This window comes from Gemmata algarum, assembly GCF_034097035.1.
Classification (GTDB): Bacteria; Planctomycetota; Planctomycetia; order Gemmatales; family Gemmataceae; genus Gemmata; species Gemmata algarum.
Genome location: NZ_JAXBLV010000209.1, coordinates 1 through 46,805 on the forward strand (window position 1 = coordinate 1; position 46,805 = coordinate 46,805).

Annotated in this window: 38 protein-coding genes, 2 tRNA genes and 1 pseudogene; 25 read left to right on the forward strand and 16 right to left on the reverse strand. The window is 67.9% G+C overall.

The genetic code is table 11. The annotated features are described in order from the left end of the window. The first annotated feature begins 80 nt into the window (after positions 1-80). Entirely contained in the window at positions 81-512 is a 432-nt protein-coding gene (locus tag R5W23_RS23945) for a carboxymuconolactone decarboxylase family protein (RefSeq protein ID WP_320688488.1), read from the forward strand. A gap of 22 nt (positions 513-534) precedes the next feature. Beyond that, positions 535-993, forward strand: coding sequence for a TIGR03067 domain-containing protein (locus tag R5W23_RS23950; protein ID WP_261188022.1), 459 nt, complete (start codon positions 535-537; stop codon positions 991-993). A 1-nt stretch (position 994) separates the two neighbouring features. Here the strand turns inward: R5W23_RS23950 and R5W23_RS23955 are convergent, their stop codons facing one another. Continuing rightward, the gene (locus R5W23_RS23955; protein ID WP_320688489.1) at positions 995-2,455 is read right to left on the reverse strand and encodes a caspase family protein; all 1,461 of its coding nucleotides are present in this window, start codon (positions 2,453-2,455) and stop codon (positions 995-997) included. 140 nt (positions 2,456-2,595) lie between these two features. On the opposite strand from R5W23_RS23955, the gene galE reads away from it, so the two are divergent. The 15 genes from galE to R5W23_RS24030 all read left to right on the forward strand — a co-directional run bounded on the left by galE (position 2,596) and on the right by R5W23_RS24030 (position 22,636). Next, the gene (gene galE, locus R5W23_RS23960) at positions 2,596-3,579 is read left to right on the forward strand and encodes a UDP-glucose 4-epimerase GalE (protein ID WP_320688490.1); all 984 of its coding nucleotides are present in this window, start codon (positions 2,596-2,598) and stop codon (positions 3,577-3,579) included. 622 nt (positions 3,580-4,201) lie between these two features. After that, the gene (locus R5W23_RS23965) at positions 4,202-5,215 is read left to right on the forward strand and encodes an AAA family ATPase (RefSeq protein ID WP_010049563.1); all 1,014 of its coding nucleotides are present in this window, start codon (positions 4,202-4,204) and stop codon (positions 5,213-5,215) included. A 119-nt stretch (positions 5,216-5,334) separates the two neighbouring features. After that, positions 5,335-6,225 (forward strand): DUF58 domain-containing protein, encoded by an 891-nt coding sequence (locus tag R5W23_RS23970; RefSeq protein ID WP_320688491.1) that lies wholly within the window; start codon positions 5,335-5,337, stop codon positions 6,223-6,225. A gap of 146 nt (positions 6,226-6,371) precedes the next feature. Then, positions 6,372-6,776 (forward strand): TIGR03067 domain-containing protein, encoded by a 405-nt coding sequence (locus tag R5W23_RS23975; protein ID WP_320688493.1) that lies wholly within the window; start codon positions 6,372-6,374, stop codon positions 6,774-6,776. Positions 6,777-7,152: 376 nt separating this feature from the next. Next, on the forward strand, positions 7,153-7,665 hold the full coding sequence (locus tag R5W23_RS23980; RefSeq protein ID WP_320688494.1) for a TIGR03067 domain-containing protein: 513 nt from the start codon (positions 7,153-7,155) through the stop codon (positions 7,663-7,665). Between the two features lie 15 nt (positions 7,666-7,680). Then, a complete protein-coding gene (locus tag R5W23_RS23985) occupies positions 7,681-7,938 on the forward strand; it encodes a hypothetical protein (RefSeq protein WP_320688495.1) in 258 nt (85 codons plus the stop codon). Between the two features lie 138 nt (positions 7,939-8,076). After that, positions 8,077-8,589, forward strand: a complete 513-nt coding sequence (locus R5W23_RS23990; RefSeq protein WP_320688496.1) for a TIGR03067 domain-containing protein — start codon at positions 8,077-8,079, stop codon at positions 8,587-8,589. 15 nt (positions 8,590-8,604) lie between these two features. Then, on the forward strand, positions 8,605-9,345 hold the full coding sequence (locus R5W23_RS23995) for a hypothetical protein (RefSeq protein ID WP_320688497.1): 741 nt from the start codon (positions 8,605-8,607) through the stop codon (positions 9,343-9,345). 229 nt (positions 9,346-9,574) lie between these two features. Further along, the gene (locus R5W23_RS24000; protein WP_320688498.1) at positions 9,575-10,129 is read left to right on the forward strand and encodes a TIGR03067 domain-containing protein; all 555 of its coding nucleotides are present in this window, start codon (positions 9,575-9,577) and stop codon (positions 10,127-10,129) included. A 30-nt stretch (positions 10,130-10,159) separates the two neighbouring features. Continuing rightward, entirely contained in the window at positions 10,160-12,403 is a 2,244-nt protein-coding gene (locus R5W23_RS24005) for a BatA domain-containing protein (protein WP_320688499.1), read from the forward strand. A gap of 240 nt (positions 12,404-12,643) precedes the next feature. Continuing rightward, positions 12,644-15,181, forward strand: coding sequence for a hypothetical protein (locus R5W23_RS24010; RefSeq protein WP_320688500.1), 2,538 nt, complete (start codon positions 12,644-12,646; stop codon positions 15,179-15,181). A 113-nt stretch (positions 15,182-15,294) separates the two neighbouring features. After that, the gene (locus tag R5W23_RS24015; protein ID WP_320688501.1) at positions 15,295-17,580 is read left to right on the forward strand and encodes a hypothetical protein; all 2,286 of its coding nucleotides are present in this window, start codon (positions 15,295-15,297) and stop codon (positions 17,578-17,580) included. A gap of 143 nt (positions 17,581-17,723) precedes the next feature. Continuing rightward, positions 17,724-20,828 carry a hypothetical protein gene (locus R5W23_RS24020; RefSeq protein WP_320688502.1) on the forward strand — a complete coding sequence of 1,035 codons (3,105 nt, stop codon included), beginning with the start codon at positions 17,724-17,726 and terminating at the stop codon, positions 20,826-20,828. Positions 20,829-21,070: 242 nt separating this feature from the next. Further along, positions 21,071-22,111 (forward strand): prenyltransferase/squalene oxidase repeat-containing protein, encoded by a 1,041-nt coding sequence (locus tag R5W23_RS24025; protein ID WP_320688503.1) that lies wholly within the window; start codon positions 21,071-21,073, stop codon positions 22,109-22,111. 33 nt (positions 22,112-22,144) lie between these two features. Then, complete coding sequence (locus R5W23_RS24030) at positions 22,145-22,636, forward strand: hypothetical protein (protein ID WP_320688505.1); 492 nt, start codon at positions 22,145-22,147, stop codon at positions 22,634-22,636. A 60-nt stretch (positions 22,637-22,696) separates the two neighbouring features. Here R5W23_RS24030 and R5W23_RS24035 read toward each other — a convergent pair whose 3' ends face one another. The 4 genes from R5W23_RS24035 to R5W23_RS24050 all read right to left on the reverse strand — a co-directional run bounded on the left by R5W23_RS24035 (position 22,697) and on the right by R5W23_RS24050 (position 29,971). Beyond that, positions 22,697-24,706: an NAD(+) synthase gene (locus tag R5W23_RS24035; protein WP_261187989.1), complete on the reverse strand. Its 2,010-nt coding sequence runs from the start codon at positions 24,704-24,706 to the stop codon at positions 22,697-22,699. 310 nt (positions 24,707-25,016) lie between these two features. Next, positions 25,017-25,418, reverse strand: coding sequence for a RidA family protein (locus R5W23_RS24040; RefSeq protein ID WP_010038162.1), 402 nt, complete (start codon positions 25,416-25,418; stop codon positions 25,017-25,019). 50 nt (positions 25,419-25,468) lie between these two features. Continuing rightward, positions 25,469-26,929: a DUF1501 domain-containing protein gene (locus R5W23_RS24045; RefSeq protein ID WP_320688507.1), complete on the reverse strand. Its 1,461-nt coding sequence runs from the start codon at positions 26,927-26,929 to the stop codon at positions 25,469-25,471. A 78-nt stretch (positions 26,930-27,007) separates the two neighbouring features. Continuing rightward, the gene (locus R5W23_RS24050) at positions 27,008-29,971 is read right to left on the reverse strand and encodes a PSD1 and planctomycete cytochrome C domain-containing protein (RefSeq protein ID WP_320688508.1); all 2,964 of its coding nucleotides are present in this window, start codon (positions 29,969-29,971) and stop codon (positions 27,008-27,010) included. Between the two features lie 147 nt (positions 29,972-30,118). Here R5W23_RS24050 and R5W23_RS24055 point away from each other — a divergent pair, with 147 nt between their 5' ends. Continuing rightward, positions 30,119-30,388: an acylphosphatase gene (locus R5W23_RS24055; protein ID WP_320688509.1), complete on the forward strand. Its 270-nt coding sequence runs from the start codon at positions 30,119-30,121 to the stop codon at positions 30,386-30,388. A gap of 124 nt (positions 30,389-30,512) precedes the next feature. Beyond that, entirely contained in the window at positions 30,513-31,832 is a 1,320-nt protein-coding gene (locus R5W23_RS24060; RefSeq protein ID WP_320688510.1) for a Gfo/Idh/MocA family protein, read from the forward strand. A 160-nt stretch (positions 31,833-31,992) separates the two neighbouring features. Here R5W23_RS24060 and R5W23_RS24065 read toward each other — a convergent pair whose 3' ends face one another. Both R5W23_RS24065 and R5W23_RS24070 read right to left on the reverse strand, forming a co-directional pair. Continuing rightward, positions 31,993-32,400 (reverse strand): hypothetical protein, encoded by a 408-nt coding sequence (locus R5W23_RS24065; RefSeq protein WP_320688511.1) that lies wholly within the window; start codon positions 32,398-32,400, stop codon positions 31,993-31,995. A gap of 31 nt (positions 32,401-32,431) precedes the next feature. Continuing rightward, positions 32,432-33,433, reverse strand: coding sequence for a DUF1559 domain-containing protein (locus R5W23_RS24070; protein ID WP_261187977.1), 1,002 nt, complete (start codon positions 33,431-33,433; stop codon positions 32,432-32,434). Positions 33,434-34,049: 616 nt separating this feature from the next. Here R5W23_RS24070 and R5W23_RS24075 point away from each other — a divergent pair. After that, a complete protein-coding gene (locus R5W23_RS24075) occupies positions 34,050-36,386 on the forward strand; it encodes a methyl-accepting chemotaxis protein (RefSeq protein WP_320688512.1) in 2,337 nt (778 codons plus the stop codon). A 129-nt stretch (positions 36,387-36,515) separates the two neighbouring features. On the opposite strand, the gene R5W23_RS24080 is transcribed toward R5W23_RS24075, so the two are convergent. After that, positions 36,516-37,637 (reverse strand): GNAT family N-acetyltransferase, encoded by a 1,122-nt coding sequence (locus tag R5W23_RS24080; protein ID WP_320688513.1) that lies wholly within the window; start codon positions 37,635-37,637, stop codon positions 36,516-36,518. A gap of 100 nt (positions 37,638-37,737) precedes the next feature. On the opposite strand from R5W23_RS24080, the gene R5W23_RS24085 reads away from it, so the two are divergent. Next, the gene (locus R5W23_RS24085) at positions 37,738-37,899 is read left to right on the forward strand and encodes a DUF2256 domain-containing protein (protein ID WP_320688514.1); all 162 of its coding nucleotides are present in this window, start codon (positions 37,738-37,740) and stop codon (positions 37,897-37,899) included. Positions 37,900-38,434: 535 nt separating this feature from the next. Here the strand turns inward: R5W23_RS24085 and R5W23_RS24090 are convergent. From R5W23_RS24090 to R5W23_RS24115, 6 genes are all read right to left on the reverse strand, one after another. Beyond that, a complete protein-coding gene (locus R5W23_RS24090; RefSeq protein ID WP_320688515.1) occupies positions 38,435-38,830 on the reverse strand; it encodes a TspO/MBR family protein in 396 nt (131 codons plus the stop codon). 13 nt (positions 38,831-38,843) lie between these two features. Further along, positions 38,844-39,089, reverse strand: coding sequence for a hypothetical protein (locus R5W23_RS24095; protein ID WP_320688516.1), 246 nt, complete (start codon positions 39,087-39,089; stop codon positions 38,844-38,846). 17 nt (positions 39,090-39,106) lie between these two features. Beyond that, positions 39,107-39,508 carry a cupin domain-containing protein gene (locus R5W23_RS24100; protein ID WP_320688517.1) on the reverse strand — a complete coding sequence of 134 codons (402 nt, stop codon included), beginning with the start codon at positions 39,506-39,508 and terminating at the stop codon, positions 39,107-39,109. A 219-nt stretch (positions 39,509-39,727) separates the two neighbouring features. After that, positions 39,728-39,811 (reverse strand) — tRNA-Leu (locus tag R5W23_RS24105). 92 nt (positions 39,812-39,903) lie between these two features. Beyond that, complete coding sequence (locus R5W23_RS24110) at positions 39,904-42,078, reverse strand: hypothetical protein (RefSeq protein ID WP_320688518.1); 2,175 nt, start codon at positions 42,076-42,078, stop codon at positions 39,904-39,906. Between the two features lie 57 nt (positions 42,079-42,135). Continuing rightward, positions 42,136-43,569 carry a hypothetical protein gene (locus tag R5W23_RS24115; protein ID WP_320688520.1) on the reverse strand — a complete coding sequence of 478 codons (1,434 nt, stop codon included), beginning with the start codon at positions 43,567-43,569 and terminating at the stop codon, positions 42,136-42,138. A 222-nt stretch (positions 43,570-43,791) separates the two neighbouring features. Between R5W23_RS24115 and R5W23_RS24120 the strand changes: the two genes are divergently transcribed. From R5W23_RS24120 to R5W23_RS24130, 3 genes are all read left to right on the forward strand, one after another. Further along, a tRNA-Pro gene (locus tag R5W23_RS24120) sits at positions 43,792-43,866 on the forward strand. Positions 43,867-44,056: 190 nt separating this feature from the next. Next, positions 44,057-44,284: a hypothetical protein gene (locus tag R5W23_RS24125; RefSeq protein ID WP_320688521.1), complete on the forward strand. Its 228-nt coding sequence runs from the start codon at positions 44,057-44,059 to the stop codon at positions 44,282-44,284. A gap of 68 nt (positions 44,285-44,352) precedes the next feature. After that, positions 44,353-44,607, forward strand: coding sequence for a hypothetical protein (locus R5W23_RS24130; protein WP_320688522.1), 255 nt, complete (start codon positions 44,353-44,355; stop codon positions 44,605-44,607). Positions 44,608-44,893: 286 nt separating this feature from the next. On the opposite strand, the gene R5W23_RS24135 is transcribed toward R5W23_RS24130, so the two are convergent. Both R5W23_RS24135 and R5W23_RS24140 read right to left on the reverse strand, forming a co-directional pair. Then, positions 44,894-45,055 (reverse strand): hypothetical protein, encoded by a 162-nt coding sequence (locus R5W23_RS24135; RefSeq protein WP_320688523.1) that lies wholly within the window; start codon positions 45,053-45,055, stop codon positions 44,894-44,896. A gap of 124 nt (positions 45,056-45,179) precedes the next feature. Beyond that, on the reverse strand, positions 45,180-45,329 hold the full coding sequence (locus tag R5W23_RS24140) for a hypothetical protein (RefSeq protein ID WP_320688524.1): 150 nt from the start codon (positions 45,327-45,329) through the stop codon (positions 45,180-45,182). 759 nt (positions 45,330-46,088) lie between these two features. Between R5W23_RS24140 and R5W23_RS24145 the strand changes: the two are divergent. Further along, a pseudogene (locus R5W23_RS24145) lies at positions 46,089-46,805 on the forward strand (hypothetical protein); the annotation flags it as partial.

The following is a 46,805-nucleotide window of genomic DNA, read 5'->3' on the forward strand; positions in this document are numbered from 1 at the left end:
CGTATGAAGACACTACCGCCGCCGGGACGACCGTTCGCCCGGCGGCGGGACGCACGTCCGCTCATCCGGGAGAAGCACGAATGGCAACCGACCGCATCGCGACCGTGGCGCCCGTCCCCGAGGCGGCCGCGACCGGCAAAGTGGCCGCGGTGTACGCCGACATCAAGGCGACGAAGAACATCACCTTCGTGCCGAACATGTGGCGCGTGCTGGCCACCAACCCCGACCACCTCGAACTGGTCTGGACCCGCCTGAAGGCGATCATGCACCCCGAGGCGAGCGGCCGAACGTCGCCGCTCGATCCCCTCACCCGGGAGCTCATCGCGCTGGCCGTGAGCGCCACGAACGGGTGCTCGTACTGCGTCAACTCGCACACCGCGGCGGCCCGCAAGCTGGGGCTGGGCGTGGAGGCGCTGGGCGAAGTTATGGCCGTGATCGCACTTTTCAACAGCACCAACGCAATCGCCGACGGTTACCAAATTGAGCCCGACATTCTGCCCCCGCAGGAGTGAAACCGCGCTCTAGGGTTCACGCATGAAGCGCTTCATTCTCATCACCGCGGCCCTGGTGAGCGGTTGCGGCGAACCGCCGGCCCCCGACGCCGAGCAGGTCCTGGGCGAGTGGGTCGTGGTCGATTTCGAGTCGCCCACCGCGACCGAGGACCGCAGCCAGCGCCGCAAGCACGCGCTGGTCTCCGAGGGCACGTGGTCGGAGCAGTTCCAGGGCGACACGTTCGAGGACTTCGAGTACGCGCTCGACGAGACGAAGTCCCCGAAGCACCTGGACCTGACGTACACCAACAGCGACGGCATGCGGCTCACCGTGCGGGCCATTTACGAACTCAGCGGCGCGAACCGGATGCGGGTGTGCATCGGCTCCCCCCCGCTGGTCCTGCGGGGCGGGCAGGTGCAGCGCGTCGAGAGCGTGCGCCCGACCGCGTTCGTGCCAAAGGACGGGCCGCTCATCGTCTACCACCGCCGGGCGCCGGAGTGAGTCACCCGCCGCTCGTGAGCGCCTTCGGCTCCCCCAGCGCGCCGAACTTTTGCAGGAACACCAGAAACTGCTCCAGCAGGCTCGACGGGTTCCCCGCCTGCCCCTGGATCACCACCGCGTCGCGGTTCACGCTGATCTTGCCCCCGAAGCCGGCCAGCCCGATCACCGCGGCGCCGGAGTCGCTCGCGACCGTCACCTTCACGCCCTCCGGCGGCGCGTCCTCGATCCGGTCCACGAAGTCCGCCACATCGACCGCGCTGGCGAACTCGAACACGAGCCGGTCGAACATCGTCCCGAACACGTTACGGAACCCCTCGCCGCGGACGAACTCCGGGCCCGAGAGCCGGCTCACCTCCCGCCGCCACAGCACCTCCGACGGGTCCTCCTCGCTCACGCTCACGGTCACGGTGTACTCGAAGTCCGGCGTGCGGATGTACCCCAGCCCGTCGCGCTCCGCCGACACGTCCAGGTCCTTCCGCTTGTAGCCGAACATCTCGCGGACCATTTCAAACGTGTTGTCGAGGTCGAGCTTGATGTCCGCCGCCGCGACGCGGTTCACGTACTTCCGCGCCCACTCGTTCGCGCGGTCGGGAACGGGCTGCCCCTTCCGGTAGCCGGCGAGGTTCTTCACCTCGCTCAGGCTCTCCGAGCGGAACACCACCCGCTTCATCCGCGCCGGGTCGAGCAGGTCGCCGCCCGGGCCGAGCACCTTTTCCAACTCGGCCACGGTCACCGAGGCGTTGGCCTCGCCGTACAGCGCCGGGGTCTGCTCCTGAGGCGTCTCATAGGTCCGCCGCAGGGTCCGGGGCACCGCATCCGCCAGGAACTCGTGCAGCGCCGCGGCCGTGAGCGTGCCGTCCTTGCCGACCCCGGTGCGCGTCTTCCCTGTGAGCGCCTCGATGAGGTGGTGCCGCCAGATGCCGTGCCGCAGTTGGGCCGATTCGAACGAGCGTTCGCCCTCGGCGCACGCCGTCAGCCCGGCGCACTTGGGCGACTTCTCAAACAGCGCGGCCAGTTCCGCATCGTCCAACCCGGGATGGAGCAGCTTGCTCTCGCCCAGGTGGAGCGGATCGATGTCGAAGCACACCGTCACCTCTTTGGCCTTCACCTTGCTCACCGCGGCCAGGAACTCTGCCACGGGAATGGCGGTTTCGAGCGGATCGGGGGCGATGGTGTCGGCGCAGGCGACGTACCCGCGACCCTTCACGTTAAACCCACGTGACACCACCAACACGAACAGCGACTCGGCGTCGCCGGCGACCTTGGGTAGTCGCTTCAAGGTGGCCTCGATCACGGCCTTGGTGGTCCGGTGGGCGGCCAGCAGCGTGCACCGCTCCGGCGCGTACCCGGCGGCCGGGAGCGCGCGGTGCAGTTCGGCGCAGTCGGCCGCGGCGTACTGGACCAGCGGCCCGGCCTCAAAGAACGTTTCGACGGCGATCAGCAGTGCGGCGCGGTCTGGCACAGTTGGTCCTTCTGTAAACGGCGGTGGGATTGTACCCGGAACCGCGGCCCGGCGCGAAGGTGCGTGGCGCAGGTGTTGAGCATTCCGCCCCGGCGGCTAAGACAGACAGCGAAGACCGACAGACGAAAGGCGAACCCCTCATGCGCATTCTGGTCACCGGCGGGGCCGGGTACATCGGCTCGCACACCGTTCGGCAGTTGCTCGCCGGCGGGCACGAGGTGACCGTGTTCGACAGCCTCGAATACGGGCACCGCCAGGCCGTCCCCGACGCCAACCTTGTGGTCGGCAACCTCCGCGACATCGACCACGTCGACAACCTGCTCGTGGTGAACCGGATCGAAGCGGTGATCCACTTCGCGGCCTACGCCTACGTCGGCGAGTCCGTCACCAGCCCCGCCAAGTACTACACGAACAACCTCATCTACTCGTTGCAACTGCTCGACCGGTGCCGCCGCAACGGGGTGCAGAAGTTCGTCTTCTCCAGCACCTGTGCCACCTACGGCGTGCCCGACGCGGTGCCGATCGCCGAGACCGCCCCGCAGCGGCCGGTGAACCCTTACGGGAACAGCAAACTGGCGTTCGAGCACGCGCTGGCGGACTTCGCCGGGGCGTACCCGTTCGGGTACTGCGCGCTGCGGTACTTCAACGCCGCCGGCGCGGCCGAAGACGGCACGATCGGGGAGGACCACGACCCGGAAACGCACCTGATCCCGCTGGTGTTCCGGGCCGCGACCGGAAAGATCCCGCACGTCTCCGTGTTCGGCACCGACTACCCCACGCCCGACGGTACTTGCGTCCGCGACTACATCCACGTGGGCGACCTCGCCCGCGCCCACATCCTCGCGCTCGACAAGATCGGGCCGGGGTCGAAACTGGCGTACAACGTGGGACTCGGGCGCGGGTACAGCGTGCGCGAGGTGATCGCCGCGGTGGAGCAGATCACCGGTCTGAAGGTGCCGGTCAAGGAGGAGCCGCGCCGCGCCGGCGACCCGCCGGCGCTCGTCGCGGACGCCGGCAAGATCGCCCGCGAACTCGGCTGGTCGGCCAAGTACGACACGCTGACCGCGATCCTCGAAACCGCGTGGCGGTGGCACAAGGCCCACCCGAATGGCTTCGGGGAGTGACGGCACGCCCGGTTCAGGAACAGCCACCGGATGCGCCGACGCGCGGCTTCGTCGGCGCATCTTGCATTTTCCGCACCTCTTTTCTCTGTTTGGTCGTTCTGGAACGGTCCGACCGCATCGGGCGCGGCGACCGGAGACGGATTGGTGCCCCCGAATCGGCGTTGTTTGCTCGCATTTCGCAGTCCGTAAGTTATTGAAAAGTAAAGTTTTGCAAGATAACATCCGCTCACAACTGCGGCCGAGCGGTGTTGCTCCATCTGCCGAATCTGACGATTGGGCCGTGCGATTTTGTGGGTAGCGATCACCCAGCGAATCGCCAGTCGGTTGGTAGCGATCGGCCAGTCGGCGCCCCATCCGATGACGACCGGGCCGCGCTGTAACGGGGGTTACAGCGCCCCGCCGACCAGCCCACTTTAGTCGCACGAAATCAGTCCGCATTACAGCGCCTCACAAAGGCCCAGGCGAGTCCCACGCCCCGCGACCTACATCCTCGACCCGCGACACTTTCGCGCGCTCGGGGCGTTTAATGCGTTGCGTCGGTCCGCCGGGTGCGGGTACGATTGCTCTTGCCCGTCGGCCCCGAACTCCTCCGCCGCTCCCCTCAACCTCGATCCCTGTGAACATGAGCGCCAACAGTGCGGAAAACGACGTCGAAATGATCGAGAGGCTCCGCGCCGCGCACCAGAAGCTCAAGCGTGAGATCGCCAAGGTCGTGGTCGGTCAGGAAAAGGTGCTCGATGAACTACTGATGGCAATCTTCTGCCGCAGCCACGCGCTCCTGATGGGCGTGCCCGGGCTCGCAAAGACGCTGATGGTGTCAACGCTGGCGCAGGCGCTCGACCTCGGCTTCAAGCGCATCCAGTTCACCCCCGACCTGATGCCGTCCGACATCACCGGTTCCGAAGTGATTCAGGACGATCCGGTGACCCGGGAGCGAATGTTTAAGTTCATGGCCGGGCCGATCTTTGCGAACATCGTGCTGGCGGACGAGATCAACCGGACCCCGCCCAAGACGCAGGCGGCGCTGCTCGAAGCGATGCAGGAGCGCAAGGTCAGTATCGGCGGCTCCGACCACCCGATGCGCGCCCCGTTCTTCGTGCTCGCCACCCAAAACCCCATCGAGCAAGAAGGCACCTACCCCCTTCCCGAGGCCCAGCTCGACCGGTTTCTCTTCCTCATCAAGGTCGATTACCCGACCGCCGACGAGGAAGAGCAGATCATGCGGATGGGCACCGCGGACACGAAGGTGAAGGTCGAGCCGGTGCTCAACGCGGAAGACATCATCGGCCTCCAACAGATCGTCCGGCGGGTGCCGGTGTCGGACAAGGTGTTCGACTTCGCGAAGCGGATCACCCGGCTGTCGCGCCCCGGAACGCCGGAGGCGGCCGAGTTCGTCCACAAGTGGCTCACCTGGGGCGCCGGCCCCCGCGCCAGCATGAACCTGATCTTGGCGGCCAAGGCGCACGCCCTGCTCCGCGGGTCGAACCACGTCGCCGGCGACGACGTGGTCGCGGTGGCGACGCCGATCCTGCGGCACCGGCTCATCCTGAACTTCGCGGCCCAGAGCGAGGGCGTCACCGTGGACGAGGTGATCCGTCGGTTGGTCAAAACCGCCGCCAAAGCGGTGGCCGCCTGACGAACCCGGAATGCGGAACGCGGAATTCGGAACGAACGCTGGCAATCCGAACCGTGTTCGCTTCCGCGCCGGTGGGCTTCTGATTCCGAGTTCCGCGCTCCGCATTCGGCGACCCCACAATGCCGACCTACCTCGATCCCCGTGTCCTGGCCCGCGCCGAAGCCCTGGGTTTGAAAGCCCGGCAGGTGGTGGAGGGGCTGCGCGTGGGCGACCACAAGAGCCCGTTCAAGGGGTTCTCGGTCGAGTTCGTGCAGCACCGCGAGTACGTGCCCGGCGACGACATCCGGCACATCGACTGGAAGGGCTACGGGCGCAGCGAGCGGTACACCATCAAGCAGTACGAGCAGGAAACCAACTTCCTGTGCCACCTGCTGCTCGACGGCAGCAACTCGATGCGGTACGGCGGCGGGGACGCGAACAAGCTGGCGTTCGCGAAGCTGCTCGCGGCGTCGCTGGCGTATCTCACGGTCCGCCAGCGCGACACCGTGAGCCTCCGCATTTTCAACACCGGCTGGGTGGCGGAACTGCCGGCGAGTTCGTCCCTCGCCCACATCAACGCGATCACCCACACGCTGGAAGGCACGGAGCCGGGGGACCGCACCCGCATCGGCCCGCTGCTCGGCGAGGTCGCGGACCGGCTCGGCCGCCGCGGGATTGTGTGCCTGATCTCCGACTGCCTCGAAGACCTCGAACCCATTCTGGACGGGCTCCGCCACCTCCGGTTCCGCGGGCACGAGGTGATCCTGTTCCACGTGCTCCACCCGGACGAGGTGAATTTCCCGTTGGACGGGAACATCCGGTTCGTCGGGTTGGAGGGGGCAGAAGAGCTGAGGACGCGCCCGCAACTGTTGCGCCCGGCGTACCTGCGGGTGGTGAAGCGGTACCTCGCGGACATCCAGGCCGGTTGCGACCGGGCCGGCGTAGACTACGTCAAGATGCTCACGAACCGGCCGCTCGAGGTGGCGCTGTCGGAATACCTCGTGCGCCGGCTGCAAATGGGACGCAAATGAGCGTGGCTGAAGAACCGACACCCACGGCCCCCCCAACCGAAGCGAAGGGGGAGGAACGGCTTTCGCAAGCCGATACCGGTCCCGCACGCCCGCCGGTTGGATCTTCCCGACCGTCCTCCGGAAAGCGGTTCTGGGGTATCGGTCTCGTGGTGCTGGGACTCGCCGCAGGCGCCGCAGGGTACTTCGCTCTCCGCTCTCTTGAACCCCGAGACGACGCCGAACGGCTCCAGGGCGTGTGGCGCCTCGCCCCGAACGGGCGCGAGACCCGGCTTCCCGTGACGGCGCGAATCACCGGCGACCGGTGGGTGTACCTCGTCGGCGAGCAGGAGCAGAAGCGGTACCGGCTCACGCTCCGCCCCGAAGCGAACCCGAAGGAACTCGACCTCACGCTCCTCGGCCCCGACGATCAGCCGTCGGCGTTCGTGTTGCGCGGGATTTATGCGTTCTCGGACGGAACCGCACGGGTGGTCGTCGCGCCCAACCCGAGCCCGCGCCCGACGGCGTTCGACGCGCCCGACGGCCCGCCCGTGTGGGTGCTGGAACGCCCCTGATGCCTAAACTCGTACACAATTCGGTTGCTGGTGTCTGCTTTAATTGTGTCTTTGTGGCACAGACATTCCTGTCTGTGCGGCGCGAGAAAGTCGACAGACAGGAATGTCTGTGCCACAAGAAATAGACATAACTACCAGGGCCGTGCATCAGGATGTAAATGGGCTTGTTTCCCGCAGCCTGTGGCTGGACAGTGAGGGAACCGAAGACGGTGGCAGACCGGATTAACGGGAGAGAGATGAGCGAGAGCGGCCCGCCTCCGGCCCCTCGCATCTCACTCATCGCGTCGGTCCTGTTCAATTTTCCCCAGCGGTCGTGTGGTGCGGTCGCTTGCTAACAGTGCCACCGGCAACGGGCCTCCAGACCAGGAAACGCCCCATGAAGTTCCTCGCGCTGTTCGCGGTTCCCTTCGCACTTGTCTGTGCCCTCGGCGACCCGGTACTGAGCGCCCCGGTGCCCAAACACCTGATGAAGGGCGAAGACCCGGAGCTTCAAAAACTCCAGGGCGAGTGGAACCTCACGGCGGTGTCGCTCGGCGGAGCCGAAATCGACATGAGCCGACACAACGCCGGCAGCGGGCTGGAGGTGCGCGGCGACACGCTGATCGTGACCGCCGGGCAACAAAACCAGCGGACGACCGCCACCTTCCGGCTCGACACGAAAGCGCAGCCGGCCCGAATCACCTGGCAGCAGGCGCGGGTCACCGACCTGAACGGCGGGCCGGTGAAGGACGACGATGCGGAGAAGCCGTGCGTGATGCTTTACAAGTTCGAAGCTGGTAAACTCGTACTCGCCGCCCGCAGCGGCAACCAGGAGCAGGCGCCCCGCGGGTTCGACAACAAGGACGAACCGGAGGTCGTGCTCCTGACCTTCACCCGCGTCCAGAAGTGAAGCGAGGAACCGGCCATGCGCAAGTTCGTCCCGCTCGTGCTCGTTGGCGGCTGCGCGCGTCCGGCCCAGCCCAACTCCCGGTCGGACGAACTTAAGGGGGACGCCAAGGCGCTCCAGGGCGTGTGGGCCGTCACCTCCGCCGAGGACGGGCACATCGGAACGCTCATCGACGCGGAACGGAAGGACATGGACTTGTTTCCCGCGGCCTGTGGCTGGGCAGTGGCGGAACCGAAGACGGTGGCAGACCGGACCGGATTAACGGGAGAGAGATGAGCGAGAGCGGACCTGCGCCCGGCCGCTCTTACTGTCGCAACTGCGTCGGTCCTGTTCAATTTTCCCCAACGGTCGTGTGGTACGATCGCTTCGCAAGCCGTGCCACCGGCAACGGGCCTACGGGCCAGGAAACGCCCCATGAAGTTCCCCGCGCTCGCACTGTTCGCCGTTCCGTTCGCCCTTTTCTGTGCCCCCGGCGACCCGGTGCTGGGCGCCCCGGTGCCCAAGCACCTGATGAAGGGGGAGGAGCCGGATCTCCAAAAGCTCCAGGGCGACTGGAAGCTCACAGAGATGGAATTCAACGGGAAAAACGTACCACCCGACACCCGTATTGAAATCGTCCTGGAGTTCCGTGGCAACAAGATGACCGTCGTTGACAAACAACAGAACCAACGGCGCATCGCCGTGATTCGACTCGACACGACGGCGAACCCGCCCCGGCTGGCGTGGCCCGAAGCGCGGGTGACCACTCTGAAGGGCGTGCCGGTTCGAGACGAGGCAGCGGAGCTACCGTGCGTGATGATTTACAAGTTCAAAGCTGATACACTCGTACTCGCTACTTCGGGCGGCAACCAGGCGCCCCGCGGGTTCGACAACAAGGACACACCGGGCGGCATCCAGCTCATGACCTTCACCCGTGTCCCGAAGTGAAGCGAGGAAACGTCCATGCGCAAGTTCGTCCCGCTCGTACTGATTGCCGCAGCCGCCGTTGGCGGCTGCGCGCGGCCGACCCAGCCCAACTCCCGGTCGGACGAACTCAGAGGAGACGCCAAGGCGCTTCAGGGCGTGTGGGCCGTCACGTCCGCCGAGGACGGGCACATCGAGACGCTGACCGGCGCCGAACGGAAAGACGCCGAGGAGATGATCAAGCAGGTCCGGCTCGTGTTCGACGGGTACCGGATGATCATCGTCGAGCAGGGCGAGAACGAGCCGGTGTCGTTCACCCTGGATGAATCCAAGAACCCGAAGGTGCTGGCGCTCCGGCTCGGCGGCCCGGACGTTCCCGTGGCGGTGTCCACCGCGCGCGGCGGCACCGCGGTCGCCCCGCGCGCGACGGCGGCGTTCAGCACCGCGCGGGCGGGGGCCTATCGGGCCGGCACCTCCCGAGGAGCGGCCTACGGAACGGGTGCCGGCAGCGCCAATCCCCCGCGCCCGTCGGAAACGTGGCGCTGGATCTACAAACTGGACGGCGACACCCTCACGGTCGCGTTCATCAAGAAGAACAAAACGTTGGTGCCGACGGAGTTCAAGCCTCGGGCGGAATCGAGCCAGGCGGGGCAGCCGGCGGTCCCCGCGGTGATGGTCATCACGCTGAAGAGAACGACCGAACCGCCGCCGTTCCGGACGCGAGCCAGCGCCAGCACCCAGCCCGTGAGCACACTCCCGATCCGAGCAACGGCCAAGTAGCTAGAGACTCGGACAAAACCCGATGCACTCCGGCCCGCTCAGCCGCACACCGACGTTTTGGTCCTGGCTTTCAGTGTGGTCCGCTCGCTCCGCGAGCGGTTGCGACCTTGGGCAGGGTGCATTGGGAACGATTAATTTGATACCTAAAGTACCGCTCGCGGAGCGAGCGGACCACACTGAAAGCCAAGTACCAAAACGTCTGTTAAAGCCAGTAAGGAGCAACGAACCGATGCGCACGTCCGCTTTCACCGCGCTGCTCGTGGGCACGGTTCTCGCCGCCGGGTGTGGCAAAACGCCCGCACCCGCCCCTGCTCCCGAGGGCGCTCCTCCGGGACCGACCGGCCCCGGGGCGACCGCGTCGGACCAGGACCGGTGCCAGGGGTACTGGAAAATGGTCGGCGGGGACAAGGGGGACGGGATGAAGCCGCCGTCCGCCAACCGCGCGCTGTGGCTGAACTTTTCGAGCACCAAGCTGACCTACGGCGAATCGTCCGCCGACCCGGGCGAAACGCACGCCGTCGTTTGGGACACCGCCGCGAACCCGAAGACGCTGACCCTGACCCCGAGCGGACCGGACGGCAAGCCGCTGCCGCCGGAAAAGTGGATCTACCAGTTCGACGGGGACCACCTCCTCGTCGCGTTCTCGGGCGGCGGCGCACTGCCGACCGAGTTCAAGGCCCGCACGCCCCAGCCGTCCGCGCCGGGCGTCCTCGTGCTGAAGTTCGAGAAGTCCGCCGAGAAGCCGCCCGCCCCGGCCGCGCGCCCCCTGACGAGCAACCGGTAACGACGCCGCTCACCGACAGGGTTCCCCGCGATGCCGTTCCAGGCCCCCCTGATGCTGTTCGGCGCGGCGGCCGTTACCGTGCCGCTCGCGCTGCACTTCTTCTACCGCGCGCGGTACAAGCCGCTGCCGTGGGGGCCGATGAAGCTGCTCAAGGAGGCCGTCGAGCAGACCAGCCGCCGCCTCAAGTTCCAGGAGCGGCTGCTCCTGCTGCTCCGGTGCCTCGCGCTGATCCTGCTCGCCCTCGCGCTGGCCCGACCGGCGCTCGATTCCGTGTCCGGGGCCGCATCGGACGGCCCCGTCGACGCGGTCCTGGTGTTCGACACGTCGTACAGCATGGCCGCCCGCGACGGCGAGAAAACGCGGCTCGAGCGCGCCAAGGACGCGGCCGTCGCGGTGCTCGACGCCCTGCCCGACCAGTCGTCCGTGCAGATCTACGCCTGCGCCGACCGCGCGCAAGCGCTCGGCCCGGTGTCGCGGTACAACCGCGACCAAGCGAAGCAGCTCATCCGCTCCATCGAGGTGACGAGCCTCTCGACGGACTTCCTACCCGGGCTGACCGACGCGCTCGCGGCGGCCGAGACCGGCACCGCCCCGGCGAAGGAGATTTACGTCTTCAGCGACATGCAGAAGAGCGGGTTCGAGCGCCAGCAGCCGGGGGTGCGGGCGAAGTGCGAGGAGGCCCGCGAGAAGAAGACGGGGCTCGTGTTCGTCCGGTGCGGGAACCCGGAGCGCAAGATCCCGAACGTCTCGGTCGTGGACGTGAAGCTACTGGCCGCGATCCCGCACACCCGCACCCGCGTGCCCTTCGTCGTGACGGTCAAGAACACCGGCCCGGAACCGGTGCGCGGGATCAAGGTGTCGCTCGAACTCGACGGCAAGGCGGTGGAGCGCGACGCGACCCAGATCGACCAAATCGACCCCGGCGCCACCGCCGAGGTCACGCTCACCGGCGGCCTCGACGAAGCCGGGGCGCGGCGGCTGGCGGTGTACGCCGACGGCGACGGGCTCGACGGGGACAACGTCCTTTACAAGATCGTCGGCGTGCGCGACAAGGTGAACGCGCTGCTGGTGGCCCACCCGTTCGCGGGCCTGCCGGCGACCGACGCCGGCGACTGGTTTGTGCGCAAAGCCCTGGTCCCGTTCGACACCGAGCGCGAGCGGGACAAGATCGAAAAGTACTTCATCTCCACGGAGTCCGTGCAGCCGGCCGAGGTCGGGCCGGACAAACTGGCCGGCAAGGACATCGTTTACCTGCTGAACGCGCCGGTGCGCACCGACGACCCGTTCGTCGGGATGCCGCCCGCGTTCGTCTCGCAGCTCGCCGAGTTCGTGAAGGGCGGCGGCGGGCTCGTCATCGGCGCCGGCCCGCTGGTGAACCCGGGCGACTACAACCGCGTGCTGGGCCGCGCGGGCGCCGGGCTGTTACCCGTGCCGCTCGGGCCGGACCTCCCGGCCGCGACCGCCGAGGCGCCGTTCCGGCCGGCGGCCGAAAGCATCGACGACCGGGACGACGTGTTCGGGAAGGTGAAGCCCTACGCCGACTGGATCGACCGCGCCACGTTCACCCGGATGCTGCACCTGGACGACACCGCCCCCGACGCCGCCGGCGGGCGGGTGCGGGTCCGCACCACCGACAACCGGCCGCTGGTGGCGTCGCGGGTGGTCGGCGACGGCGAGGTGCTCTTCTTCGCCGCCCCGCTCGACGAATCCTGGGGTAGCAGGCTGATGGCAGACGGCCAGTTCGCGGTCCCGCTGACCACGTACATCGTCTCCCACCTCACGGGGCGGAAGGTTCCGGGCGGCGCACGGACGGCCGGCGACACGCTCACCTGGGCGCCGCCGGTTGTGGCGCCCGGGTACGAACTGATCAAGCCGCGCCCGCGAACCGGGAAAGGCGACGACGGGCGGAACCGTCAGCGGGTGAAGCTCGGCGAAGCGAAGGCCGGTGCCGGGGCGCGGCCGGTCGTCAGCGCCGACTCGCTGGTGGCCGGCGAGTACGCGATCGTGCCGGTCGGTGGGACGGAAGCCGAGGGTGCCACGTTCGCGGTCAATCCGGATTTGCGCGAAACCGACAACCTCGAACCGGTGTCTGATTCAGAGCTGGAGAAAATGCTCGGGTACCGCCCGACGGTCATCCAGGCAGGGGCCGGCACCGAGACCGCGATCCGCGAGCGCCGGACCCACGGCGAATGGACCGAGTGGGTCCTGCTGGCGCTGTTGTTGCTCCTGATGGGTGAAGCGACGTGGGCGTGGTTCTGCGGCCGGGCGTGGTGACCTGCGAACGGCGCGGCGCCATCTGGCTTATAACTCGCCGCGTTCCACTGGCGCAGTGTTTGGTTGTTGCCTTTGTGGCACAGACATTCCTGTCTGTGCGGCCTTCTCGCGCCGCACAGACAGGAATGTCTGTGCCACAAGATACAAAGGCAATCCGCCGGGCGGTGAATGAGAACTCGCCTTCAACCGGACGTGGTGTCAGACGCCGGGTCTTTGTTCGACAACGGGTGCCGCGCGCCTATGAACGCTCTGTTCGCGTCCGCCGAACTGTTCGCCGAGTTGCAGCGCCGCGGCTGGTTCCCCGCGTGGCTGGCGCTGCTGCTGGCGGTGGCCGCGGTGGTCGCTGTCGGGGCGCTCTACGTGTTCGAGGCCGGTGGGCTCGGCGTCGTGCGCCGGCTGCTGCTCGCGGGCGTGCGCGTGGCGGTGGTGCTGGTGGTCGCGTTCCTGCTGCTCCGCCCCACGTGGGTCCGGGAGGACAGCGCCCAGCGGCGGCGCCCCGTCGCGGTGCTCATCGACGTGTCCCAGAGCATGGACCAGAAGGACCCCCGACCCGCGCCGGAAGACCACTGGCGGGCGGCCCTGGCGTTCGACCTCATCGAGCCGAACAAGCCGCTCCCGACGGCCCCGCCGGAAAAGGAGGAGCGCCCGTCGCGGTTCGCGGTCGCCCGCGCCGCGCTCACGAACCCGCGCCTCGACCTGCTGAACCGGCTCAAGGCGATCGGACCGCTCGAGGTCTCGACGTTCGGCACGACCCGCTCCGGCGGCAAGGACGGCAACGACCTCGGGTGGCTCAAGACACAGACCCCCGACCAGCCGCGCACGGCCCTCATCGCGTCCGCGCTGGAGCTACTCAACCGCGACGACAACGACCTGCCCGCGGCGGTGGTGGTGGTCACCGACGGGCGCGAGAACGGTGGCAGCAAGACCTTCGCGGAACTCGCCGAGCGGTTCCGCGACCGCAAGGTGCCGCTGCACGTCTACGGCGTCGGCAGCTCGTCCTTCGGACAGCTCCGGCTGCGCGACGCCAGCGTGCCCGAGTCCGTGTTCCAGGACGACATCGTGACGGTGCCGGTGCGGTACGCCGTGAAGGGCGTGGCCGCGGGCAACGTGGACATCGTGGTGAAGTTCGGCGACCGCGAGGTGGCCGCGAAGCGGGACATCCCGGTGCGCGAGGGCGACGACATCCGCGAGCAACTCAGCTTCGTGCCGACGCAAGAAGACGCCGCAGCGAGGCGGCAGGAGGTGACCGTCACGGTCACGGTGCGGCCCGACGGCCCCGGCGCGCGCGACCCGCTCACCGACACCGTGACCAAGCCGGCCCAGATCATCACCAAGAAGCTGCAGGTGCTCGTGGTCGAAGGGCTCCCGCGGAAGGACTTCCAGTTCCTGATGCGGGCGTTGCAGCGGGACCGGCGGGTGGACGCGCGATTCTTCCTCACCGAAGGCGACCGCGACGCGATGAGGCTCGGCGAGCCGTGGCTGGCCGAGTTCACGCAGCAGGTCAACGGCACCCTCGCGCTCGAGCGCGAGCCGTTCCGCAAGCTGATCAACGCCTACGACCTCCTTATCATTGGCGACATCCCGGGCGCGTTCTTCACGCCCGACCAGCAGCAGGTGATTAAGGAGTTCGTGACCGAGGGGGGCGGGCTGATCCACATCGCCGGGAAGGTCCACGCGCCGCACGAGTGGCTCAGCGCCGAGACGGGCCGGCACACCATCGCGGACGTGCTCCCGGTCGAGGCGGTCCCGGTGAAGTTCCCGCCCCGGCCGCCGGGGGGCCGGTACTACCAGCCGTTCGTTCCGGCGCTGGCCCCCAGCGCGATCCGCAGCCCGCTGGTGGCGCTGGAGGACATCCCGACCGACAACGCGATGCTGTGGGACCGCACCGCCCGCACCGAAGCAGCCGAGCCCCCGGCGGCGGCCCCGGAGCGGGCGTCGCAGACGAAGCAGTTGCAGCCGATGGAGTGGTACTACCCCGTGACGCGGCTGAAGCCCGGCGCCGAGGCGTTCCTGGTCCACCCGACCCAGCGCACCCCCGAGCCGGACGACCGGCCGCTGCCGCTGCTGGCGGGCCACTACTACGGTAAGGGGTACGTGCTGTTCAGCGCGTTCGACGACACCTGGAAGTGGCGGTTCAACGAGGCCGACCGGTACTTCGGCCGGTTCTGGAGCCAGTGCGTGTACCAGGCCGGCGTCCCGCGCGCGGCGGGAACGAAGCTGACCCAGGTGTCGCTCGACACGCTCGAACCGGTGCAGGGCCGGACCGGGCAGGTCTACGCCCGGGTGCTCGACGAGAACTTCAAGGCGCTTACCGCGGACGAGGTCAGCGCCACGCTGGAACGAGTCGGGGGGGGCGAGGACGACAAAGACGCCCGCATCCCGGTGAAGCTCCAGAAGCTGTCGGGCCAGGACGGCGAGTACGTCGCGCCGCTGACGTTCAGCCGCGCGGGGCGGTACAAACTCCACGTGTCGCCGGGCAACCGTTCGCCCGCGACGCTGGAGTACCGGGTCACGCTGCCGCCCGATCACGAACAGGCGCCGGGGAGCTTGGCCGAAGCCGAGATGGCGAAGCTCGCGGCCGAGAGCGGGCCGGCCGAACGGCCGGGCCGGTTCTACCGTGAGGAAGATCTGCACCGGCTACCCGACGACGTGAAGGCGCAGTTCGCAACGTTCACCAAGCGCGAGGAAGTCGTCCTGTGGAACCGGTGGCCCCTGTTCCTGCTCATCGGGCTGCTGTCGGTCGAGTGGTTCCTGCGAAAGTTCAGCGGGTTGAGCTGAGTGACCCGCCTCACCGGCCGGCGCCTCCGCGCCGGCGTTCGATTTTTGCCCCTTCCCGCAAGGGAGCAGGGGTCACAAATAGCCAACGTGCTGGCGCGTTTGGGCACCGACGAATGAACCTGCTACTCGAGCAACTCCGGCACTGGCGGCGCACCGAGCGACTCATCCGGGCCGTGTGGGGCGGGGCGCGACTGGTCGCGATCCTCGGCACCGTCCTCGCGCTCGCGTGCTTCGCCGACTGGACCGCCGACCGGTACCTCGGGTCCGAGACGTGGCGCCGGGTGCTCAACGCCACCTGGGTGTTCGCCCCCACCGCCCCCACCGCCGAGGAGCGCTGGTTCAGCGACCACATGCGGCTCGCCCACGGGTTCCGCCCCCCGCCCGCCGCGGTCATCGATGATACCCCCGGCTGGATGCACGCCGGAATGACCGTCGGGCAGCTCGCCCTCGCCCTGGGGCTGACCTACTGGCTGCTCGTTCGCCCGTGGCTGCGCACCCCGCCGATCGACGACCTCGCACAGCACGCGGAAAAGGCGATCCCGGCGTTCGGGCACCGGCTCGTCACGGCCATCCAGTTGAACCGCCCGGCGGCGCGCACCCAGGGTATGTCGCCCGCCCTCATCGCCGCGGTGACGCGCGAGGCGGGCCAGTTGGCCGCCGCACACAACCTCCTGCGACTCGTGGACTACCGCCGGCTGGGCTTCGCGCTGCTCGTGGCGTCGCCGGTCCTGATCGGCTGGACCGTGTTCGGGCTCGCGAAACCCGCGCTGGCCGGGGTGCTGCTGCGCCGCCAGCTTTTGGTGAGCGCCGAGATCCCGCGCGGCATCCAGTTGAAGAACGTGTCCGAAGAGGTGTGGCCGATCGGGGCGGAGGTCGAGGTGCGGTACGAGGTGACCGGCGCGTACCCGCGGCCGTGGTTCACGGACCGGCTTCGTGCGGAACACGGGTTCGCGCTCCCGCCGCCGACGGCCGGGTTCAGCGGTCGGCTACGGGTCGAGCCCGACGGCCAGCCCGCGGAGGCCTACGACCTCGTGTACGAGAAGGAGGTGCCCGACAAGCCCGGGGCCGCGTACTTCGTCACGAAGCTGCCGCCCTCGTCCATCAACTTCGGGTTCTCGGCGCGCCTGGACAGCGGTCGCACGCGCGAAACCGGCCGGGTGCGGTTCGAGGGGCGGCCGCAGCTCAGCCCCGACGGCGACGCGCTCACCGCGGAACTGTGGCTCCCGAAGTTCCTCGGCACGCAACCCGACGGCTGGCCGTTCGTGCGCCGGACCGACGGCTGGGTCCGCGGCGACGTGAGCGACGCCCTGCCCCTCGCCCAGATCCGCGTGGACGCCAAGTTCAACAAGCCGGTCCGGTCCGCTCGGCTCGTGCCGATCCTGCGCGAGGGTGCGCGCGAACGGGACTTCGTTCCGTCGGCGGGGGACAACTTCCAGTTGCCCCGCGACATCGACACCGACCGCCGCTCGGCGGTCTGGCTGTTCCCCACGAACGAGAAGCTGATCGGCTACCGCATCGAACTGACCGACGACCGCGGTTTCACGAACGAGGTGCCGATCCGGCGCACCGTTCGCATGCTGGAGGACCGCCCGCCGGCGGTCGCGCTCCTGCCCGAGTCCACCCGGCACCCGGACCCGGAGAACTACCACGGCACGTCCACCGCCAAGCTGGCGCACGAGTGGGGCGACCGGTTCCCCCTCGCCGAAGGGGGGCGCGTGATGGTTGTCTACAGCGCCCGCTCGGAACAGGGCGTCGGTCGGGCCGCCGTCGCTTATCGGGTGATCCCGAAGGGCGTCGCCCCCGACGCGATGCCGCCCGAGTGGCAGCAGGTCCAGCACCCGCGCCAGGACTGGAACTGGCCCGAAAACAAGAAGGTCTTCAGGCGGCTCCCGCTGAAACCGGTCACCGCGAACCTGGCGGCCGTGGGCAACTACGTGCCCGACCTGGGGCTGTTCGAGAAGTCCTGGCAGGGGCTGAGCAAGTTCGACCAGTTCAAGGTGAACGTCGAGTTCTACTCGCAGCCGTCGCCGAATCCGGAAGCGGAACCCGCGGGTCTGGAGGCCGGCGGGCGGTACATGTTCGAGATCGACGGGCTGCAAAAAACCGTCCCGGACGGTAGCGGCGGGTTCACCACCGCGAAACTCGAGGTCGGGGACACGGTTGAATTGTACGTCGAGGCGTTCGACAAGAACCCTACACCCGGGCGCGCCCCGGGCTACTCGCAAGAGGCCCGGCGCAAAATTGTGGTGACCGGCGAGGAAGCGGGCGTCGCGATCAAGATGCGCGACGAGCAGAATCGCCAGCTCCAACTCCAGGACAAGCTCCGCGAGTTGGCCGCCGACCAGGCCGACCTGTTCCGGCAAACCACGAACGCGCCGAAAGAGCCGGAGAAGAAGTAGCGCCGGCCCGTCCGGCGCCGCAGCGAACCGGTAACGGGCGGACCGATTCCCGGTTGCATTCGGTGCGGAACGGTTGGATACTTAACGGATTCTCGTCGGGTCGCCGCTCTCCCACGACCCCAACGCCTCAAGGAGGCCCGCCGATGACGACCCGTCGTAGCTGGTTCGCGGCCGCGCTGCTCCTGGTCGGGCTCCTCGTTCCGCTCGCCACCTCGCAGGACAAAAGCGCCGACCCGGCCAAGCAGCGGGACGACCAGCAGAAGATCAAAGCCCGCATCGACGAGGCCGCGCGCCGCACGTCCTCGACGCTCGACGCGCTCATGTTCCAGCGGCTCGCGCCGGGCGCCGAGCAGAAGATGCTCCGCGGCGTGGCCGACGACCTCCGCGGGCTGAGCGAGACCGAGATCCGGGCCGTACTCGCCCACCTTGAAGCGGCCGTCGCGGCGCCCGCCAATGCGACCAAGGAGCAAAGAGAGGCCGCCGAGGCGAGCAAGACGATCATCACCCAGCTCAAGGTGATGCTGGGCCAGCTCGATGTCATCAAGAACCTCGACGAGGCGGCCGACCGGCTCGAACGGGCCGCCGAAAAGCAGATCGCGCTGATCGGCGACACGCACACGAACACCACCCTGCCCTCCCGCGGATCGGTACGCATCGACGACCGCGGGCCGCTCGCCGCCGAACAGGGCGAACTGCGGGTCGAGGTGCTCGCGGTGTTCAAACAGGTCAACCGGCTGGTGACCGAGAAGCTGCTCACCCCGGACCAACTGACCCGGCTCGAACGGGCCGAGGCGTTGTCCCGCGGCGCCAAGCTGGCCGAGGACATGAAGGACACCGCCGGCCTCCTGAAAGCGGGTGCGTTCACCAGTGCCAGCGTGCCGCAGCGGCGCCACACGAAGGAGCTGAAGGATCTGGCAGCGGCCCTGCGGACCCCGCCCGCCAGCCGGCTCGACGCGCTCAAGAAGGCGCAGGCCGAGGTCAACAAGGCGATCGACGCCCAGACGAAAGTGAACCGTGACACCGCCGAGCGGCTCGACGCCGCCGAGGTGCGCCGCATCCAGCGCCAGGGGAGCGACCCGAACACAGTCCGCGCGAACGAGTTAGCCAACCAGCAGACCAAGGCCGAGTTCGCCGCCCGCGACGCCCACAAGGCGACGTTCGAGGCGGCCCCGGACGTGGCCGAGAAGCTCCGCTCCGCCGAGCGCAAAGAGTGGGACGCCGAAGAGAAGCTCCGCAACCGCGACATCGCCAGCGCCAAAGAGCCCCAGCAAAAGGCGTTAGAAGAACTGAACGAGGCGAAGGACGAGCTCGACCGTCAGATCGCCGCGGCGGAACTCGCAAAGGTGGACTCGCTGGCGGCCACCAAGCAGGCCGCCGAGCGGCTCGACGCCATCATCAAGGAACAGAAGGACGCAAACGCCAAAACCGACAAGGCCGCGGCCAAGCCGGAACGGGCCCCCGAGGCCGCAACCGCACAGAAGGATGTCGCCAAGAAGACCGAGGAGCTACGCAGCGCCCCGCTCCCGCCCAACACCGACGCAAAAGCAGCGCTCGACAAGGCCCTGGACGCCCAGAAGCAGGCGGCCGCGCAACTCGATAACCAGCAGCCGGACGCGGCGAAGCCGAAGCAGCAGGACGCACTTCAGGCCCTCGAACGGGCCAAAGACGAGTTGGAAAAACAAGCGAAGGCGATCGAAGAGCGCCGCGCCGAGATTGCCAAACTGGAAGACCTCAAGGGTAAACTGGACGAACTCGCCAAAGGCGAGAAGGACGTAGCGAAGGCCGCGGGTAAGGCCGCCGGCGACCCGAAGAAGCCCGAAACCGAAGACCTCGCGAAGAAACAAGCGGACCTGAATCAGTCAACGAAGGATGTCGGCGCGGAGCTGAAGGAACTCGCCCCCGATGCCGCCGGCAAGGTCGGCGATGCGAACATGAAGCAAGAGGGCGCACAGAGCGACCTCGCGATGAACATGCCGATGGCGGCCGGGCCAAAGGCCAAAGAGGCCGCGGACAAGCTCGCCGACGCCGCAAAGGACGTGCAGAAGAAGATCGACGAAAAGAAGGGCCAGGAGGCCGCGGACCAGGCCGCGCTTCAGCCCAACAAGGTCGACCCGCAGCAGGCCGCTCAGCAACTCGCGAAGGCCATCGAGCAGGCGAAGGAGGCCGCCGATAAGGCGAAGAACGCTCAGCCGCTGAACGTCCCGGACGGCATGCCCGCCGACGCCAAGCAGAAGGACGGGCCGCAGATCCTGGCGCTCCAGAAGTACATCGCGGCCAAAGCGGCCGAGCAGAACATGCCCGACGCCGCAAAGGCCGCCGATCTCGCCGCGAAAGCGTTCGCGAAAGGTGACGGGCCGCAGTGCATCGAGTACCAGGAGCGTGCGCTCGGCGCGTTGAAGAAAGCGAAGCTTGAACAGGAGCAGAAGGCCGAGTTGGACAAGAAGGGCGACAAGGGGCCGCCTGCCAACCCGTGCGCCCCGCTGGACGATAAGGATGCGGACGACAAGGACATCAAGGAGCTGATCGAGAAATACAACCTGCCCGAGAGCCCGACGACCGATCAGCTCATCGACCTCCAGCAGAAGGTGCTCGACGCCACGAAGGCGCTGCGCAAGTCGCAGCAGGCGAACGCCGAAGCCCAAGCCGCGCTCCAGCAGGCCCAGGCGAACGCGCCGATGGCCGTACAGAACCAGTTGCAGCAGGCCGGTGACCAGCTCCAGAAGGCCGGCGATCAATTGCAGAAGGGGCAACCGGATCAGGCCGGCATGAGCCAGCAGCAGGCCGCGCAGGGACTCCAACAGGCGCTCGACGCGCTGAACCGGGCTGCTATGGCCCAGGGCACGCCCGGTGCGCAACCCGGAATGGGACAAATGGCTCAGGCCGGAATGGGAATGGGGATGCAGCCCGGGATGGGGACGGAACCCGGAATGGGTATGGGAATGGCTCAGGCCGGTATGGGGATGCAGCCCGGGACGACGGGCATGGGAATGGGCACATCCCAGCAGAGCACGAACATGGGGACGAGCGAAGGCGACCGCGCCGACGGCGAGAAGCTCAAGAACGCCGGCTCGTCCGGAACCGGCACGACCGGGGACGGCGCCTTCATCAAGCTCCGCAGCAAGGACCGCGACAAGGTGCAGCAGACCACCGACGCCCAGTTCCCGGCCGAGTTCCGGGAGTTGATCAAGCAGTACAACGTCACCATCAAGAACGGGAAGCCGATGGGCACCGCCCCGCGCGGCAAGTGACCCGGAAGGCCGCTCCGCTCGGCATTCCTACGGGCCGGTGAACCGCACGCGCGAGCGCGGCGCGGCCCACCGGCCCGCTTGGGGTTTAGGGTCAAAAGTCCGATCGTCGCAAGTCGCACAGTCACAAATCCAGTGACATTAATAGCTTGTGACTTTGCGACTTGCGACGATCGGACTTTTGATCCGAAGTCCTTGTTCTCGCCCCGCCCGCACGGTCCCGAGGCGCCCGCCGGAGTTCCCACATGCGCCGCTTCTTCTTCTCGTTCGTCCTGACGGGCTCGCTCGCGGGCGCGTTCGCCCCCCCCGCGGGCACGCAACCGCCGCGGGACGACAGCGCGCCCGGCGTCGCCCCCAAGGACAACGTGAAGATGGACGACGCGACCAAGAAGGCCGTCGATAAGGCGCTCAAGTACCTCGCCGACCGCCAGGAGGCCGACGGGGCCTGGGCGAGCGGCAACACCGCGATCACCGGGTTCGTGCTGCTAGCATTCATGGCGAACGGCCACATGCCGAACCAAGGGGATTACGGCCGGCACGTCGCGAAGGGCGTCCGCCACCTGTGCTCCGCCGCCCGCGCCGACGGCTACCTCGTCGGTGCCCGCGGCGGCAACATGTACTGCCACGGGATGGCGACGCTGGCCCTCACCCAGGCCTACGGGATGACCGGCGACGAGGACGTGAAGAAGGTCACCAAGCGGGCCATCGACCTGATCGTCAAGACGCAGAACAACGAGGGCGGCTGGCGGTACGACCCGTCACCGACCGGCGCGGATATCTCGGTCACCATCATGCAGGTGATGGCGCTACGCGGCGCGAAGGACGCCGGCGTCCACGTGCCGGACAAGGTGATGCGAGACGCCCTGAAGTACGTGAACCGGTGCTACGACAAGAAATCCGGCGGGTACAAGTACCAGCCGTTCTCCGCCGGCGCCGGTTACGCGCGAACCGCGGCCGGGGTGTGCGTGCTCCAGCTCTGCGGCGAGTACGACGCGGACGAGATCAAGAAAGCGGTCGAATTCCTGACCAAGACGGGCGACGACCAGGGGCACTTCTGGTACGGGCACTACTACGCGTGCCACGCGATGAACCAAGTCGGCGGGGAGCTGTGGGAGAAGTATTACAAGCGGATGCGGGACCAGTTGCTCGCCCCAGGCTTTCAGAAGGGCACCGGCGAGTGGCACGACATCTACCGCGAGGCGGCCTACGGCCCGACCTACCAGACCGCTATTGCGGTGCTGATCCTCAGCGTCCCGACGCACTACCTGCCGATCTACCAGAAGTAACCGGCGCCCTCACCTGCCTGCGGAGCGTGTACGGTGCTCTACCACTACGTCGGGCCGCGATCGATCGCCGAGCGGAGCGAATCCGCCGTATGTGGTGTGCCCGTCAGCAGTCCGACCGACCTGCTACCGCGGCTCAGTTCGGGCGACCTCACCGTCACGTTCGTCGTCAGCGCCGAGGGCACGCTCTTGGTCGCCGACCGGCGCTCGGAGCATGTCGCGTGTGCGGGCAACCGTCCGGTGCGCGCGGCGGGCGAAATGTGCTTCGCGCTCGAGCGCGGGCGTGTGCTCGTTACACGGGTCAGCAATCAGTCGACGGGTTACTGCCCCGAGCCGAAGTCGTGGGGTGCGGTGGCCGACGCGCTGCGCGCCGCGGGTCTCGAACCGACAGACGGATTCGATCCGCGGTGCGAGTTCCGGCGCTGCTTGGGGTGCGGCTGGCTCAACTTGGTAAAAGACCGTGTGTTCGAATGCGTCGGGTGTCAGGCCGAGCTGCCGAACCGATACAACGCACAAGAAGTGCCATAGGCGCCCCGCTCTCTCGGCCCGGTTCCGTTCCGAGTCAAGCGCGCGGCACGCCCGGCCCGCTCACCCGCCTTCGGCGGCGTCGAGCCACACCCGGACCGCGGCGTCGCTCGGCATCCGCCAGTCGCCCCGCGGCGACAAGCTCACCGACCCCACCTTCGGACCGTCCGGCAGGCAGCTCCGCTTGTACTGGCTCGCGAAGAACCGCCGCAGGAACTCCTTCAGCCAGTGGCGCACCTCGTCCGGCTCGTACGTCCTGCTGAACTTCGCGTGCCCCGCCAGGAACAGGATCTTCCGCGGCTCCGCCCCGAACCGCAGGAAGTGGTACAGGAAGAAGTCGATCAGCTCGTACGGCCCGACCGTCGCTTCGGTCAGTTGCGTGGCGGCCCCGCCCTCGTCCAGCGGCAGCAGCTCCGGGCGAATGGCCGTGTTCACGATCGCCAGCAGCGTGTCCCGCGCCGGGCCGTCGAACTCGTTCTCCGCCGCCCACTGCACCAGGAACTTCACGAGCGTCTTGGGGATGCTCACGTTCGGGTTGTACATGCTCATGTGGTCCGCGTTGTACGTGCACCACCCGAGCGCCAGCTCCGACAGGTCGCCGGTGCCGATCACGAACCCGGCGTTCATCAGCAGCGACGTGCGGACGCGGGCCTGCACGTTCTCGAACGTCAGGTCGCTCCGGTTGTGCGGCGGGAGCCGGCGCAGCTTGTCCGACAGCGACTCGACCGTTTCGCCCGCCAGCTTGATGCCGAACGGCGCGTGGCCCAGCGCCCGCATCTGCTCGAGGCACATCGCGCGGATGTCGATCTCGTGCAGGGCGATGTTGAGCGCCCCGGCGAGCCCGTCGGCGTTGGCCCGGGTCTCGCGCGTGGTCCCGAACCCGGGCATCGTGAGCGCGTGGACCCGGTCCCGGGGCACCCCGAGCTCGTCCATCGTCTTGCACACGACCAGCAGCGCCAGCGTCGAGTCCAGCCCGCCCGACACGCCGATGGACACCGGCGGGAAGTTGACGTGCGACAGCCGCCGGCCCAGCGCCGCCACCTGCGTCTGGAAGATCTCCCGGCACCGGTCGTCCCGGGTGGCCGGGTCGGACGGCACGAACGGGTGCGGGTCCACGGCGCGCACGAACTTCGGCTCGCGGGCGCTCAGCTCCAGGTCGAACGACAGCGTGCGGTACTTCCCGAGGCTCAGGTCCGCGGACCGGTTGGCGTCGTGGAAGCTGTTGGTCTGGATGCGGTCGTGCAGCAGCCGCTCGACGTCGATGTCGGCGACCAGCAGCCGCTGCGCGTGGCGGAACCGCTCGGACTCCGCGACGATCGCCCCGTTCTCCGCGATCAGGCAGTGCCCGCCGAACACGGTGTCGGTGGTCGACTCCCCTTCCCCGCACGACGCGTACACGTACCCGCCGATGCACCGCGCGGACTGCGCGCTGACGAGCTGCCGCCGGTACCCCGCCTTGCCGATCACCTCGTTGCTGGCGGACAGGTTGGCGAACACGGTGGCGCCCATGACCGCCTGGAGCGAGCTGGGCGCCACCGGCATCCACAGGTCCTCGCAGATCTCGACCCCGAGCGTGAACCCGTTCATCGTGCGGCAGTCGAACAGCAGGTTCGTGCCGAACGGGACGCTCTGGCCGGCGCACGACGCCGCGGAGAAGTTCGCGTTGTCGGCCGGGCAGAAGTACCGGGCGTCGTAGAACTCCTTGTAGTTGGGCAGGTACGTCTTGGGGACGATGCCCAGCACCTTGCCCGCGTGGATCACCGCGGCGCAGTTGAAGAGCTGCCCCTCGATGGCGAGCGGCAGCCCGACGAGCGCGACCCCGCGGAACACGGTGCCGCTCTTCTCCACCACCTTCGCCAGCGCCTCTTCCGCGGCCCGCTGGAGCGACTGGAGGTGGAACAGGTCGTGGCAGGTGTAGCCGGTGAGCCCGCACTCGGGGAACACCAGGAGGTTCACCCCCTGCGTTTCGGCCCGGGCCATGAGCGCGAGCGTGCGGTCGGCGTTGAAGTGGCAGTCGGCAACCCGCAATTCCGGACACGCCGCCGCGACGCGAAGGAAGCCGTGTGTGTTCATAGCGACTTTATATCACCTCGACCGCGGGACCGGGGAACTGCCCCGCTCACGCGACCGGCCGCGTTACCCCGCGAACGCCCGCAACGAGTTCGGGCGATCGGCCCGAATGTCGTGCAGCCGTTGGCACAGGGCTCCCGCCCTGTGCTACGCGAGCCGGCCCCTCCGGGCGGAGAACAAGTTAAAAGGCAAAAGTGCAAAGCCAAAAGGATTGCACCTCTTTTGCCTTTGCTCTTTTGCCTTGTATCGCACCCCGGCGGGGTCGCCGGACGTAGCACAGGGCTCCCGCCCTGTGCCGCCAACCTGACGCCAGTTACCCAGGGAGCACTGCGACCACTTCGATCTCGACCAGCCAGTCGGCCACGGCCAGCGCCGCCACCCCCACCAGCGTGCTCGCCGGCGGGGTCTTCTGGTTCAGGTACTTGGCGCGGATCTCGCGGATGTGCGGCAGGTGTTCCGGCTTCAGCCCCACGACGTAGTAGGTCACCTTCACCACGTCGTCGAACGTCGCGCCGGCCGCCCCGAGCGCCGCCTTGAGGTTCTGGAACACGTGCTCGACCTGCGCCCGCACGTCCCCCTTGCCGACCACCTCGGCCTTCTCGTTCAGGCTCACCTGCCCGGACACGTAAATCGTTTTCCCGGCGGGCGCCACGACCACGTGGGAGTACCCGTTCGCGGGGTTCAGTTCGGGCGGGTTGATGTACTGCTTCTGCACGGCTCGGTTCCTTCGGAGAGATTAACGCCGCGGCTGATTCTACGGATGCGTTACGCGAGCGCCTCCTTGATGACCTTGCCGAACACGTCGGTGAGCCGGAAATCGCGGCCCGCGTGCCGGTACGTCAGGCGCTCGTGGTCGAACCCGAGCGCGTGTAGAATCGTGGCCTGCACATCGTGGACGTGAACGGCCCCCTCGACCGGGTGGAACCCCAGGTCGTCGGTCCGGCCGAGCGTGACCCCGGGCTTGATCCCGCCGCCGGCCATCCAGATCGTGAAGGCCTGCGGGTGGTGGTCGCGGCCCTGGCTGCGGCCCAGCACCGGGTTCGATTCCACCATCGGGGTGCGGCCGAACTCGCCGCCCCACACCACCAGCGTGTTGTCCAGCATCCCGCGCCGCTTCAGGTCGGCGACCAGCGCCGCGGACGCCTGATCGGTGGTTTTGCAGTTGTTGCGCGAGTTGCCGGCCACGTCCGAGTGCGCGTCCCAGCCCTCGTGGTAGATGTTGACGTACCGCACGCCGCGCTCGACCATCCGCCGCGCGAGAAGGCACGCACGGGCGAAGCTCGGCTTATCCGGATCGACGCCGTAGAGCGCGAGCGTTTCCTTGTCTTCCTTCTTGAGGTCGGTCAGTTCCGGCGCAGCAGTCTGCAAGCGCCCGGCGGTCTCATAGGCCGCCATCCGCGTCGCGATCTCCGGGTCGCCGACCGCACCGAGCCGCTTCCGGTTCAGATCGGCGACCAGATCGAGTGTGTCCTTCTGAAGGGCCGAGTCGAAGCCGGCCGGCGGGTTCACGTTGAGGATCGGCTCGGCCCCGTTGCGGAACCGGGTGCCGGCGTACAGGCTCGGGAGAAACCCGCTGCCCCAGTTGGCGGCCCCGCCGCTGATCCCGGCGCCGGTCGAGAGCACCACGAATGCGGGCAGCTCCTTCGTCTCGCACCCGAGCGCGTACAGCGCCCACGAGCCGATCGACGGCCGGCCCGGCTGACTGAACCCGGTGTTGAAAAAGATCTGCGCCGGGGCGTGGTTGAACTGGTCGGTGTGTACCGCCTTCAGGAGGCACACGTCGTCCACCACCTTCGCGAAGTGCGGCAGCACCTCCGACACCTCCGCGCCGCACGTCCCGTGCTTGGCGAACTTGAACCGCGGCCCTAGCACCGCGGCGTCGGGCCGGATGAACGCGTACCGCTGCCCCTTGATGACCTCCGCCGGCAGCGGCTTGCCTTCGAGCTTCGCCAGTTCCGGCTTGTAGTCGAACAGGTCGAGCTGGCTCGGCGCGCCGGCCATGAACAGGTGGATCACCGCCTTCGCCTTGCCCGCGAAGTGCGGCTTCTTGGGCGCGAGCGGGTCGTTCGCCGCGGGCCGCTCGGCCGCACCCGCGCGGCCGCACAGCAGCGACGCCAGCGCCACCTTCCCCACCCCGTAACCGCAATCGCGGAAGAAGTGCCGGCGGGAGGTGTGGGCATTTCGGAGTACGGAATCCGGACCGCTGGATTGAAGCGCTGCGCTCATAGCATAGCCTCCGCTTGTTCTTTCTTTGGCCTCGGTTTTTATTCCGGATTCCGGATTCCGTATTCCGAAATGCCCAAATCACTCTCGCGTGATGAACTCGTCGAGGTTCAGAACGGCGCGGGCCGTTGCGGTCCACGCCGCCCGCTCGGCGGCGTTGTCCCCGGCCCCGGCCACGGCGCTGGCCCGCCTGGCGTCGGCCGCGAACCGCTCGCGCTGGGCCTCGTAGAACTTGCCGATCGAAGCCACCTCGTCAACGGTCGGCTCGCGCACCAGGCACAGCCGGAACAGGTGCGCGACGCGGTCGGCCGTCGTGCCCTCGCGGGCGGCGACGCGCTTCGCAAGGGCCTGGGACGCTTCGATCAGCACGGCGTCGTTCAGCATGGTGAGGGCCTGCAACGCGGTGTTCGACACCTCGCGCCGCGCGGTACACGCCTCGCCGCTGGGGGCGTCGAAGGTGCCGAACATGGCGTAGGGCGCGGTCCGCTTGGCGAACGTGTACAGCCCGCGGCGGTAACGGTCCTCGCCCGGGCTCACCAGCCAGTTCAGCCCGCCGTAGGTGCCCTCGGTGGTGATGCCCGGCGGTTGCGGCGGGAACACGCTCGGCCCGTACATCTTGGCGGACAGCAGCCCCGCCGCCTTCAGCGCCGAATCGCGGACCTGCTCCGCTTCGAGCCGCACCCGCGGCCCGCGCGCCAGGAGGCGGTTCTCCGCGTCGCGGGCGAGCAGGTCCGGTGCCACCTTCGAGGACTGCTTGTACGTCGCGGACGTTACGATCAGCCGGTGCAGGTGTTTGACGCTCCACGGCTTCTCGCCCGAACGGAACTCGACCGCGAGCCAGTCGAGCAGTTCGGGGTGGGTCGGCGCTTCGCCCTGGTAGCCGAAGTCGTCGAGCGTTCGCACCAGCCCGCGGCCGAACAGCGCGTGCCAGTGCCGGTTCACGGTCACCCGCGCGGTGAGCGGGTTCTGCGGGCTGCTGAGCCACCGCGCCAGCGTGAGGCGGTCGGGTGCAGCCTCCTTCGGGAGCGGCGGGAGCGGCGGCAGCACCGCCGGAACACCCGGCTTGACCTCTTCTTTCGGCGCAAGGAACTCGCCGCGGTGGTGCCGGAACGTCGGGCGCGGGTGGTCCGCTGGCCGCTCCCGCATCACGAGCGTGGTCGGGTCTTGCGGGAACTGCTTGCGTAGCGTCTCGATCTCGTCGCGCGCCGACTTGAGTTCCGGGGCGACGGCCGACCAGTACCGGAGCAGCGCGGCCCGACCGGCGCCGGTCAGTTCGTCCGCGGGTAACGCGAGGAGCGCCTCTACTTCCGCGGAAAGCTCCCGCGCCTTCGCGTCGCCGGCGGTGGTGACTGACACCCGGAACCGCCCGAGGCTGGCGGCGTAGTGCCGCTCGAACAGGAGTTCCAGTTTTGCGGAATCTGCGGCGAGCGGTTCCGCCAAATTGAACACAGCCACCGATCGACCGCCGGCCACGCCGCTCCCGCCCCACCCGGTGAACGGGTGACCGTCAAGTGCCGCTTTCGCGTTCAGGTTGCCCCGCGCGTGCGACTCCGAGGCGCCCCCAACGCGAACCGGTTTACCCTCAACGGACAGCGTGAACTCGCTGAGGAGGAAATCGCCCTTCGGGCCTTCGTAGTACGCACGCCCCGGCCCGCCAGCCGGCAAGCGCTCGTCCGGGAGCGCCTCAATGCGAACCGCCGTCACCCCCGCGGGCAATCCTTCGAGGGCCAGCGTGTAGAGGTCGCGTTTCTGTGCGTCCCCGCTCGCGAAGACGGAGCCGTCGGGCTGCGAAGTCAGCTTCGTGGGACCGGCGTCCATCTTGGTGGGCGTCACGATGGTCCACTTCACAGCCCGCTTGCGCTCGGCGCCGAGCCACGCCGCGAACGCCGCATCCCGCTTCTCCGCGGGCAACTTATCGGGCAGCGCGGCTTCGAGCCGCTGGATCGCGGCTTCGAGTTCACGCCGGCGCTTCGCCGATTCGGCCGACGGCACCGTAAAGTCCGGCTCGTCCGTGTTGTTGAGCAGCGCGAAGAAGCGGAAGTATTCGGTGTGCGTGACGGGGTCGAACTTGTGCGTGTGGCACTGGGCGCACCCGATCGTTAACCCGAGCCAGACGGTTCCGGTGACGGCGGTGCGGTCCGCGATCGCGTGGTAGCGGAACTCCAGCGGGTCGATGCCGCCCTCCTCGTTCAGCATCGTGTTCCGGTGGAACCCGGTGGCAATCTTCTGCTCCGGGGTCGCGTTCGGCAGCATGTCCCCGGCGAGCTGGTCCACCGTGAACTGGTCGAACGGTAAGTCGGCGTTGAGCGCCCGGATGAGCCAGTCCCGGTACGGCCAGATGGAGCGGCGGCGGTCCTTCTCGTAGCCGTTCGTGTCGGCGTACCGAGCCAGGTCGAGCCACTTCCGCGCCCACCGCTCGCCGTACAGCGGCGACGCGAGCAGCCGGTCTACTACTTTCTCGTAGGCGTCGGGGCTCTTGTCCGCCGCGAACGTATCGGCCTCGTCCGGCGCGGGCGGGACGCCGATCAGGTCCAGGTAGACCCGCCGAATCAGCGCGTGGCGGTCAGCCTCCGGGGCCGGGGCCAAGCCCTCGCGTTGAAGTCGCGCACGAACGAACGCGTCGATGGGGTTCGCGGGCTGGTCCTTGAGCTTCGCCACCGCGGGCCGGGTGGGGTTCACGAACGCCCAGTGCGGCGCATACGTGGCGCCGGACGTGATCCACGCCTTCAGGGTGTCCCGCTCCTTCGGGGTGAGCGGGATCTTCGCCGACGGCGGGGGCATGATCGCATCGGCGTCGGTCGTCTCGATGCGGCGCAGGAACTCGCTGTCCTGCGCGGTTCCGATGGCCTCCTTCGCGCCGTCCGCCGTGTCGAGCCGCAGGCCGGCCTTACGGGAGGCGTCGTCGGGGCCGTGGCACTTGAAGCACCGGGCCGCCAGAATGGGGCGCACGTCGCGGTTGAAGTCCGGGGCGTCCGCGGCGCGAACAGGGGCGGCGCCCGGGGCGAGCAGGAGGGCGAAAACGTACCCGCGAAGCGAACGCGGCATAGCGGACCTCGGACGGAGCGGAAGGGCAGTCAGGCGGGAGTGCCATTGTAGCAAAGAAGCCCTCATGCCCCTACATCAGCGGTTGAACCCCTCGCCCTTCGGCCCGATACTGCACGCACTCGCCTTTGCGACGAATGAGGACCGGTCATGGCGCGGATCGTGTACTACTCGGGCGACGTTCAAGGGGTGGGGTTCCGGGCCACAGCCGCGCGGCTCGCCCGGTCGCACCCGTCGGTCCGCGGGTGGGTCCGGAACCTGAGCGACGGGCGCGTCGAGTTGCTCGCCGACGGCCCCGCGCACGCGGTCGAAGCGTTCCTGGCCGAGGTCCGCGCCCGCATGGCCGACAACATCACCTCCGAAGAGGCCACCGACCGCGAGCCGGGCGAACCGCTCCACGGGTTCCGGATCGTTTACTGATTGTGCCGGTCGTGCGGCGGGCCGAAGGAAATCTACCGCACCAGCGCCTTGCGGTCCTGCCGGCGGTGACGTACCCTCTGGGTCTCGCCTCGCAGTACCCCCCGCCACGCAGGAGCCATTTCGGATGAGTCCGATCACCCGCCGCGCCGCGCTCAAAACCGCCGCCGCGACCTTCGCCGCGCCGTTCGTGTGGAGGGCGCACGCCCACGCCGCCCCGAGCGAAACCGTGCTGCACGCCAGCTTCGGCGCCGACGGCATGGCCGGCGCCGACATCAACTCGCTGACCGCCAGCAAGCACCTGAAGCTGGTCGCGGTGTGCGAGGTGGACGACGCCCGCGTCGGCAACATCAAGAAGCGGTTCCCCGACTGCGTGATCTACAAGGACTACCGCAAGCTGCTCGACGCCGAGAAGAAGCTCGACTCGGTGAACGTGTCCACCCCGGACCACATGCACGCCCCCATCGGGATGATGGCGGTCAACCGCGGGCTCAACATCTACGGGCAGAAGCCGCTCACGCAGACCATCTACGAGGCCCGCAAGCTCACCGAGGCGGCGGCGGCCAAGAAGGTCGTCACCCAGATGGGCATCCAGATCCACTCGGCCCGCAAGCACAAGCTGGTCGTCAAGCTGGTGCAGGACGGCGTCATCGGGAAGGTGAAGGAGGTCCACTCGTGGAGCGGGAAGTCGTGGGGCGACACCGCGCCGAAGCCGGACAAAACGGACCCGGTGCCCGCGGGCCTCGACTGGAACCTGTGGCTGGGCGTGGCGGCCGACCGGCCGTTCATCGGCGGCGGGTACTACCACCCGGGCAACTGGCGCAAGCGGCTCGACTTCGGCACCGGCACGTTCGGCGACATGGGGTGCCACATCCTCGACCCGGTGTTCAACGCCCTCGGCGTCGGGAACCCGTCGTCGATCACGTCCGAACTGCCGGGGCCGAACGACTACAACTGGACGCTCGACGTGCAGGTGAAGTACGTGTTCCCCGGGTCGAAGTTCACCACCGATACGGTCGCCCTGACGTGGTACAACGGTAAGGTGCGCCCGCCGAAGGAGGTCGTCGAGAGGATCGGCGCGCACAAGCTCGACGGCCAGGGCTCGATCCTGATCGGCACCGAAGGGGTGCTGTACTCGCCGTACGATTCGGGCGGCCAGCCGATCCTGATCGGCGAGAAGTTCAAGGACTTCAAGCTGCCGGACGTGAAGTCCGACGACCACTACCTCCAGTACGTGGAGGCGGTGCGGGGCAACGGGCAGACCTCGGCGCCGTTCAGCTACAGCGGCCCGCTGACGGAGATGGTGCTGCTCGGGTGCCTCGCGACCCGGTTCCCGAAGACCGACCTGAAGTGGGACACGAAGGCGCTGAAGGTCACGAACAACGAGAAGGCGAACGCGTTCGTGAAGCGCGAGTACCGCAAGGGGTTCGAGGTCGAAGGGCTGTAAGTCGATGCCGGGCCACCCGCCCGCGTCAGCAGATGGAGGGCGCCCTGAACCACAAAAGCCAAAGTGAGTTGCAGACGCAGTGAGGCCGCGGCGGGCGTGCGGGACATTGTTGCCCCGCACGCCAGCCGCGGCCCCGTTCGCACACCGAAGACCGCGTGCGCTACTTGGTCAGCACGAAGTCCGCCTTATCGGTGCCGCCCGTCGGTACGTCGAAGGTCAGGTCGCTTTTGGTGTTGTACTTGGCCGGAATCAGGTTCTTCTCGGCCCCCTCCGGGCTCTTCGGGTCGGGCTTTGACAGGCTGATGGTCACCTTGTGCTTCCCCGGCACTGCCCCGCCACGGTCCCCGATCACGGTCTTCAGCGCGTACCGTCCCTGGGCGTCGGTTTTGCCATACGAGCCGCCCACTCCGCCGCCGTCGCCAGCGGCGGGCGTGAAGGACACGCTCGCGCCCTCCACCGGCTGCCCGTCGAGCGTGACCGCCCCGGACACCGACACCGGCCCGCCGCCCCCGCACCCGGCCGCGCCGAACAGCGCGGCCGCGCACAGGCCGAACATCAACTGACGCATCGTGCCCTCCGTACTGAGTGTGATGAGTGCGTCAGTTGAGCTGAACGACTTCGCCGCCCGCGATGGTACACAGGCCGGGGAACACGGTGTTCGTATCGACCGACGTGCTCACGCTGCGAACCGAGCCGTCGCACTGGAGGAAGTTGATCACCCCGGTGTGCTGGCTCCCGAACGCCCGCTTGCACGGGTTGTCGCCGCCGGTGCCGCCGATCGCGAGGCACCGGTCGTAATCGCCGAGCAGGCACCGCGGCTGACCCGGCACCGCCGATCCCATGCTGTACGACGTGTACGCCCGCGCCCAGAACGTGGCCCGGGTCTCGTGGGTGCGGGTGGTGTACTCGCCCACCATCAGCGTGTTCGAGGTGCCGTCGGTGATCCCGGTGAGCGTCTCCCCCTTGAGGCCGAGGGCGCGGCTCTGAACGTGAATCGGCCCCTTCAGGTTGGCGGCCGGCAGCGCGGCGTTGGGGGCGTCCCAGTAGTAGTTCGCCGCCGGGTCCCCGACCCCCGTCACGGCCCGGTACGAGCCGGTCATGAACTTCCGCCCGGCCGGGTCGTTGCCGGCCCGGGACTCCGGCTCGAGGATCTTGTTCGCGTTCGGGTCGCTCGGGCACACGTACAGCGGCAGGAATTGCTGAACGAACGCCTGCGCGGCGTTCGCGTCGTTGTAATCGTCCCGCGGCAGGCCCGGCCCATTGTCCCGCTGCACCGCAGCGATGAGCTGGCCGAGGGACCCCTGTTCCACGTACGGGAGGATCGCGATCGCCCAGTTCGAGTGCTGCCGGTGGGTGATGGTGGGCGACGCCTGGGTGAGGTCGAGGATCGAGCCGTGCGGCAGCGCGCTCTGCACGTCGTGGTAGCCGTGGCAGGCCAGCCCGATCTGCTTCAAGTTGTTCGAGCACTTCATCCGTGCGGCGGCCTCGCGGACCTTCTGCACGGCGGGCAGCAGCAGCCCGATGAGGATCGCAATGATCGCAATGACAACGAGCAGCTCGATGAGCGTGAACCCACGCCGCAAGCGGGAGAGAGAAGTCATAACAGGCCCGAAAAACAGATGGGATGGGAGAGTATTACCGGCGCGCGCGTGCGAGTTCGAATAGCACGCCCCGGCCACAACACATTAACACGGTCGCGCGCCTTCTTCAAGACGCCCGGTTCGGCACGTCGGGCCATTTCAGGCTCGGTCCGTGTTTCATCTCGCGCGTGGGTCGAGCGCCCGCGCCCGCTCACGACGGCGCCCGGGCCGATCCGGACGGCCCCGTTCGGAATGCGCGAGCCGCGCCTCCTCTGACCTCACCCCCGCCGCCCTGACCAGTCGCCACATTGTCATTTCGACAATCGCGACGCAACCTCACGATCTAACCAAACGCAGCAGGTACCCACGAGCGATCGAGGGGTTTACCCTACAAGTGCTTCCCAGGTCGCGCACTACTCTTCGGGCACCGGCAGCGGGTCGCGGCGCCGCCGCCGCCGAGCGAAACGCCACCTTCGACCGGGCGCCGGGCGGGGCGGATGCCCCGTCCGCCCGGCACCCGGCGCGACGTTCCCGCACGCCGGCGACGCCTTCCAGCAGGTACTCGGATCGGTACACCGGCGGGCGCCCGTGGCCGCCGCACGGTCCGCACGGCGCGGCCCGACAGGAGAACGTTGTAATGTGGGCCCGAATCGTTCTGCGGTTCAACAACCTCGGCATCGGCACCCGCCTTATCGCCGGGTTCCTGCTGCTGGCCCTCGTGAGCGCCGGCGTCGGGTTCTCTGGGATCCGCGGCATGAGCGAGATGAACCAGGCCCTCGAGAACGCGAACCGCAACCGCCTCCCGTCGCTCCAGGCCTTGACCGATCTGCGGACCAGCCTGCTGACCGTGCAGCGGTGCGAGCGGTCGATGCTCATCTCCACCCGGAGCAAGGACGAGGTGGCGCAGCAGCGCGCCCGGGAGACGCTCCGCACCTTCTCGCCGAAGGCCCGAGAGGCACTCGGGCGGTACGAACCGATGGCCAAAGAGGAGAAAGACGCGCGGATCTGGGCCGACGCCCAGCCGCTCCTGGAGCGGTTCTGGCGCGACCACGCGGCCACGATGGAGGCGCTGGGCGCGGGCGACATCGAGCAAGCCGAGAAGCGGTGTTCCGCGTCGGTCCCGAACACCGACACGCTGAACAGCCGGTTGCGCGACCTGTGCGACGCCCAGGCGGAAACGGTCGCGCGTGAGGAAAAAACGGCACAAGAGCAGTACCGTTCGGCCCGCGCGACGATGTTCTGGGTCATCGCGGCGGCGGTCATTGGGGCGGTGGCCATCGGTCAGTTCTTCCGGCGGCTGATCGTGCGCCCGCTGGACGCGACGGTCGCCGTCCTGCGGACCGTGGCCGCGGGCAACCTGACCCAAAAGTCCGAGGCGGCCTCGGGGGACGAGTTCGGCCAGATGGCGGTGGCCCTGAACGCCACGGTGCAAGGCATCCGGACGGCCCTGAAACAGGACCGGGTGAGCTGGGACGCGGTGGGCGCGCAGCTCGCGCAGAACGCCGACTACGCGGGCCAGATGCACGCGGTCGGCAAAGTGCAAGCGATCATCGAGTTCAACCTCGACGGGACCATCGTCTCGGCCAACGAGACGTTCTTGAGCACCCTGGGGTACCGGCTCACGGAGATCCAGGGGCGGCACCACCGCCTGTTCGTGCCACCCGACTACGCGGCGAGCCCCGAGTACCGCGAGTTCTGGGCCAAGCTGAACCGCGGGGAGTACGTGGCGAGCGACTTCAAGCGTTTGGCCAAAGGGGGGAAGGAGGTGTGGATCCGGGCCTCGTACAACCCGATCCTGGATGCCACCACCGGCCGGCCGTACAAGGTGGTCAAGTTCGCCACCGATGTGACCGCGGCAAAGGTGCTGGAGGAGCGGGTGCAGGCGGACACGGCCGAGCTGCGCCGCAAGGTCGGGGAGATCGTCCGCGCGGTGGACGCGCTGGCGGCCGGGGACTTCACCGTAACGACCCCCGATCTGGGGGACGACGATGTGGGGCGGATGGCGCGCGCGCTGAACCAAGCGGTCCTTTCGGTGCGGGCCGCGCTGGAGGGGGTGCGGGACGTGTCCGAGCAGGTGGCCGACGCGTCCGCACAACTGTCCAGCGCCAGCGGCGAGCTCTCCTCCGGGGCACAGCAGCAGGCCAGCAGCCTGGAGGAGACCGCCTCCGCACTGCAGGAGATTACGGCCACGGTCAAGCAGAGCGCGGAGAACGCACAGCGCGCGGGGCAACTGGCGAGCGGGTCCAAGGAGGTCGCGGAGCGGGGCGGTCTGGTGGTGAGTGGCGCCGTCGAAGCGATGGGCGAAATCAACGGGTCGTCGAAAAAGATCGAGGAGATCATCACGACGATCGACGAGATCGCGTTCCAGACGAACCTGCTGGCCCTGAACGCGGCGGTGGAGGCGGCCCGGGCCGGAGAACAGGGGCGCGGGTTCGCGGTGGTCGCGTCCGAGGTCCGCAACCTGGCCCAGCGGAGCGCCACCGCGGCCAAAGAGATCAAGGGGCTGATCGGGGACTCGGTGCAGAAGGTCGGGACCGGTACCGACTTGGTGAACCGGTCCGGGGGCACCCTGACCGAGATCGTGACCAGCGTGAACCGAGTCACCGACATCGTGACTGAGATGGCCGCCGCCAGCCGGGAGCAGTCGGCCGGCATCGAGCAGGTCAACGAGGCGGTCGCGCAGATGGACGCGGTGACCCAGCGGAACGCTTCACAGACCGAAGAGATGAGCGCCACCGCGCTGGCGCTCACCGACCAGGCCGGGCAACTCCGAGACCTGGTCTCCCGGTTCAAGCTCGGCGGCAGCCGGCCCCAGGCAGGCGCGCCACGTGCGACGAAGGCGGCTCCCGTGGCGACGCCCCGACGGGCTGTCACAAAGGGCCTCAACAAGCGCCCTAGCCGCAGCGGTCCCGCTTCGAACGGCCGCAACCACGAGCTCGATTCGCTCGGCGGCAACGGGTTCACGGAGTTCTGATACGGGAGCTACAGATAAATACTACCAGCCAGAAATAGTCAATCTAGCAAGCCATAAATTCGCAAATATTTTACCTAATAAATTCGTAAATATACGATTTTCGACGAGCAGACTTTTGACCGAAAGTCCTTATTGACCCGCTGTGATCGTCTCACCGTTATCGTTGTCGGGTGGGCCAGGATGACGCAGCACAAGGACCGCCTCTTCGCATTCCGGGTACCGCTCGGTGGCCGGCGCGAGGTGAACGCGCTCGATCACGAACCCGTGCTTCTGAAGTACCCGGAGTGAAGCCCCGTTACCGGTGGCGACGGAAGCCACCAGCGGGCGCCGCGCGACCTCCCGAAGCAGCAGGTGTAACGCCCGGCTTGCGATCCCCTTTCCCCAGTACGGCTTATCGATCCAGTAGCCGACGTGATCCTCGCCGCCGATCGGGAAGCAGCAGATGTACCCGACAAACACTTCGTCCCCGAGAACAGCCCTCGTGGTACACGCCGGATCGCTCAGCGCCTTCGCCCAGTGAGCAACGAAGGCCTCTGCGGTGCGCGGATTCGTGACCGCCATGCGGTTCGAGTCCGGGTCGAGTTGCATCTCGAACATGCGGAGTAAGTCGCCCGGGTGAACGGCACGAAGCCGAACGGGGCCGCACGTCTGAGGGCCGTCGTACTCTCGTTTCTGGGCGATGATATAAACGTGGCCTTCGGGGTACTGGTCGTACTCCAGGTGGCGGCAGACGCAGCCCGCGTCGGCGAGCACGCGCAGGGCCTTGGGCACGCCGAGCGTGGCGTGGTACATGGGCGGCCCCGTGAGCGAGTTCTGCCGTTCGTCCGGGCCGTCGGTGCCGCCCGTCGAGAACACCAAAACGCCGCCAGCCGCCAGCCCCCGACACAGCTTCGTCAGCACCGCCTCCTGATCCGACAGTGGGACGTGCCACACGCTGTCCCACGCCACGATCAGGTCGTACGCGTGGGGCAGCCGCCACCTGCAAATGTTGCCGTGGAACAGCCGGGCCTCCGGAAAGCGGTTCCGCGCGTGGGCGAGCATTGCCGGGGACACGTCGAGGCCGTCTGTGCGGAACCCGTGCTTGCTCAACAGCCCCATCAGCCGCCCCGTGCCGCAACCGACGTCCAGGGCCGTGCCCTTGTGCTTCACGAAGGCGACGGCCCGTTCGAGCTGGGCGAACCCGTAGGTCGAGAGGTCGAGCCACCGGTCGGCGATCTGGTCGTAGCTGGCAGCAACTTGTTCGGGGGTCACGCTCGGGCTCCCGGGGGACATCCGCTTGCTCGGCAGCCGTCGGCGCCGTGCGGTACAATGGCTGCGGCTCGAACATCTTACCGGAACACCGAGTCTTGGCGTGGCCCGCAAGAAAGAGAACCTGCCCTCGAAGACGTGTTCGACCTGCGGGCGCCCGTTCCAGTGGCGGAAAAAGTGGAAACGGTGCTGGGATGACGTGCGGTATTGCAGCGAGGCGTGCCGAGCGGGGCGGGGGAAACGTGACACACAGAAGGCGCAGTGATTCCCCACCCGAACACAACCGATCCCGCGCAGACATCCGACAACTTGCGGTGCCACGCCTCACAACACCCCTCTGGGTTCCGAGCCGGATGCACGCCCCTCGCTCGAACGCGCGAAACATCGGTGGGCACGCGCCGACACCAGTGTCCCCCGGAATAAGGCCAACCGCCATCCACACTCCGGCGCTCCCAAAAGGCGCCACCGGGCGCTCGGCGAGTTCGGGAGCGAAGAACCCGAAGCAGAAGGTCGGATGCCCCAACATGATCGCAATCCCGCCCACGCTACACCCGGTACCGACGCCTTCGCGCGGGTGTTCGGGCGGCACGGCGATCGGAGCCAGCGAGACCGCTCAGCCCCCACGGCGCCCTGGATCGTCGAGCAGCCGAAGCGACGTGCATGACGACCTTACCGCCGACCTCGGCGACACGTGAAACCCTCGCCCACCCGCCGTGCCGCTTCGGCGTCCCGACCGAAGAACCGAAGGCTGACCTCACGCGCCGCTGGGCGGGCGAGGTCTTCGGTGCGGGTCGTGTGTCTCACCCGTTCATTGCCGTAATCGACAACTGGATCGTTGTGGCGAGCGACACCCAAGCGAAGTACGGCACCTGAGCAACGGCGACCCACCGGTAATGCGGCCAGACGGCGACCACACACCAGAGGATCGATGCCCACACGACCACGATGTCCGCCGCCGCCAGCGGCACGCTCCGCAACCCGGCGAAGATCGGCATGAACAAGAGGTTGGCGGCGAGGTTCACGACGAACGGTATGACGACCCGGCGGGGCAACCGGCCCCGCAGCGCTTGCACGAAGACGAAGCCGAAGCTGGCCACGATGACCGGGTACAAAAGTGCCCAGATCAGGCGGATCGTCGCCGGGGCGGGTGTCCACGAGGGTTTGGCGAGCGAGTCGTACCAGTCGATCCAGGTCATCCGGGTTGTGCCCTCACGGCGTCTGCGGCACGGCGACAAACACGTCACCCGCTCGGACTGTGATAGGCTCGGGCAGGTCCACCCACCCGCCGGTACCGACCACCGCCTCCGCCAAGACGCGCCCCTGCTCGCCGGTGCCGGGGTCGATCTGGTAGACGGACACCCGCCGACCGACTTGGACGCCCTCAAGGTGGAAGCGGGGAACGCGCCGGTCGTCGGCGAACCGGAACGTATAGAACGGCTCCTCGAACAGCGTCACGCCAAGCCCCCCGTGGGTCAAATGTGTTCGGGCCGCTCGACCGTGCGCGCGTTCCGCACCTCACCCGTGTTCAACGTCGAGGCAGGCTCGAACAGCAGGACATGAACCTCTTCGTCCGCCACCGGGCGGTGTTCAACCCCACGGGGCACGATCAAGAACTCGCCCGCGTCGAGTGGGACGGTTCGGTCCCGGAACTCCATGCGAAAGCTGCCCCGCACGACGAGGAACAATTCGTCCTCGTGGTCGTGGCGGTGCCACACGAACGCACCCTGAAACTTGACCAGTTTGACATGTTGCCCGTTCAGTTCTCCCACCACCTTCGGCCGCCAGTGGTCGGAAAACATCGCCAGTTTGTCGGCGAGGTTCACTTTCTCCACGCTCGCCACCTGCGGTTGGGCGCCGACACGGATGGGAGACATAGCCCCAACCACTCACCGGCACGGGTGCGTTCATTCGCAAGCGGGCCACCATCCAAGTGCGGTTACCAAGAAGGTCACCTGAAGTGCGATTTCAGGGGGCGTCCGGTGATCCCGGCTTCGCATTATCTAACCATTCACCTGAGCATCACCAAATGACGGAAGCGTTTGAAGAACAGGAAAAAGCAAAGAACCACCGGCTTTCGCCGGTGGTTCTCAGAGTGCCGAGGAGAGGACTTGAACCTCCACGCCCTTGCGAGCGCTAGAACCTGAATCTAGTGCGTCTGCCAATTCCGCCACCTCGGCGTCCCTGTCGTTCAGGGGAGTGAAGCTATCTTAAAGAGAGCGAGCAGAAGGTCAAGTGTCTCGAACGAAACCTTCCGCTCGCTCTCGCCGCGTCACCGCCCCTCCCCACCACCAGGACCGAATGACCCCGGCGGCATCCCCCCCATCGGGTTGTTCACGGGCGCCTTCGGTGCGGGGATCGCCAGTGGCACATCGACCCCGACCAACCCGACACTGTTGATGTAAGTGAGCCAGTCGTCGGCGAACTTCTTGACGGCGACCGGGTCGGCCGCTGCACCTTCGGTGGTTGCGAGCCCGAACACTCGCACGAACACGCCCAGCGCGGTGCGGCCGTCGATTGGCAGGTCCCGGGGCAGCTTGTTCAGTTCGGCAACGTATCGCTTGAGGTCGGCCGGCCGGGCCTTGGCGAGGTAATAGTACAGTGCCCATGAGGTGGCGTTCGCCTTGAGCGCCAACCGCTGCTGCTTGCGCCGGAGCAGCAGTGCGGGGTCCTCCTCCGCGGACAGGACCGCCCCGGACGTTCCCGGCGTACCGGGCAACCCGGGGCCGCGCCCCCCATCGCCCTCCATCCCGGGGCGCCCGAGTTGCCCGGGTTGCCCCGGAAGCATCGGCTGGGCGGGGTTCGGGTTGGCCTTCTTTACGACCTTTTTCGGCGGAGCCGGGTCGGGATCGTCGCCGTTCTTGATCCCATTAAAGTACACGTCACCGAGCACGTTCTCGAGCAACCGGTCGGCGTCTTGGGGCAGTTCCTTCTTGGAAACGAGGTCGCGGAAGTGGCGCTGGAGCACGTAGTTCGGCCCGCCGTAACCGGTGGCCAGCGCGACGTGCATGTAGGGGGCGTCGTCGTCGCCGACCGTGACGTAGGCCGGGCCGCGCGGCCGGGTGAAGAAGTTCACCGCGCCGTTGGTCAGCCACACCGGGAGCGTCACGTGCTGCGGCAGAACGCCGGTCGCGTACAACAGTTGTCTGGAGCCCTCGCGGCTGACCGCCGCGATCTCCGCATCGTCGATCGCCAACCGCTCGACGGCGGCCAACGTGGACGCGTGCGCCACGTCGTCCGGCTTGGTGCCGTTTTGCCCGGTGAAATCGATCTTGGGGTGCTTGCCCGAAAGCAACTGCTGGCGGCTGAACCCGCGCCCGAAGAGTTGCTGATTCTGCCGCAAAAACGTCTGCCCCACATCGTCCATGCGCTCGGGGGACAGCACCAGCAGCCCGTGGTCCGGGGCGTAAAACGCGTCGGATATCGGCAGCCCGTCGAGCGCGCGGTTCAGGCTGCGTACCCCTTCCGGCCCGGGGGCGAGCACCGCCACGAGCGGCTTGGTCGGCACCGGGAGCGCCTCGCCCCGGGTCGCGTGCCACAGGAAGAAGGCCTTGAAGTTGTCGTTCAGTTGCGTCGCCCGTCGCACAACGTCCGCCGAGTTGTTGTCCGCCGCGATGACCGAGTAGTGGCCGAGCGTGGTAACGTTTCCGTTACGGAAGTCGAGGCGCTCCTGCCACAGCGCGGCGTCGCTCGGGGCCCCGGGGCTGTCGGCCACGGCCTTTCGGACCGCGGACCAAGCGGCAACGAACGGCTTCACGTCCCGTTCGGGAATGGTCACCTTCGCGTTCTGCGCGGCCGCGACCAGTTCATCGGCGTAGGTGACGGCTTCAGCGACCATTCCCGCTTGCAGCGCCATCACGATCGCGTCGTACAGGACGCGGCCGTCGGTCCGGTTCTGGCGCCAAGCGGCGTACCGATCGAGTACCTCCGTGTGCCGGGTCTGCTTCGGTCCCGGTCTGGTGAGCAGTTCCTCGTAGAGCTGAACGGTACTGCTGTCGACGAACAGGTACGCTGCGAGCTTCTGGCCGTAATGCTGCAACTCGATTTTCCGAAACTCGGGGTTGAGCTGCGGATGGATGGGACTGTTCTGGAGAAGGCGCCCCCGCTTCAGGTCGCTTTCGAGTGGCACGACGACCACAATGGACCGCGTGGGATCCGCGGCGGCGGCGCTCGGTGTACCGACCGAGCCGGGAGCGCCCGGTCCGAACGACCCCATCGCGCCCGGGGGCGACATTCCCGGTGATCCGCCGCGCGGCCCCGGCCCGCCGAACGAGCCCGGAGGCGCGACGCTACCGGGTCCGACACCACCCGGCCCGCCGGGGGCCGATTCGCCGCCCGGGGTCGCCCCGCCGCCTTCGAGCAGCACCCGGATGATGATGTACCCCGCGAACGTCGGCGTCGCCCCGACGGTCGCGAGAACCGCCAGTGACAGCAGGAACCGTCTCATTCGACCCTCTCCAGCGGGAATCTGTGGGTTCGCCCGTGCGCCTCCGCAGGCGGGCGGTCACTTTTGTTTCGGCCCGAATTCGATACTGGTCGCCGTGACGCCCGGCAGCAGCGTGGTGCTGCGGTTCGGGTTCGCGCGCAGCGCGGCGAGGCGGCTCCGGAGCCCTTCGATGTCGACCTTCGCGCCAATGTCGGGTTTGCCGGTGGCATCGACGCGATCCATCGGAGCGAGCACCTTGGGGATCGTGTCCTTGTAGAACTCTTCGACGCTGACCGGCACCCGCGCGGCGTCGTAGGCGTTCGGCTTGGCCACATCGAAGTCGGGGTCGAACAGCGGGCGCCAGTTGCGGACCGCGACGGCGATCCGCAGGGAGTACGAGCGCCACGGCAGCCGCCGGTCGAAGGCGTCGGCCGCGCGCGGGCTGGCGAACGTAATCAGGCCCGCGGTAACCGCTTCGAGCGCGGCATCGGCGTTGTACTTGAGCGGAGCGATGCGCACCCCTTTGACCTGTACCGGCGCCATGTTGCAGATCCCGATCACGGCTTCGGCCGTGTCCGCCGGACCGGGTGCCGGCACCAGCGCCGGGTCCGAGAGCGCGACCCGTGCAAGGGTGTGGACCGGGTAAATGACCTGCCCGCTCGCGTCGGCGGAGCTGACGTACCGGAACTGGGCGAGCGCCTTGATGGCCTGTCGGCGCACCAGCGCGACGACCGCCAACTGGTCCTCGGCGGCCTTTGCAACTTTGTTCTCGGGAAGGCCCGCGACGAGCCGCGCCGGGTCGTTCACGCCGGCGTCCAGCACTTTAACCAGTTCGCCCACGAGGTTGGGCTCCTCGGTCTGTGCGACGTGGTTGCGGGTCTTGAGCCAGTCGGCGTCGTAGGCCGCCAGCAGGTTCGCGGCGCCCTGGAGCGAGTAATACTTGATCTCGGTGCGGGTGTTGGCGTTGCCGATCAGCTCGGTGAGTGTCGGGTAGTGGGCCGCGGAGCCGGAGCGGCACACGATCGAGAGCACCCGGGCGGCGTTGACGCGCACGATCGGGTCCGGGTGCTTCTCGATCAGCTCCTTGAACGCCGCGTCGAGCGCGGCGCCGAGCTCGCGGATGTAAACCGCGTGTTCGGGGGTGGGCCGGGTGGCCCCCGGCGCGGCCTCGAGCGTGAACCGAGCGATGTCCTGGAGGATTCCGTTCGGGCCGTCGATGGACAGGTGGAGCGTTCCGGGCGAGTCGAGCTTGAACTCTTGCGGCGTTTTGTAGACCGAGGGGTGCGCGACCACTTCGGCATAGTATTTGGCGAACTTGGCGAAGTGCTCCTTCGCCTCTTTTAGTTCGGTGGCCGGAATCCCCTTCGGGGCGTCACGGTACCCGATCACCTTCTCAACGGCAGAGCTGTCTTTCTTGGGGAGCGGCGGGGTCTGCCCGGGGGCGGGTCCAGCGAACAGCGCGAACCCAACGCCGGCGAGCAGCGTCCAGCAGATGCAGCGAGCGAGGGCCATCGGTTTCCCCGAACCATGAAATGGGTTGGGCTAATACTAAGAACGGTGCCGAGCGAGTTTCTGTTGGCCGATTCTTTCAGGCTAACGGGCTGATGCGCGGGTTGCAAGGGAGCAGCGGCGGGGTTCATGAGTCGCGGGGCATTACAGTTCGCGTGACCGGTTCGGAAGCCACCCGTTGCCGTTCGGCCCTCCGGACGTTACAAAGCAAGAGTTGGATGATTTCGGGCCGTAGCGCAGCTTGGCTAGCGCGCTTGCTTGGGGTGCAAGAGGTCGTGGGTTCAAATCCCGCCGGCCCGACTGTAGTGGCCTGATCAGCTACTACAACTGGAGCGACGTTCCGTTGGAACCGGGCGTCGCCCCATCTGAGGTGCCACCTGTTTCAGACCAGGTGGCACCTCCTTTTTCCAACAACTACCCCCACCCCATCGGGCACCAGCCCGGTGGGGTGTGCTCGTTCCCGCGCCCATCCGAGTTGCCAAGGCTGGGCATGGGTACGGTCGCGCCGGAATCGAACGTTTTACTCGACGTGGTGCTGCCCGACGGTTCGTATGCCGTGCTGTTCCTGCCCCCTCCCCAGGTCGGGGACGAGGTCCATTACCGCGGCGTCCGTTTTTGGGTCAAACGTGTCCACCGGTTGAGCCACCTCTCCCCGTTTCACTCCCGCGTGTGGCTGACGACCCCGCCGGCCGTTTCCGCTGCGCCCGCTTCGGGCTGAAGGCGGACCGGTCCCCCGGTCCGCGATGCGGTTGGTGTTCCCTTCATTCCGGCTACAGGAAGTCGCCCTTGAGAACCAAATTCGCCCCGGACGGGCGACTCGTTGAAGCACTGGACGCACTGAACCGTGCCCTCCGGCGGTTCGAGTTCCCCGCCCCCGCGGTTCGCCCGGGGGCGATGTGGCCGGAACTCGACACGGCCCTGCACACCCGCGAGGTCCGGCTGCACCGGGCGATACGGGAGCGCCTGCGGGCGGAACTGCTCGACGTCCACGCCCGCGTCCGGCACCTGGTGAACCTGGCGTCCGAGGCCGCGGACGGCTGACCGGTGCTCACATGCCGCTTCGGATCTGGCGAGCGGTCGCGGGGGCTGAATCACCCCCAAGAACATCAGGAGCGCGGCCAGGTCGCGCACAACCTTGATCCACGCGCGGACGATCTCCGCGGCCCGGATGCTCCGGGGCTTGTCATTCGGCGGTGTGTGTGAGATCATCTCAGTAGAGCCTTGAGCACCGCACGTTTGGCTTTGGCCGGCACAGCTTTCGGCCATTCGCGCGGAACACGGGTCAGGATGCGGCCGGGGACCAGTTCCCCGGCCTCGTTCTTTTGGGTTAGCTCTTCTGCTCGGCGGGCGGCGACTTGACCGCGGCCCACAGCAGTTCGTTGACCAACTGCACCAGGGGCTTGTCCTCGTCCAGCGCCCGGCGCTTGAGCTCGCGGCGCAGTTCGAGGGTGGTGTCGACTCGCAATTCCACACGCGACGGTACGGGCACTGGCGCTCTCCTGGGTGACCCTCACCGGCGGGAATCCGCGGAAGGGTATGACGGTATGTACCCGAGTCCTGGGGCCGAAAATTGGGAACCTGATGCCCCACTTCCCGGCCCCACTTTGGGGGGCTTAGTTCTTCCGCTCGGCGGGCTTGGTGAGCCCCTCTTTCAGCAGCTCGATGAGGAGCGCCGTGAGCGTCTTCTGCTCGTCAATGGCGCGGTGCTTCAGGGCAGCGTGCATCTCGCCGGACACTTCCACTCGCAGGTTCACGGGCTTCATCGAACGCTCCGGTTGATCGGGGGGACAACTTAGTTACCCCTCTCGAACTCACCGGACGAACTTTTTTCACACTTTGGCCCGCCCTTCCCCGCCGCTCCTTCTTTGCAAAACGGCCCCTTCCTGCCCCGATCGGGGCACGATTTGAAACGTTCCTCAGCCGCGCTACCAAAACGCAACCGCGGCCCCACCACGGCCGCCAAACGCGATCGGCCTCTTTCCGGGTCCCTACGGGCCGCCCTGCGGCCGGGTGTCTCGGGGCGGATCATCGGGGCGGATCATCGGGGCGGATCATCGGGGCCGGAACCGGGGGCCGGCGGGGGTGCCCACCGCGACGCCTTTCGCCTTCGCCTTCGTCTTTGGAATTCTTCCAAATGCGAAGGCGAAGGCGAAGGCGAAGAAGCGCAGTCCCGGGGCCACGCGCGGCCCGGCCGGACTGACACGCGGTCACCGCCCCACGGACCCCACCCACGGTCACCCGCCACCGCACGCAGCCGGAACGACCGCACGCAGTCCCCCCCGACCACGCGCAGTCGGAGCCGACCGCGTACGCAGTCCCGGCGACTGCGTACGCGGTCGCCCTTTCCGGGGGTGGCGCCGGGGGACTCCGAGGGAATTTTCGACGGGGGGGACGCTTGACCGAGGGCGGGGCGCCGGGTAGGTTCACCCAGCCTGCTCGTGTTGGTTACCGGGTCTGAACTTCGTGGGTCGTCCCACGATGCCGGGTTTCATGACCAGATGAGCGGGTTGGGTAACCCTTTCATGCCACGGCTCACCTGGAGCGACAGCTCCCAGGCCGTTGCGCTGCCGCGCGTCCGCGTGGAGCGATTCAACGGCAAGTCTCGTTACCGCGTTCACCTGCTCGGCGAAGTGCGGTGTCTCAGGGTCCACAAGCGTGCCGGCGAAAACACGATGCCGTGTTTGGCCCCGGATCCGTGTCCGTTCTGTGCGGACCCGATCTGGAAGCCGAAGCTGGAGTGGTTCGGCCCGGCCCTGCTGATGGACAAAAAAGAAAACCTGTGGGTGCCCGTCGTCGCGGTGTTCACCAGCGGCGGGGGCAACAAGCTGCGGAAGTGCGCGCCCGGCCCGCACCGGGGGCGGATGCTCGACGTGTACCGCGTGGGGCAGGGAACCGCGCAGGGCGGGATTCTGGAGGTGAAGGAGCTGGTCCGGGTGGACCCGCTGGTGCCGGAGTTCGACGTGCTGCCGCACCTGCACCGGCTCTGGTTCCCGAACGAAGCGGTTCCGGTCGAGGCCGAGGTTCCGGCCGCGGTCCCGTTCACCCCCGAACAGGCCCCGTCGATCGCGGAAGCGAAGGCGGAACCATTCCGGGTGTCGGAGGACGTGAAGAAGGCGCTGCACCGGTACGCGAAGACCGGCCAGCGAGACGAGGAGCCGGCACCGGCTGCACCGGAACCACCCCCGCCCGCAGCACCGGCCCCGGTACCGACAGGCTTCGTGCAAGTCCCCCCCCCCCCC

Coding starts and splice junctions, on each gene's coding strand:
- R5W23_RS23965 (WP_010049563.1), top strand. CDS start 4,202: ATGAGCGCCAACAGTGCGGAAAACGACGTCGAAATGATCGAGAGGCTC.
- R5W23_RS24050 (WP_320688508.1), bottom strand. CDS start 29,971: ATGCCGCGTTCGCTTCGCGGGTACGTTTTCGCCCTCCTGCTCGCCCCG.
- R5W23_RS23945 (WP_320688488.1), top strand. CDS start 81: ATGGCAACCGACCGCATCGCGACCGTGGCGCCCGTCCCCGAGGCGGCC.
- R5W23_RS24010 (WP_320688500.1), top strand. CDS start 12,644: ATGAACGCTCTGTTCGCGTCCGCCGAACTGTTCGCCGAGTTGCAGCGC.
- R5W23_RS23985 (WP_320688495.1), top strand. CDS start 7,681: ATGCGCAAGTTCGTCCCGCTCGTGCTCGTTGGCGGCTGCGCGCGTCCG.
- R5W23_RS23980 (WP_320688494.1), top strand. CDS start 7,153: ATGAAGTTCCTCGCGCTGTTCGCGGTTCCCTTCGCACTTGTCTGTGCC.
- R5W23_RS24000 (WP_320688498.1), top strand. CDS start 9,575: ATGCGCACGTCCGCTTTCACCGCGCTGCTCGTGGGCACGGTTCTCGCC.
- R5W23_RS24045 (WP_320688507.1), bottom strand. CDS start 26,929: ATGAGCGCAGCGCTTCAATCCAGCGGTCCGGATTCCGTACTCCGAAAT.
- R5W23_RS24125 (WP_320688521.1), top strand. CDS start 44,057: ATGGGTACGGTCGCGCCGGAATCGAACGTTTTACTCGACGTGGTGCTG.
- R5W23_RS24020 (WP_320688502.1), top strand. CDS start 17,724: ATGACGACCCGTCGTAGCTGGTTCGCGGCCGCGCTGCTCCTGGTCGGG.
- R5W23_RS24015 (WP_320688501.1), top strand. CDS start 15,295: ATGAACCTGCTACTCGAGCAACTCCGGCACTGGCGGCGCACCGAGCGA.
- R5W23_RS24110 (WP_320688518.1), bottom strand. CDS start 42,078: ATGAGACGGTTCCTGCTGTCACTGGCGGTTCTCGCGACCGTCGGGGCG.
- R5W23_RS24060 (WP_320688510.1), top strand. CDS start 30,513: ATGAGTCCGATCACCCGCCGCGCCGCGCTCAAAACCGCCGCCGCGACC.
- R5W23_RS24005 (WP_320688499.1), top strand. CDS start 10,160: ATGCCGTTCCAGGCCCCCCTGATGCTGTTCGGCGCGGCGGCCGTTACC.
- R5W23_RS24065 (WP_320688511.1), bottom strand. CDS start 32,400: ATGCGTCAGTTGATGTTCGGCCTGTGCGCGGCCGCGCTGTTCGGCGCG.
- R5W23_RS23990 (WP_320688496.1), top strand. CDS start 8,077: ATGAAGTTCCCCGCGCTCGCACTGTTCGCCGTTCCGTTCGCCCTTTTC.
- R5W23_RS24025 (WP_320688503.1), top strand. CDS start 21,071: ATGCGCCGCTTCTTCTTCTCGTTCGTCCTGACGGGCTCGCTCGCGGGC.
- R5W23_RS24090 (WP_320688515.1), bottom strand. CDS start 38,830: ATGACCTGGATCGACTGGTACGACTCGCTCGCCAAACCCTCGTGGACA.
- R5W23_RS23950 (WP_261188022.1), top strand. CDS start 535: ATGAAGCGCTTCATTCTCATCACCGCGGCCCTGGTGAGCGGTTGCGGC.
- R5W23_RS23970 (WP_320688491.1), top strand. CDS start 5,335: ATGCCGACCTACCTCGATCCCCGTGTCCTGGCCCGCGCCGAAGCCCTG.
- R5W23_RS24075 (WP_320688512.1), top strand. CDS start 34,050: ATGTGGGCCCGAATCGTTCTGCGGTTCAACAACCTCGGCATCGGCACC.
- R5W23_RS24100 (WP_320688517.1), bottom strand. CDS start 39,508: ATGTCTCCCATCCGTGTCGGCGCCCAACCGCAGGTGGCGAGCGTGGAG.
- R5W23_RS23995 (WP_320688497.1), top strand. CDS start 8,605: ATGCGCAAGTTCGTCCCGCTCGTACTGATTGCCGCAGCCGCCGTTGGC.
- R5W23_RS24035 (WP_261187989.1), bottom strand. CDS start 24,706: ATGAACACACACGGCTTCCTTCGCGTCGCGGCGGCGTGTCCGGAATTG.
- R5W23_RS24115 (WP_320688520.1), bottom strand. CDS start 43,569: ATGGCCCTCGCTCGCTGCATCTGCTGGACGCTGCTCGCCGGCGTTGGG.
- R5W23_RS24055 (WP_320688509.1), top strand. CDS start 30,119: ATGGCGCGGATCGTGTACTACTCGGGCGACGTTCAAGGGGTGGGGTTC.
- galE (WP_320688490.1), top strand. CDS start 2,596: ATGCGCATTCTGGTCACCGGCGGGGCCGGGTACATCGGCTCGCACACC.
- R5W23_RS24140 (WP_320688524.1), bottom strand. CDS start 45,329: ATGAAGCCCGTGAACCTGCGAGTGGAAGTGTCCGGCGAGATGCACGCT.
- R5W23_RS24070 (WP_261187977.1), bottom strand. CDS start 33,433: ATGACTTCTCTCTCCCGCTTGCGGCGTGGGTTCACGCTCATCGAGCTG.